Source organism: Leisingera sp. G5_S3_59_S7 (assembly GCF_054968485.1).
In genome coordinates this window covers 1-41,595 of record NZ_JBQKUH010000041.1, presented here as the reverse complement: position 1 = coordinate 41,595, position 41,595 = coordinate 1, and the positions used below count along the sequence as shown (strand labels likewise).

39 protein-coding genes are annotated in these 41,595 nt (G+C 64.9%); 17 read left to right on the top strand and 22 right to left on the bottom strand.

Annotated elements, in window-relative coordinates:
- Nucleotides 1-521, bottom strand: a 521-nt coding sequence (locus tag ACTRWG_RS16600) for a PLP-dependent aminotransferase family protein (RefSeq protein WP_462829624.1), incomplete at its 3' end; no start/stop codon positions are given.
- 169 nt (nt 522-690) lie between these two features.
- On the opposite strand from ACTRWG_RS16600, the gene ACTRWG_RS16595 reads away from it, so the two are divergent.
- Nucleotides 691-1,452, top strand: a complete 762-nt coding sequence (locus ACTRWG_RS16595) for an NAD kinase (RefSeq protein WP_027238035.1) — start codon at nt 691-693, stop codon at nt 1,450-1,452.
- A 788-nt stretch (nt 1,453-2,240) separates the two neighbouring features.
- On the opposite strand, the gene ACTRWG_RS16590 is transcribed toward ACTRWG_RS16595, so the two are convergent.
- From ACTRWG_RS16590 to ACTRWG_RS16575, 4 genes are all read right to left on the bottom strand, one after another.
- Nucleotides 2,241-3,683 (bottom strand): amidase family protein, encoded by a 1,443-nt coding sequence (locus tag ACTRWG_RS16590; protein ID WP_027238034.1) that lies wholly within the window; start codon nt 3,681-3,683, stop codon nt 2,241-2,243.
- 144 nt (nt 3,684-3,827) lie between these two features.
- The gene (gene prpE, locus ACTRWG_RS16585) at nt 3,828-5,717 is read right to left on the bottom strand and encodes a propionate-CoA ligase PrpE (RefSeq protein WP_027238033.1); all 1,890 of its coding nucleotides are present in this window, start codon (nt 5,715-5,717) and stop codon (nt 3,828-3,830) included.
- Nucleotides 5,718-5,979: 262 nt separating this feature from the next.
- A complete protein-coding gene (locus ACTRWG_RS16580; protein ID WP_027238032.1) occupies nt 5,980-6,375 on the bottom strand; it encodes a GFA family protein in 396 nt (131 codons plus the stop codon).
- A 47-nt stretch (nt 6,376-6,422) separates the two neighbouring features.
- Nucleotides 6,423-8,696: an NADP-dependent malic enzyme gene (locus ACTRWG_RS16575; RefSeq protein ID WP_462829623.1), complete on the bottom strand. Its 2,274-nt coding sequence runs from the start codon at nt 8,694-8,696 to the stop codon at nt 6,423-6,425.
- A gap of 163 nt (nt 8,697-8,859) precedes the next feature.
- Here ACTRWG_RS16575 and ACTRWG_RS16570 point away from each other — a divergent pair, with 163 nt between their 5' ends.
- From ACTRWG_RS16570 to ACTRWG_RS16545, 6 genes are all read left to right on the top strand, one after another.
- Nucleotides 8,860-9,948, top strand: a complete 1,089-nt coding sequence (locus ACTRWG_RS16570) for a cupin domain-containing protein (protein WP_462829622.1) — start codon at nt 8,860-8,862, stop codon at nt 9,946-9,948.
- A gap of 91 nt (nt 9,949-10,039) precedes the next feature.
- Nucleotides 10,040-10,432, top strand: coding sequence for a cytidine deaminase (locus tag ACTRWG_RS16565; protein WP_462829621.1), 393 nt, complete (start codon nt 10,040-10,042; stop codon nt 10,430-10,432).
- A complete protein-coding gene (locus ACTRWG_RS16560) occupies nt 10,432-11,736 on the top strand; it encodes a thymidine phosphorylase (RefSeq protein WP_462829620.1) in 1,305 nt (434 codons plus the stop codon). The genes ACTRWG_RS16565 and ACTRWG_RS16560 overlap by 1 nt, the downstream gene beginning before the upstream one ends.
- The gene (locus ACTRWG_RS16555; protein ID WP_462829619.1) at nt 11,736-12,947 is read left to right on the top strand and encodes a phosphopentomutase; all 1,212 of its coding nucleotides are present in this window, start codon (nt 11,736-11,738) and stop codon (nt 12,945-12,947) included. The genes ACTRWG_RS16560 and ACTRWG_RS16555 overlap by 1 nt, the downstream gene beginning before the upstream one ends.
- Nucleotides 12,948-13,023: 76 nt before the next feature.
- On the top strand, nt 13,024-13,656 hold the full coding sequence (gene upp / locus ACTRWG_RS16550) for a uracil phosphoribosyltransferase (protein WP_027238026.1): 633 nt from the start codon (nt 13,024-13,026) through the stop codon (nt 13,654-13,656).
- Nucleotides 13,657-13,835: 179 nt separating this feature from the next.
- On the top strand, nt 13,836-15,050 hold the full coding sequence (locus ACTRWG_RS16545; protein WP_027238025.1) for an SPOR domain-containing protein: 1,215 nt from the start codon (nt 13,836-13,838) through the stop codon (nt 15,048-15,050).
- Nucleotides 15,051-15,143: 93 nt separating this feature from the next.
- On the opposite strand, the gene ACTRWG_RS16540 is transcribed toward ACTRWG_RS16545, so the two are convergent.
- The 3 genes from ACTRWG_RS16540 to ACTRWG_RS16530 all read right to left on the bottom strand — a co-directional run bounded on the left by ACTRWG_RS16540 (nt 15,144) and on the right by ACTRWG_RS16530 (nt 18,802).
- Complete coding sequence (locus tag ACTRWG_RS16540; protein WP_027238024.1) at nt 15,144-15,956, bottom strand: class I SAM-dependent methyltransferase; 813 nt, start codon at nt 15,954-15,956, stop codon at nt 15,144-15,146.
- Between the two features lie 102 nt (nt 15,957-16,058).
- Entirely contained in the window at nt 16,059-17,069 is a 1,011-nt protein-coding gene (locus ACTRWG_RS16535; RefSeq protein ID WP_027238023.1) for a hypothetical protein, read from the bottom strand.
- A 104-nt stretch (nt 17,070-17,173) separates the two neighbouring features.
- Nucleotides 17,174-18,802 (bottom strand): AMP-binding protein, encoded by a 1,629-nt coding sequence (locus tag ACTRWG_RS16530; RefSeq protein WP_027238022.1) that lies wholly within the window; start codon nt 18,800-18,802, stop codon nt 17,174-17,176.
- 76 nt (nt 18,803-18,878) lie between these two features.
- Here ACTRWG_RS16530 and ACTRWG_RS16525 point away from each other — a divergent pair, with 76 nt between their 5' ends.
- The 3 genes from ACTRWG_RS16525 to ACTRWG_RS16515 all read left to right on the top strand — a co-directional run bounded on the left by ACTRWG_RS16525 (nt 18,879) and on the right by ACTRWG_RS16515 (nt 21,512).
- Nucleotides 18,879-19,802, top strand: a complete 924-nt coding sequence (locus ACTRWG_RS16525; protein WP_027238021.1) for a DMT family transporter — start codon at nt 18,879-18,881, stop codon at nt 19,800-19,802.
- 182 nt (nt 19,803-19,984) lie between these two features.
- Complete coding sequence (locus tag ACTRWG_RS16520; RefSeq protein WP_462829617.1) at nt 19,985-20,650, top strand: sulfotransferase family 2 domain-containing protein; 666 nt, start codon at nt 19,985-19,987, stop codon at nt 20,648-20,650.
- A 181-nt stretch (nt 20,651-20,831) separates the two neighbouring features.
- Entirely contained in the window at nt 20,832-21,512 is a 681-nt protein-coding gene (locus ACTRWG_RS16515) for a Hint domain-containing protein (RefSeq protein WP_462829616.1), read from the top strand.
- A gap of 67 nt (nt 21,513-21,579) precedes the next feature.
- Here the strand turns inward: ACTRWG_RS16515 and ACTRWG_RS16510 are convergent, their stop codons facing one another.
- The 9 genes from ACTRWG_RS16510 to ACTRWG_RS16470 all read right to left on the bottom strand — a co-directional run bounded on the left by ACTRWG_RS16510 (nt 21,580) and on the right by ACTRWG_RS16470 (nt 30,882).
- Nucleotides 21,580-23,781 carry a 3-hydroxyacyl-CoA dehydrogenase NAD-binding domain-containing protein gene (locus tag ACTRWG_RS16510; protein WP_462829615.1) on the bottom strand — a complete coding sequence of 734 codons (2,202 nt, stop codon included), beginning with the start codon at nt 23,779-23,781 and terminating at the stop codon, nt 21,580-21,582.
- The gene (locus ACTRWG_RS16505) at nt 23,778-24,263 is read right to left on the bottom strand and encodes a cupin domain-containing protein (RefSeq protein WP_435659792.1); all 486 of its coding nucleotides are present in this window, start codon (nt 24,261-24,263) and stop codon (nt 23,778-23,780) included. The genes ACTRWG_RS16510 and ACTRWG_RS16505 overlap by 4 nt, the downstream gene beginning before the upstream one ends.
- Nucleotides 24,263-25,474, bottom strand: coding sequence for an acetyl-CoA C-acetyltransferase (locus ACTRWG_RS16500; protein ID WP_259972276.1), 1,212 nt, complete (start codon nt 25,472-25,474; stop codon nt 24,263-24,265). The genes ACTRWG_RS16505 and ACTRWG_RS16500 overlap by 1 nt, the downstream gene beginning before the upstream one ends.
- 10 nt (nt 25,475-25,484) lie before the next feature.
- The gene (locus tag ACTRWG_RS16495; RefSeq protein WP_027238015.1) at nt 25,485-26,117 is read right to left on the bottom strand and encodes a glutathione S-transferase family protein; all 633 of its coding nucleotides are present in this window, start codon (nt 26,115-26,117) and stop codon (nt 25,485-25,487) included.
- A gap of 278 nt (nt 26,118-26,395) precedes the next feature.
- Entirely contained in the window at nt 26,396-27,544 is a 1,149-nt protein-coding gene (locus tag ACTRWG_RS16490; RefSeq protein WP_462829613.1) for an acyl-CoA dehydrogenase family protein, read from the bottom strand.
- Between the two features lie 26 nt (nt 27,545-27,570).
- The gene (locus ACTRWG_RS16485; RefSeq protein WP_027238013.1) at nt 27,571-27,783 is read right to left on the bottom strand and encodes a hypothetical protein; all 213 of its coding nucleotides are present in this window, start codon (nt 27,781-27,783) and stop codon (nt 27,571-27,573) included.
- Nucleotides 27,784-27,856: 73 nt separating this feature from the next.
- Nucleotides 27,857-29,638 carry an acyl-CoA dehydrogenase C-terminal domain-containing protein gene (locus tag ACTRWG_RS16480; protein WP_462829612.1) on the bottom strand — a complete coding sequence of 594 codons (1,782 nt, stop codon included), beginning with the start codon at nt 29,636-29,638 and terminating at the stop codon, nt 27,857-27,859.
- A gap of 73 nt (nt 29,639-29,711) precedes the next feature.
- Nucleotides 29,712-30,113: a MerR family transcriptional regulator gene (locus tag ACTRWG_RS16475; protein ID WP_027238011.1), complete on the bottom strand. Its 402-nt coding sequence runs from the start codon at nt 30,111-30,113 to the stop codon at nt 29,712-29,714.
- Nucleotides 30,114-30,513: 400 nt separating this feature from the next.
- Nucleotides 30,514-30,882: a MerR family transcriptional regulator gene (locus ACTRWG_RS16470; protein WP_027238010.1), complete on the bottom strand. Its 369-nt coding sequence runs from the start codon at nt 30,880-30,882 to the stop codon at nt 30,514-30,516.
- A 124-nt stretch (nt 30,883-31,006) separates the two neighbouring features.
- Between ACTRWG_RS16470 and ACTRWG_RS16465 the strand changes: the two genes are divergently transcribed.
- Genes ACTRWG_RS16465 through ACTRWG_RS16455 form a run of 3 tightly spaced genes read left to right on the top strand, consistent with a single transcriptional unit; the run spans nt 31,007 to nt 33,268 of the window.
- Complete coding sequence (locus ACTRWG_RS16465; RefSeq protein ID WP_027238009.1) at nt 31,007-31,429, top strand: PaaI family thioesterase; 423 nt, start codon at nt 31,007-31,009, stop codon at nt 31,427-31,429.
- Complete coding sequence (locus ACTRWG_RS16460; RefSeq protein ID WP_027238008.1) at nt 31,426-31,944, top strand: PaaI family thioesterase; 519 nt, start codon at nt 31,426-31,428, stop codon at nt 31,942-31,944. The genes ACTRWG_RS16465 and ACTRWG_RS16460 overlap by 4 nt, the downstream gene beginning before the upstream one ends.
- A 4-nt stretch (nt 31,945-31,948) precedes the next feature.
- Nucleotides 31,949-33,268: an MATE family efflux transporter gene (locus tag ACTRWG_RS16455; RefSeq protein WP_027238007.1), complete on the top strand. Its 1,320-nt coding sequence runs from the start codon at nt 31,949-31,951 to the stop codon at nt 33,266-33,268.
- A 111-nt stretch (nt 33,269-33,379) separates the two neighbouring features.
- Here ACTRWG_RS16455 and arsC read toward each other — a convergent pair whose 3' ends face one another.
- The 3 genes from arsC to ACTRWG_RS16440 are packed head-to-tail and all read right to left on the bottom strand — an operon-like array spanning nt 33,380 to nt 35,111.
- Nucleotides 33,380-33,721: an arsenate reductase (glutaredoxin) gene (arsC, locus tag ACTRWG_RS16450; RefSeq protein WP_027238006.1), complete on the bottom strand. Its 342-nt coding sequence runs from the start codon at nt 33,719-33,721 to the stop codon at nt 33,380-33,382.
- Nucleotides 33,718-34,776 (bottom strand): quinone-dependent dihydroorotate dehydrogenase, encoded by a 1,059-nt coding sequence (locus ACTRWG_RS16445; protein ID WP_462829611.1) that lies wholly within the window; start codon nt 34,774-34,776, stop codon nt 33,718-33,720. Before ACTRWG_RS16445 ends, arsC begins: the two co-directional genes overlap by 4 nt.
- A complete protein-coding gene (locus ACTRWG_RS16440; protein WP_462829609.1) occupies nt 34,773-35,111 on the bottom strand; it encodes a DUF952 domain-containing protein in 339 nt (112 codons plus the stop codon). The genes ACTRWG_RS16445 and ACTRWG_RS16440 overlap by 4 nt, the downstream gene beginning before the upstream one ends.
- Nucleotides 35,112-35,273: 162 nt before the next feature.
- Between ACTRWG_RS16440 and ACTRWG_RS16435 the strand changes: the two genes are divergently transcribed.
- A complete protein-coding gene (locus tag ACTRWG_RS16435) occupies nt 35,274-36,854 on the top strand; it encodes a bifunctional metallophosphatase/5'-nucleotidase (protein WP_462829608.1) in 1,581 nt (526 codons plus the stop codon).
- Between the two features lie 163 nt (nt 36,855-37,017).
- Nucleotides 37,018-37,326, top strand: coding sequence for a DnaJ family domain-containing protein (locus ACTRWG_RS16430; protein WP_462829607.1), 309 nt, complete (start codon nt 37,018-37,020; stop codon nt 37,324-37,326).
- Between the two features lie 6 nt (nt 37,327-37,332).
- Here ACTRWG_RS16430 and ACTRWG_RS16425 read toward each other — a convergent pair whose 3' ends face one another.
- Nucleotides 37,333-39,081, bottom strand: coding sequence for a tetratricopeptide repeat-containing sulfotransferase family protein (locus ACTRWG_RS16425; RefSeq protein ID WP_462829606.1), 1,749 nt, complete (start codon nt 39,079-39,081; stop codon nt 37,333-37,335).
- Between the two features lie 90 nt (nt 39,082-39,171).
- Between ACTRWG_RS16425 and ACTRWG_RS16420 the strand changes: the two genes are divergently transcribed.
- Entirely contained in the window at nt 39,172-39,861 is a 690-nt protein-coding gene (locus tag ACTRWG_RS16420) for an SOS response-associated peptidase (RefSeq protein ID WP_435659781.1), read from the top strand.
- 4 nt (nt 39,862-39,865) lie between these two features.
- Here ACTRWG_RS16420 and ACTRWG_RS16415 read toward each other — a convergent pair whose 3' ends face one another.
- On the bottom strand, nt 39,866-40,357 hold the full coding sequence (locus ACTRWG_RS16415) for a MarR family winged helix-turn-helix transcriptional regulator (protein ID WP_027237999.1): 492 nt from the start codon (nt 40,355-40,357) through the stop codon (nt 39,866-39,868).
- A 163-nt stretch (nt 40,358-40,520) separates the two neighbouring features.
- Between ACTRWG_RS16415 and mnmH the strand changes: the two genes are divergently transcribed.
- Entirely contained in the window at nt 40,521-41,573 is a 1,053-nt protein-coding gene (gene mnmH / locus ACTRWG_RS16410; RefSeq protein WP_027237998.1) for a tRNA 2-selenouridine(34) synthase MnmH, read from the top strand.
- Nucleotides 41,574-41,595: the final 22 nt, after the last annotated feature.

The window sequence follows — 41,595 nt, the reverse complement described above, 5'->3', positions numbered from 1 at the left end:
CGGTGCTCGGTGGCCAGCGCCTGGATCTGGTCGTAGTCGATCAGGTTGTCGCTTTTGCGCACGCCGTAATGCACCGCGTTGAACCACTTGCCCGACTGGTTCGGCGCCGCGCCGTGGGTCAGGTGGCCGCCGGAGGCCAGATCCATGCCCAGGATGGTGTCGCCGGGCTTCAGCAGGGCCTGGAACACGCCCTGGTTCGCCTGGCTGCCGGAGTTCGGCTGCACGTTGGCGAATTCGCAGCCAAAGAGCTGCTTGGCGCGGTCGATCGCCAGGTTTTCGGCGACGTCGACATACTGGCAGCCGCCGTAGTAGCGGCGCCCCGGGTAGCCTTCGGCGTATTTGTTGGTGAGGACAGAGCCTTGCGCTTCCATCACCGCGGCAGAGACGATGTTCTCGGAGGCAATCAGCTCGATCTCGTCGCGCTGGCGGCCCAGTTCCGCGGTGATCGAGGCATAAAGCTCAGGATCGCGCTCGGCGAGGGATTGGGTGAAAAAGCCGGGATCACGGGTCGCTTCAGTCATGGTGGCTCCGTTTGAGCAGGGGTCAGAATTGAGGGATTTCCTATCGGAAACATCTTTGCGCAGGAAGCCTGTAAAGCGACATTTCCCTGCGACAGAACGGCAACTATGGCCTTTGGCGGAAAGCTGTGATTGTTTCGGAACCAGTTGCCTAATACCGGAAACAGATTTGATGGGTTTGAGAATCGCCTTTCTGGCCAGCGAAGTGGAGGTTGCCCAGGAAGCCCTCGCCGAACTGACCCGCCGTTATGGCCATGTGCCCCCCGAAGAGGCGGATGTAATTGTGGCGCTCGGCGGGGACGGGTTCATGCTGCGCACACTGCACAGCATGGTAAACCACCCGGCGCCGGTTTACGGCATGAACCGCGGCACTGTCGGCTTTCTGATGAATGAATACCGTGAAGACGGGCTGATCGAGCGGCTTGGGGATGCGGTTCAGGAGATCATCAACCCGCTGTCGATGACCGCGATGGACCGCCGCGGCGAGGTTCACAAGGCGCTGGCGATCAACGAGGTGTCGCTGCTGCGCGCCGGCCCGCAGGCGGCACGGCTCAAGGTGTCGGTGGATGGCCGGGTCCGGATGGAGGAGCTGGTTTGCGACGGGGCGCTGGTGTCGACACCGGCGGGCTCCACCGCCTACAACTACTCGGCGCATGGGCCGATCCTGCCGATCGGGGCCGATGTGCTTGCGCTCACTGCCATTGCCGCCTTCCGCCCACGGCGCTGGCGCGGCGCGCTTTTGCCCAGCAACGCGATGGTGCGCTTTGACGTGCTGGAGGCCGACAAGCGCCCGGTGATGGCCGATGCGGACTCGATCTCGGTGGCCGATATCGACTGGGTCGAGATCCGCACGGATCCGGAAGTCCGCCACAAGATTCTGTTCGATCCTGGCCATGGGCTGGAGGAAAGGCTTATTTCCGAGCAGTTTACTTAACCGTTTAACGGAACCTTCACGAGTTTGTGAACTCCCCGGTAACGATTTCATGCGATGCTTTTCCACAGGCAGATGTGGATGGCGTCTGCCCCAGGGCTGAAGCGCCAGAGTGCCGTACCGGCGTGGTTTGAATAACCAGTGCAATTGTTTCCAGCCGGTAGCGCCCACGGAGCCTGCGCCCGAAGCCGGGTCCGCCTTTTATGGCGGGACGGGCGCTGTTTGTAGCGAGTTGTCTGAGTATGGAAGTTCCCCGGGGGCGGTTCACTCCGTTCCCCGGGACCTTATGTCCGCCCGTTGTGCTTGTCTGCCCTGAGTACATGCTGATGCCGGCCTGTGACGCTGCAGGGCCGTGGCGGTATTTCCGGTATGAAATATCGGCCTGAAACACTGGCCTGAACCCCGGGCTGAAACAGTGGCCTGAAATCCAGGTGCTTGCTTGGGAAATCCGCCAGCTTGCAGGGGTGTCTCCGTGCGCTTGGCGTGTGTGGCTGCTGTATACATGCGCCCGACCCGTAACCCGCACCCTTGGCGTCATGGCCAGCAGACCCTCCCACGAGCTTCAAAGAACGTGTGATTACAGGGGCCCCTGAGGCTTGCATTGCGTTGTGCGGGCACTCAGCAGGTCATTTTTTTGTGGCAGTCCGATTGATATGCGGCGCCCTGAAAGCCGTCAGGCCGCCAGAGCGTCCTGCATCTGTAACCCGGCGCGCCCTGCCAGTTGCGGTCAAACGGACCACGCCCCGTAACCCGCTGCTTGCGAGACGCACACCCTCTGACGGCCGCCGGTCTCAGGCGGAACCGGCCTGCATCTTCTCCCACAGGGGCAGGCACATGCGGCCGGCACGGGCCTCGATCGCGGCGCAGGCATCCACGGCCAGATCCTCGCGCCAGCGGCGGGCGGCGATCTGCACGTTGATCGGCTGCGGGCCATTGGTCAGCTGCGCCAGCCGGGCCGGGACGGAGGCCGCAGGCAGGCCGAGGTAATTCATCGCATAGGAGTAAACCGCGCAGCCCAGCACCTCATGCACACCTTCAGCGCCTTCGGTGTCGCGGTCGGGCCGGAAGAAAGGCTGCGGCAGGAAGGGCGACAGCACCAGCGGATACTCTTCCATGAACAGCGACCATTGCCGCGCGTAATGGGTGCGCTTGGCCATCATCTGCAGAAGCTCATCGCCGGCAAACGGCGGAAACTCCTGAAAGTAGACGGCAAAGATATCCCGTACAGTCTGCGAGCCGGCGGCATCCACATCCTGCTTCATCAGCGCATAGATCTCGCCCATCAGCGCGCGGTAGCCGGTGCGTCCGGCCTCAAAGACATTCGGAGGCTCCACTTCTTCGACAACGTAACCCGCATCCGCCAGGGCATCGCGCGCAAAGTCCAGCGCAGCTTCGACTTCCGGATGCAGCTCGTAGCCGTGGGTGTTCTTGGTGAAGGCCACCCGAACCGGCCCCTCCAGCGCCGCGCCGCGCCATGGGCCGGGCACATGGAACGGGTCGCGCGGATCGGCGGCAATCAGCGAAGCCATCGACAAGTGCAGGTCCTCTGCCGTGCGGGTGATCAGCCCCTGCACTGACATCAGCTGCGCCAGCAGCCCGCGTTCCGCCGTCTGGCTGGGATTCCAGGCCGGCACCCGGCCCAAGCCCGGCTTTACTGTAACCGCGCCATTGGCGGCGGCGGGAAAGCGCAAGCTGCCGCCGATGTCATTGCCATGGGCCAGTGCACCGATCCCGGCCATCACGGCCGCCCCCGCACCGCCGGAGGAGCCGCCAGGGGAAATATGCCGCCCCCAGGGGTTATAGGTGCGCCCGTGCAGCGGATTGTCGGTGTCGGCGCGAAAGGAGAACTCCGGCGTGTTGGTCCGCCCGATCACCACCGCGCCGGCCTTGTGCAGGTTTTCCACGACTGGGGCGTCCGCCGGGGCGATCAGGTCTTTCAGCGCAACGACCCCGTTTGAGGTGGCGTGGCCCGTCTGGTCGATGTTGATTTTGATGGTCACCGGCACCCCGTGCAGCGGGCCTGGCTCAGCGCCGCCCTCACGCGCCTTGTCGAGCGCGCGCGCACGCTCCAGCGCCTCCGCGCTCAGGTCCTCGACGACTGCGTTCAAGGCCGGGTTCACCGCATTCATCCGGTCAATTGAGGCCTGGATTGCGTCCTCTGCGCTCAGATCCCCGGCGCGGGTCAGTGCGGTCAGTTCGGTGGCGCTTAAGCGCCAGATGTCCGGTTTCGTCATGCAAAGGCCTCCCAGGCCGCAGCCTAGGCAGGCAGGGCGGAGTTGCAAGCAAAACCGGACGGCAGAAAGGCTCCGCCTGGTGGCGGAGCCTTCAAAAACCCTCGCAGGATTATTGGCCGTTTCCCGCGCCGGGAAACGCGCGCGTTATTTGGCGTAGCCGATGCTCTGCAGCGCCGCGGTGATCTCGTCCAGGATGGCTGGATCGTCGATGGTTGCGGGCATCTTCCAGGGCGTTCCATCGGCGATGTTCACCATCGTGCCGCGCAGGATCTTGCCGGAGCGGGTTTTGGGCAGCCGGTCCACCACAACCGCCAGCTTGAAGGCGGCCACCGGGCCGATCTTCTCCCGCACCAGTTTCACGACCTCGGACACCACTTCGCCGTGGTCGCGGTCCGCGCCCGAGTTCAGGCACAGGAAGCCCACCGGCATCTGCCCCTTAAGGCTGTCCGCCACGCCGATCACGGCGCATTCGGCAACGTCCGGATGGCCTGCCAGCACTTCTTCCATGCCGCCGGTCGACAGCCGGTGGCCCGCCACGTTGATCACGTCATCGGTGCGCGCCATGATGTAAAGGTAGCCGTCCTCGTCTTTCATGCCGGCATCGCCGGTCTCATAGTAGCCGGGGAAGGTGGTCAGGTAGCTCTTTTTAAAGCGGTCCTCGGCGTTCCACAGGGTCGGCAGCGTGCCCGGCGGCAGCGGCAGTTTCACGGCAATCGCGCCCAGCTCGCCCGCGGCAACCGGGTTGCCGCCCTCGTCAAGGATATCCACTTCATAGCCCGGCATCGGCACCGCAGGCGAGCCGAGCTTGGTCGGCAGCTCCTCGATCCCCAGCGGGTTGGCGGCAATCGACCAGCCGGTTTCTGTCTGCCACCAGTGGTCGACCACCGGCACCTTCAGCTGTTCCTGCGCCCAGGTGATGGTGTCGGGGTCCGCACGTTCGCCCGCCAGATAGACCTGCTCAAGGCAGCTCAGATCGTATTTCTTGACGAATTCGCCCTTGGGATCCTCCCGCTTCACCGCGCGGAAGGCGGTGGGGGCGGTGAAAAAGCTTTTCACCTTATGCTCGGAAATCACCCGCCAGAAGGTGCCCGCATCCGGCGTGCCGACGGGCTTGCCCTCGAAGACGATGGTGGTGTTGCCGTGGATCAGCGGCCCGTAGCAGATATAGCTGTGGCCGACGACCCAGCCCACGTCCGAGGCCGCCCAGAACACATCGCCGGGATCGACGTTATAGATGTTCTTCATGGTCCAGTTCAGCGCCACCAGCTGGCCCGCGGTGTGGCGGATCACCCCCTTGGGCTGGCCGGTGGTGCCGGAGGTGTAGAGGATGTAGGAGGGGTGGTTGCCCTCGACCGGCACGCATTCGGCCGGTTCGACACCGTACTGGAAGCCGTGCCAGTTCACATCGCGGCCCGGGATCAGCTCCGCCACTTCCTGTTCGCGCTGAAAGATCACGCAGAACTCGGGCTTATGCTCCGCCAGGTCGATGGCACCGTCCAGCAGCGGCTTGTAATGCACGATCCGGCCCGGCTCGATGCCGCAGGAAGCGGCGATGATCGCCTTGGGCTTGGCATCGTCGATGCGCACGGCGAGTTCGTTGGAAGCAAAACCGCCGAACACCACCGAATGCACCGCGCCGATGCGGGCGCAGGCCAGCATCGCTTCCAGCGCCTCGGGGATCATCGGCATATAGATGATGACGCGGTCGCCCTTCTCGACGCCCTTGGCGCGCAGCGCGCCGGCCAGGGTGGCGACACGGTTCCTGAGCTCGACATAGGAGATTTCACGCTTGGTATGGGTGACCGGGCTGTCGTAGATGATTGCGGTCTGCTCGCCGCGGCCTTCTTCGACGTGGCGGTCGACAGCGTTGTAGCAGGTGTTCACCTTGGCATCGGCAAACCATTCATAAAGGCCCTCGCCCTTGTCAAACAGCGCCTGCTTGGGGGCCTCGTCCCAGCTGATTTGCTTGGCGGCTTCCATCCAGAAACCTTCCGGGTCCTGTTTCCACGCGGCGTAAGTATCCTGATATCCCATGGTGTCTATCTCCTCCTGCCATCTGCGTAGGCGACGAACCGGGGACCGGGCAAGTTTTGCGCAAGGGGCACGCAAGGTTCGTCAAAGAATTTACAGTTTGCAGGCGGATTTCCATCGTGGCTTTACAGAATTTACACCCGGTTTGCCGTTTGCAGCCAATCCGCTTTGCAAACAGGTTTTTGGCGCGGAGTTTTCAGGAAAGCCCCTGCAGAATTGCAAAATTGCAAACTCCGCCGCTGACCCGCCGCCGGGCCGGACAGAATCACTCCTCGCCGGACAGCTTGGCATAGCGGGGCAGGCTGTCTTGAAGGTGCAGCCAGCTGACATGTTCGGAGTGGAACACGTGAAAGCGCGGTGGCGTCGTGCCGGGGCTTTCCAGCGTTGCGGTGTACAGATGCAGGTTCACGCCATCCCTGGCGGTGCGGTAGGCCATCTGGGTGCCGCAGGTGCCGCAGAACAGCCGCTCGACGCCTTGGGACGAGTTGTAGACCTTCGGCTCGGCGCCGGACCAATTCACCGCCTCGTGCGGCAAGGCAAAAAAAGCGGTGACGGGTGCCGCGCAGATGCGGCGGCAGTCGGCGCAGTGGCAATAACAGCTCCAGGCCGCCTCGGCCTGGCTCTCCCAATGCACGGCGCCGCAGTGGCAATGCCCTCTCATACTGGCCTCCCTGGGTGGGCGGCCAGCGGTTTTCCTTGGCCGCGGAATTAACCGTAGTGCGCCACCGGGGTGCCGGCAATGGCGGCCATATTCAAAAGGCCCCGCGCGGTGATCGAGGGCGACACAATATGGGCCCGGTTGCCCATGCCCATCAGGATCGGCCCCACTTCCAGCCCGCCGGCCCGCATTTTCAGGATGTTGCGCACGCCCGAGGCTGCGTCGGCATGGGCAAAGATCAACACATTGGCGGCGCCTTCCAGCCGGGAATTGGGGAAGATCCGCGCGCGCAGATCCGGGTCCAGCGCGGTGTCGATGTTCATCTCGCCTTCATAGGAGAAGTCCCGGCGCTTGTCGTCGAGGATCTCCAGCGCGTCGCGCAGCCGGCTGCCGGTGTCGCAGGCGATATTGCCGAATTGCGACTGAGAGCACAGCGCGATTTTCGGCTCGATCCCGAAGCGGCGCACATGGCGGGCCGCGCCGATCACGGTTTCGGCGATCTGCTCCGGCGTCGGCTCGATCCGCACGTGGGTGTCGGCGATGAACAGGGGGCCGTCCTCCAGGATCATCATCGACAGCGCCCCGTGCGGGGAATAGCTGTTGCCGCCCAGAACCTGCTGCACGTAATTCATATGCCAGCGGTACTCGCCGAAGGTGCCGCACAGCAGGCTGTCGGCCTCGCCGCGGTGGACCATGATGGCGCCGATGGCGGTGGTATTGGTGCGCATGATCGCCTTGGCCAGATCCGGCGTCACCCCGCGGCGCTGCATCACCTTGTGATAGCTGTTCCAGTAATCGTAATAGCGCGGGTCGTTTTCCGGGTTCACCAGCTGGAAATCGCGGCCCGGGCGCACGTCCAGACCCAGCTTCTCGCAGCGGCGTTCGATCACTTCCGGACGGCCGATCAGGATCGGGGTCTCGGTGGTTTCCTCCAGGATCGCCTGCGCGGCACGCAGCACCCGCTCGTCCTCGCCCTCGGCAAACACGATCCGCCGGGCGGCGGCGCGGGCGGCCTCGAACACCGGGCGCATCAGCAGGGCGGACTTGAACACGGTCTGGTTCAGCCTCTGCTTATAGGCCTCGATATCCTCGATCGCGCGGGTCGCCACGCCGCTTTCCATCGCCGCTTTGGCCACAGCAGAGGACACAACCGCCACCAGACGCGGGTCGAACGGTTTGGGGATCAGATAGTCGGCGCCGAAGTTCAGCTGCTCCCCCTTGTAAGCCGCCGCGGCCTCGGCGCTGGTGGTGGCGCGGGCCAGCTCTGCAATACCGTCGACACAGGCAATCTGCATCGCATCGTTGATTTCTGTCGCCCCCGCATCCAGCGCCCCGCGGAAGATGAAGGGGAAGCACAGCACGTTGTTGACCTGATTGGGGAAATCGCTGCGGCCCGTGGCGATGATCGCATCGGGCGCCACCTTGCGCGCCTGGTCCGGCATGATCTCCGGCGTCGGGTTGGCCAAGGCAAAGATGATCGGACGCTTCGCCATCTTCTCCACCATCTCCGGCTTCATCACGTTGGGGCCGGACAGGCCGAGGAACAGATCCGCGCCATCCATCACCTCATCCAGCGTGCGCAGGTCAGATGCCTGGGCAAAGGCCGCTTTCTGCGGGTTCATGTCCTCTTCGCGGCCCTCGTAAACCAGCCCGTGAATGTCGCACAGCCAGATGTTTTCCCGCTTCACGCCCAGCTTCACCAGCATGTTGAGGCAGGCAATCCCCGCGGCGCCGCCGCCGGTGGAGACGATCTTGATCTCCTCAAAGCTTTTGCCTGCCACATGCAGCGCGTTCTTGGCTGCCGCGCCCACGACAATCGCGGTGCCATGCTGGTCGTCGTGGAAGACCGGAATGCCCATGCGCTCGCGGCAGATCTTCTCAACGATGAAGCAGTCCGGCGCCTTGATGTCTTCAAGGTTGATCGCGCCAAAGGTCGGCTCCAGCGAACAGACGATATCCGCCAGTTTCTCGGGATCGCTTTCGTTGACCTCGATGTCAAAGCAGTCGATGCCCGCGAAGTTCTTGAACAAAACCGCCTTGCCTTCCATCACAGGCTTGGAGGCCAGTGCACCGATGTTGCCCAGCCCCAGAACGGCTGAGCCGTTCGACACCACCGCCACTAGGTTCCCGCGCGAGGTGTAGCGGGCGGCATTGGCCGCATCCGCCTTGATCTCGGTGCAGGCTTCAGCGACGCCGGGGGAGTAGGCGCGCGCCAGATCGCGCCCGTTGGCCATCGGCTTGGTCGCCCGGATCTCCAGCTTACCGGGGCGCGGAAACTCGTGATAGTTGAGTGCGGCTTGGCGCAGGTTCTGTGGGTCGGACATCTGGCGCTCCTCGAAAATCGTATTGTTTAGTGTTAAACCATTTTTTCTGCCGGAAACCTAGTCCAAACTGACGCAAACGGGCGCGGCGGCGGGCGGGCGGCGGCTTCTTGCATAAAGCCTGCCCTGCGGCCACAGTTCCGGGCAAATGAAAAGGGAGTGAAAAATGAGCGATACAATCGCCGAAATCCGCCTGCCCACTCAGGAGCTGCGGAACGATATACCGTTCTACACCAAGGTGTTGGGCATGAAGATGGACATGATCTATCCGGCAGATGATCCGCGCACCGCGGTTTTTTCCGGCCACGGCCTGCGTCTGCGCATCGAAAAAGGGGCACAGGAAAGCCCCGGCACAATCCGCATTCTGACTGAAGATCCTGATGGATTTGCCGAAGGCCAGCGCCGCCTGACCGCGCCCAACGGCACCATGGTGGAGATCGAGAAGCGCCACCCGCCGATGGTGATGCCGGAAACGGTGCACAGTTTTGTGGTCCGCCGCCTCAAGGACCAGGCGCCCTGGATCATCGGCCGCGCGGGGATGCACTACCGCGACCTGGTGCCGGACCGGCTGGGCGGCTCGATCATCGCCAGCCACATCCGCATTCCCGACGGCGGCCCGGTGCCGGACATGGTGCATTTCCACCGGGTCGGCTTTCAGCTGATCTTCTGCATCCACGGCTGGGTCGATGTGGTCTATGAGGATCAGGGCGACAAGATGCGGCTCACAGCGGGCGACTGCTTCATCCAGCCGCCGGAAATCCGCCACCGCGTGCTGGAGGCGAGCGACAATGTCCAGGTGATCGAAATCGGCGTGCCGGCAGAACACGTCACCGAAATCGACCACGAGATGACCTTGCCGACACCGGATTACCGCCCCGAACGGGAATGGCAGGGCCAGCGCTTTGTCTACAACAGGGCGGAGGGTGCCGAATGGGTGCCGTTCCGTCTGCCGGGCTACATATGCCGCGACACCACAATTGCCGAGAACACCAAGGGCGTCGCCGGCGTGCAGGTGTTGCGCCGGGGTGATGGCGCGCCGCAATGGGCCGCGCATGACACCGACATTCATTTCACCTTTGTGATGAACGGCACGGTCACGCTGGAGGGCGAGCGCAGGGAGCCTTACCGGCTGGAGCAGGGCGACGCCTTTGTCATTCCGCCGGGCATGAAAACCCGCCTCAGTGAACCTTCGCAGGACGTGGAACTGCTGGAGGTGACCTTGCCCGGCGTGTTCAACACCACTCTGGGGCAGTGACGGAACCGCGCCCGGGGGCTTTCGCTCCCCGGGGCATTTCCGCTATCCTGCGGCATCTTGACCAAATGATCAAAAAAACCGGGGAATCGCCATGAGCCTCAAAGCCGCTGCCGCCGCCGTCCGCGAAAACGCCCACGCGCCTTATTCAAACTTCAAGGTCGGCGCTGCCATCCGCTCTGCCTCCGGCCAGATCTATGTGGGCTGCAACGTCGAAAACGTGGCTTATCCCGAAGGCACCTGCGCCGAGGCCGGCGCCATCGCCGCGATGGTTGCCGCCGGGGAAAAGGAACTGGCGGAGGTCTATGTGATCGCCGATTGCCCGTCGCCGATCACGCCCTGCGGCGGCTGCCGCCAGAAGATCAAGGAATTCGGCACCGGCGATGTGAAGGTCATCATGGCCACCACTGACGGCGCCGAGGAGGAAACCACCATAGGCGAGCTGCTGCCCGGCGCCTTTGATACGGACCATATGGAGCGCAGCTGATGGACGCCCGCGCCATCAACGCGCAGCTGCGGCGCGGCGAAACCCCCGGCGAGAACGCGCTGCGCTGGTTTGCCGAAGGGCTTGCTAGCGGCGCTGTCTCCGACGCGCAGGCCGGGGCCTTTGCCATGGCCGTCTGCCTGCAGGGCCTCAGCGTCGAGGGCCGTCGCGCGCTGACGCTGGCGATGCGCGACACTGGTGACGTGCTGGAGTGGGATCTGGACGGGCCGGTGCTGGACAAGCACTCCACCGGCGGGGTGGGCGACTGCGTCTCGCTGCTGCTGGCGCCGGCGCTGGCCGCCTGCGGCGCCTATGTGCCGATGATCTCTGGCAGGGGCCTGGGCCACACCGGCGGCACCCTGGACAAGCTGGAGGCCATTCCAGGCGTCTCCATCCAGGTCAGCGAGGACCGCTTGCGGGGCATGATGCAGGACGTGGGCTGTGCCATTGTCGGCGCCACCGCGCAGATCGCGCCGGCGGACAAGCGGCTGTATGCCATCCGCGACGTGACCGCGACAGTCGAAAGTGTCGACCTGATCACCGCCTCGATCCTGTCCAAGAAGCTGGCCGCCAGCCCGGACGCGCTGGTGCTGGACGTCAAGATCGGCTCCGGCGCGTTTATGAAAACCGCCGATGAGGCCCGCGCCTTGGCGCAATCCCTGTGCGATACCGCCAATGCGGCCGGCTGCAAGACCTCGGCGCTGATCACCGACATGAACCAGCCGCTGGCGCCGGCCCTGGGCAACGCGCTGGAGGTGGCAGAGGTGATGCGCGTCTTGACCGGCGATGCATCCGGCCCGCTGGCCGAAATCTCGGCGGTTCTGGGCGGCGAACTGCTGGCCCACGCCGGTCTGGCCGCGGATACGGCGGAGGGCGCGGCCAAGATCACCGCCACGCTCACCGATGGCCGCGCTGCGGACCGCTTTGCCCGGATGATCGCGGCCCTGGGCGGACCTGCGGATTTTACCGCCAGCTGGCAGGACGATCTGCCCGGCGCAGAAGTCACCCGCGAGGTTAAAGCGCCCTCAGCGGGCCATGTCGCTGCCATGAACGGCGAAGCGCTCGGGCTGGCGGTTGTCAGCCTAGGCGGCGGCCGCATGGTGGAAAGCGACCGCATCCACCCGGGTGTCGGGATTTCGGACATCGTCCGCCTGGGCCAGCAGGTCGGGGCAGGGGACACCCTTGCCCGCATCCACGCGGCCAGCGATGATGCGGCAGAGATGGCGGAGGCGGCGCTTCTCGCGGCGGTCTCCATCGGCGAGGCGCCGGACGCCCTGCCGCCGCTGGTTCACGAAAGGATCTCCTGATGCCCCGTGCCTTCCTTGTGGTGATGGACTCCGTCGGCATCGGCGGCGCGCCCGACGCCGGGACCTTCTTCAACGGCGATCTGCCGGACCTTGGCGCCAACACGCTGGCCCACATCACCCAGGCCTGCGCCGCCGGCAAGGCAGAGCAGGGCCGCAGCGGCCCGCTGCACGTGCCGCACATGGAACGTCTTGGCCTCGGCGCGGCGATGCGGCTGGCGTCCTCCGTGCCGTTTCCGGGGCTGGACACCGAACCGCAAGGCCGGTGGGGCTGTGCCAGCGAACTCAGCCGCGGCAAGGACACGCCCTCGGGCCATTGGGAGCTGGCGGGCCTTCCGGTGCCCTGGGACTGGCACTACTTCCCCGATCAGGCGCCGTCATTCCCCGAGGATCTGACTGACTTTGTCGCGGAACAGGCGGGCACCGACGGCATTCTGGGAAACTGCCACGCTTCCGGCACGGTGATCCTCGATGACCTAGGGGCTGAACACATGCGGACCGGCCGGCCGATCTGCTATACCTCCGCCGACAGCGTCTTTCAGATTGCCGCTCATGAGGAGACCTTCGGCCTCGACCGCCTGCTGAAACTGTGCGAAGCCATTGCCCCGCGCCTGCATGCGATGAAGGTCGGCCGGGTCATCGCGCGCCCCTTCATCGGGTCGGCGGAACAGGGGTTCACCCGCACCACCAACCGCCGCGATTATGCCATCACCCCGCCTGCGCCGGTGCTGACCAATTGGGTGCAGGACGCCGGGCGCAAGGTCCACGCCATCGGCAAGATCGGCGACATCTTCTCCATGTCCGGCATCAACACATTGAAAAAAGGCGCTGATGCCCAGCTGATGGAGCATCTGTTCGACGCAGTGGAGACGGCAGAGGACGGCAGCCTGACATTCGCCAACTTCGTCGAATTCGACAGCCTGTACGGCCACACCCGGGACATCTCGGGCTATGCCCGGGCGCTGGAGTGGTTCGATGGTGAAATCGGCCGCCTGCTGCCTAAGCTGCGCAAGGGCGACATGCTGCTGCTGACCGCCGATCACGGCAATGATCCCAGCTGGCCCGGCTCCGACCACACCCGCGAACAGGTGCCGGTTCTGATCGCGGGGCTTGACGCAGGCCCCGTCGGGCAGGTCAAATTCGCAGATGTGGCGGCCTCGATCGCGGCCCATCTGGACGTCCCGGCCCAAGGCCCGGGCAAGAGCTTTCTTTGACCCGATGGTCAAAACCCGCTTGCCTGTTCCGGCCAAGCCCGTAAAAGCGCGCAAAACCAAACTTTAGGAGTGCCCCATGACCGACCACCTGACCGTTGTTGATCACCCGCTTGTGCAGCACAAGCTGACCCTGATGCGGGACAAGGGCACGTCCACAGCGGGCTTCCGCCGCCTGCTGCGCGAGATCACCCAGCTGCTGGCCTATGAGATCACCCGCGAGATGCCGCTGACCACCACCAACATCGAAACCCCGATGGAGGAAATGGAAGCGCCGATCCTGGCGGGCAAGAAGCTGGCGCTGGTGTCGATCCTGCGCGCGGGCAACGGTATGCTCGACGGCGTGCTGGAGCTGATCCCTTCGGCCCGCGTCGGTTTTGTCGGCCTCTACCGCGACGAGGAAACGCTGGAGCCGGTGCAGTATTATTTCAAGGCGCCCGAAGGCCTGAAGGACCGTCTGGTGATTGCGGTGGATCCGATGCTGGCCACCGGCAACAGCTCTGCTGCTGCCGTCGACCTGCTGAAGGAGGCCGGCGCCAACAACATCCGCTTCCTGTGCCTGCTGGCCTCGCCCGAAGGCGTTGCCCGGATGAAGCAAGCACATCCGGATGTGCCGATCGTCACCGCGTCGCTGGACCGCGAAATCAATGCCAAGGGCTATATCCTGCCGGGCCTGGGCGATGCGGGCGACCGGATGTTCGGCACCAAGTAACCGCAACAGCGCCAAGGCGCCTCACGGCGCCTTGGCCGCACGCGGGCAGACCCGGCCCTTGCGGACACTAGCTCCAATTGGCGCAAAAATTGCCGCGGCGCAGCCCTATTGTTGCCGCAGAATCTTTACTCACAAGCCAGAGTCAGGCATCCTGCAGCCATATTTTGTGGGGCGCAGGAATGAAAATAACTAGAATTATTGCACTGGCCATCATCGCGGCGACGTCAGGCGCGGCAGGTGTACAGGCACAAACCCTGCGCCCAACCAGCCCGCCCGCCGAATATCCGCCAGCCTCCTACGACGGCCGGCAATTTGTCGACAGCCGCGGCTGCGTCTATATCCGGGCAGGCATCGACGGCAACGTGACCTGGGTGCCGCGGGTGACGCGCTCGCGCAAGCAGATCTGCGGCATGCAGCCGACAGAGCTGGCCGGAACCACCCGCCAGCAGCCGCGCGCCGCCGCGCCGGAGCTGATCACGCTGGAGCCCAGCCAGCAGCCCGCGCAGACGGCGGCAGCCCAGCCCGCTCCGGCTGCGCAGGCCGAATCCGCGCCTGCTGCGGCCGCCCCGCCGCCCACGGCGGTGACCACAGCCAAACCGCGCCGCACTCCGCAAACCGCCAGCGCCCGCCCGGCGCCTGCCGCTGCCCCCGGGCCCGCGGTCAAGGAAGTGGTGCAGGCAGCCCCCGCTCCTGCTCTGGCGCCCGCCGCCGCTGCGCCGCAGTCCTCCGTGGCGCTGACACCGAACACCCGGGTGGTGCAGACGCACATCTACCAGGACCGCCGCCTCAGCAACAGTTTCCAGGTGCCCCAGGGCTACCGGCCGGTCTGGACCGACGGGCGCCTCAATCCGCAGCGCGCGGTGCGCACGGTCCGGCCTGCGGTGCTGAACGGTGCTGCCAAGGTTCCGCCCGGCTATCTGCTGGTTGAGCGCGGGGACGGCCGCCTGAACCCGATGCGCGGTCTGCGCTCGCCGCAGGGGGACGCGCAGATGGCGCGGATCTGGACCGATGGCGTGCCGCGCAAACTGGTGAGGCTGCCGCTGGACCGTCCCACGGTGAGCCTGCCGCGCGACGCCCGCCGCAGCCCGGCAGAGGCCGGGGCATCAGAGCTGCGCATTTCCACCCGCTCGGCGCCCGGCACGGCAGCGCCGAAGTCAGCCGTTACGGCACAGCGCTACGTCCGGGCCGCCACCTATGCCAGCGCGGAACAGGCCCGCGCCGCCGCCCGCAAGCTAGCCGGGGCCGGTCTGCAGGTGCGGCTTGGCACCGTCAGCCGCAAGGGCCGGCCCTACAAGGTGGTTCTGGCGGGACCTTACCGCAACAGCGGCCAGGCCGCAGCGGCGCTGGCCAGGGTGCAGCGTGCGGGTTTCAGCGGCGCCCGGCTCAGCAGGTAGCAGTTCTCGAAAAAATGGTGCAAAGGCCGGGTCTCTGCCCGGCCTTTTGCCGTTGCTGCACGGCATGTGCCGGTGACAGCCTGCAATCCGGCGCTAATTCCGCCGGCAGGTAAAGACAAAAGCAGCAAGGGGCATCCGCAGCGGCGGCGGTCCGAAGCGGCTGCGAAGGGCGTCCAGGATGGCGCTGGCGACCTCATCGGGATCAACGCCGCCCCGGCTGCGGATTTCGTCGATCATCGGATTGCCATAGACCAGCGCCTCAGCGAATCTTTCTGGATCATCAAGGGTTTTCTCCAGCGTGACGGGGTCATGGCTGGTCTCAGCCCAGTCATCTCCGTTCAGATCCGCCTTCACGGCTTCGGGGGCGCCGTAATGGAACGGCACCTTGTAGAAACCCGGCGGATCTTCCGGGAAAAACCGCGCGGCTTCGGTGTCGGCAATTTCCGCAAACGGGTTTTTCGCCATCGGCGCCCACACGTTGAAGATATAATGCCCGCCGGGTCTCAGCACCCGCGCGGCCTCCCGGAAGGCGGCGGCCTTATCCGGAAAGAACATCACCCCGAACTGGCAGGCAATCAGATCAAAGCTGCCATCGGCATAGGGCAGCGCCATCGCATCGGCAGGCTGGAAGGCGAGATTCGTGGTGTCGGGCAGCTTTGCCTTTGCCAGCTCCAGCATTGGTTCGTTCAAATCCGTAACCGTCAGCTTGCAGCCCGGCGGCAGCTTGCTGCGCAGCCGCTGCGAAACAATCCCTGTTCCTGCAGCCAGCTCCAGGACATCTTGCGGGGCAAGGCTGCGGCAGCGGTCCGCCAGGTCATCTGCATAGTCCTGGAAAATGACCGGTCCCAGGCCGCTGTCGTAGTGACTGGGAATATCCCCCGTGAAACTGGCTGCATTCTCCGTCATGACCCACCCCCCTGAACGTGCATTTGCGCAGATTTCACGATCCTAGCAGATCCGGCGCATTTTCGCGATTGGCGGGGAGGCGGGGGATGGACGCCGGCGGGGTCAGCCGCAGATGTTTTGCAGCTGCACCCAGTCGCGGTCGTTCAGAACCGGCTCCAGCTCGCGGCCGGCCATCGGGTCGGCCTCGATCAGGCCCAGCACCGATTCACCGGTGATATCCAGCGCATAAGCATAGGGCGAGGAGGGGAGAGCAGCGCGGGCGAACTCCGCCAGCAGCACCTGATCCGCAAGCGCGGGGCGGGGGCTGGCTAGGGTGGTCTCGGAGTAGGCGTCCAGCGTGGACCGGTCCACATCCCCGGTGGTCAGCAGTTTGAACGAGGCGAGAACCCCGCCCGCCTCCAGCAGATCAACCATCGGGTCGCGGGCCCCAGCCCGGGCACGCTCCGCCAGAATCGCGCCGGCCGCCACTGCAGGATCCTCGAAATCCTCCACAAAGGAGCGGTTCAGCAAAACGATACCACCTGGCAGATGCAGGCTGCCGGGAATGCCGGAGCGCAGGATCGCCAGCTGCCGCACCCCGGTGCGCTGCGCCAGGTCTTTCAGGATCGGCGCCGCCTCAGGCGTGGCGCAGGCCGGGCCGGAGACCCGCTCGATCCGCCCCAGCAGCGCCTGGCCGATGGCCTTGCGCTTGATCTCGGGCACCACGCTGACGGCGTGGCGGGTGACGGCGCCGGGCAGCCACAGCACCAGCAGCGCCAGAACCAGCGCCAGCGTGCCCAGGATGCTGACCGCCCGCAGCCGCCCGGGCCGCGCGCGCGACCGCCCGATCGCGTTTTGCACCCGGGCAATCGCCTCCAGCATGGCGGTCTCATCCTCGGCGATTTCCAGCGTTTCGCCGGGATCGCCATCGGGGTGGAACAGGGCCGGGAACACGCCGGGATTGGCGCGCTCCACCGCCGCCAGCGACCAATGCGCCAGCGGCCGGTCGTTCATGCTGGCAATGGTCAGCGTCGCATCGCCCAGCGAGATGATCACATCCCGCCGCTGCGCCTCCGGATCTGCGCGCCACAAGCCCGCAGCCTCCAGCCGCTCGAATTCCTTCAATGCCGTCATGCAGCCCGCCCGGCCCCCGTGTTTATCGTTGCCGCCAGAATAATCACATAAAACAGGGGCGGCAATTTGCTTTGCCGCCCCTGAAGCCGTTTCGCCCAGAATTCTTACAGAGACTTGGCGATTTTCCTCAGTTCAAACTTCTGGATCTTGCCGGTGGAGGTCTTGGGCAGCTCCTGGAACACCACTTTCTTGGGCGCCTTGAAGCCTGCCAGCGTCTCCCGCGAGAAGGCGATCAGCGCCGCCTCGTCGGTGCTGGAGCCGGGCTTCAGCTCGACAAAGGCGCAAGGCACCTCACCCCATTTCTCATCCGGCATCGCCGCAACTGCGGCCAGCAGCACATCCGGATGCGCCATCAGCACACCCTCCACCTCGACCGAGGAGATATTTTCGCCCCCCGAGATGATAATATCCTTGGCCCGGTCTGCGATCTGGATATAGCCGTCGGGGTGCTGCACGGCGAGGTCGCCGGAGTTGAAATAGCCGTTCTTGAAGGCCTCGGCCGTGGCCTCCGGGTTCTTCAGGTAGCCCTTCATCACCACATTGCCGCGCAACCCGATCTCTCCCTGGCTCTGGCCGTCCATCGGCAGCACGTTGTGTTCGCTGTCGCGCACCACCACCGGCTCCAGCATTGGCATGGCGACACCCTGGCGGGACTTCTTGGCGGCGATGCCTGCCTTGTCCAGCCCGTCCCAGTCCTCTGTCTTCCAGTAGCATTCGGTGACATGGCCGAAGGTTTCGGTCAGCCCGTAGACATGGGTGATGTTAAAGCCCAGGTCCTCGATCTTCGACAGCGTCGCCGGGGCGGGCGGGGCGCCTGCCGTGAAGACCTCGACCGTGTGGTCGAAGGTGCGCCGCTCCTCGTCCAATGCGTTTACCAGCATGTTCAGCACGATCGGCGCGCCGCCGAAATGGGTGACGCCCTCGTAGTGAATGGCATTGTAAATGTTCTGTGCGCTGATATCGCGGCAGCAGACCAGGGTGCCGCCCACCAGCGGCATCATCCAGGTGTGGTTCCAACCGTTGCAGTGAAACAACGGCACGATGGTCAGATAGACAGGGTGCAGCACCATCCGCCAGGACACCACCGTGCCCATGGTCATGAGATATGCACCGCGGTGATGGTAGACCACGCCCTTGGGCCGCCCGGTCGTGCCGGAGGTATAGTTCAGCGCCAGGCTTTCCCATTCGTCTTCGGGCATGATCCACTGGAAATCCGGGTCGCCGCCGACCAGCAGCGCCTCGTATTCCGTGTGGCGGCCGGTGGCGTGCCAGGTGGCTTGATCATCCGCCACTTCGATCAGCACAGGGGCCGGGCCTTCCATCTCCTCCACGGCGGCCTCCGCCAGTTCCAGGAACTGCGGGTCGACCAGCACCGCCTTGGCTTCGCCGTGCTCAAATATATAGGCGACCGTGCTGGTATCCAGCCGGGTGTTGATGGTGTTCAGCACGGCGCCGCAGGCTGGCACCCCGAAATGCGCCTCCGCCTGGGCGGGTATGTTGGGCAGCAGGGTCGCCACCACATCACCGGGCTTGACCCCCAGCTTGGCCAGGCCCGAAGCCAGCCGCGTGCAGCGCTCATGATACTCGGCATAGGTTTTGCGGTGCTTGCCATAGACCACGGCCGGACGATCCGGAAACACCTGTGCTGCCCGCTGCAGATGCGACAGCGGCGTCAGCGGCACATAATTTGCGGCGGTCTTCTCCAGACCGGTTTCATCCGCCATCCACCCCATCAGTTTCCTCCCCTGAATCACTTTGGTGTCGCTTAGAGGACAGATATTGCGGAAAGTTGCGGGCAATGGGAAGGGTATGAAACAAACAGCAACCCTAGCCCCCGTTGCCGGCAGCCAGGCTGCCGCCGCGCAGTCTATGCTGGCTGCGATGCTGATCATCGGCATCACAGACAACGTCGTGCCGCTGATGGCTGAGACCATCGGGCTGGGCCAGTTCTACCTGTTGCGCACATTTGTCGCACTGCCGTTCCTGTGGCTGATGGCGCGGGCCGGGCTGGGCGGGCTCAGCCCCCGCAACTTCGGCGCGGTGCTGCTCAGGGCGGTTCTGGTGGCGGTGTCGATGGTGTTCTACTTCTCCGCCGTGGCGCTGATGCCGATTGCCCAGGCGCTGGCGGGGCTGTTCACCTCGCCGATCCTGATCGTGGTGATTTCGGTGCTGTTCCTGCGGATGCGGATCGGCTGGGTCCGGGTTGCTGCGGTGCTGTGCGGCTTTGCCGGCGTGCTGATGGTGCTGCAGCCGGACCCGGCGGCCTTCAACTGGCTGATCCTGGTGCCGGTGGCGGGCGGGCTGTTCTATGCGCTCGGCTCTCTGGCGACAGGGCTTTACTGCCAGGGCGAAAGCACGGTGGCGATGCTGTTCATCTACCTGCTGGTGCAGGGCGCCTTGGGCGCGATGCTGCTGGCGGGTCTGGAGGTCTGGCCGCAAGACGTGCCTGCGGGCGCTGACGGCTTTGTCACCCGCGGCTGGGTCTGGCCGCTGTGGGAGATCTCGCACCTGATCCTGCTGCAGGGCTGCGCGGCGGTGGGCGGCGTGTTCCTGATCACCAAGGCCTACCAGCTGGGTGAGGCGTCTTATGTCGCCGTGTTCGAATACTCGGTGATGATCGTCGGCCCGGGCGTCGCCTGGGCCTATTGGGGGCAGATGCTGAACGGGTGGCAGATGCTGGGGATTGCGCTGATCATTGCCGCCGGAAGCACCATCGCGCTGCGCTCGCGGTAGGCGGGCAGGGGCGCTGCCCCTCTTGGCCCTGGCGGGCCAATTCACCCCGGAGTATCTGCGCAAAGGTGAAGAGGCGGGCCGCACGGCGCTGTCATCTTTCCGCAACGCCCCCCGCCGGCGGCCTGCGCCACAAGGTGCAGATCTGCATTTCCATCAGCGGATCAATGCCCTAGGGTCAGCGCATGATCCTGTCCCCGGGCCGCAGATACGTCTTTATCCACATCCCCAAGACCGGCGGCACCGCCCTGTCGCTGGCGCTGGAGGCGCGCGCCATGGCGGACGACATGATGCTGGGCGATACCCCGAAAGCGCTGAAGCGCCGCCGCCGCCTGCGGAACACGCAGGCGCGCGGGCGCTTGTGGAAGCACTCCACGCTGGCCGATATCGAAGGGCTGGTGCCGCAGGAAAAGCTGCGCGGGCTGTTTGCCTTCACCCTGGTGCGCAACCCCTGGGACCGGGCGGTGAGCTATTATCACTGGCTGCGGGAGCAGAGCTTTGATCATCCGGCCATCGGTCTGGCGCAGGGTCAGGAGTTCCGTGCGTTTGTGCAGCATCCGGACATCATCAGCGCCTTCCGCGCCAGCCCGGCATCCTCCTACATGCGGCATGCCGATGGAACAGAGCAGTGCCGGCTCTATATCCGGCTGGAGCATTTCCAGAGCGACGCACGGCCGCTGTTTAATCACCTCGGTTTTGAGCTGGACCTGCCGCGCATCAACGAAAGCGGCCGCCAGCGCGACTGGCGGATCTATTACGACGATGCCGCGGCGGAGGCCATAGCCGACGCCTGCGCGCAGGATATCGCGCAATTTGAATACTCTTTTAACGATTTCCTCCTATCCAAGTGACGTGATGCAGCGCTGAGGCCGCCAGTGCGGGGTTCAAACAGGCACCGGGCAGGCGGACTGGCGCGAAACGTAAACATTGACCGGTTTTTGCCTCAATTCCGGCCCATAAGTGGCAAGAAACGAAGGAAAAGACCGGCCTGGCTGGCAGGGTTTCAACCGCGGCCGCAGGAAAGGATCTCGGATGCTGGATTGGCTTCTGAAACGCTCGCAGGTCTCGATGGGACGGGCCATGAACAGCGGATTCCCCCTGATCCCCGTTGGGCAGGGCGGCTTCCTGGCGGGCACCCATGTGGCTTCCAACCTGGGCTGGCGCCCGGTGGAGGCGCTGACGGCGGGCGACAAGGTGCTGACCTTTGATCACGGGATGCAGACCATCGTGGAATTGCAGCGCGAAACCGTTCTGCCGGGCGAGGGGGAGCTGGAACCGGCCCGCTGCCCGCTGCTGGTGCCGCGCGATGCGCTGATGAACCGGGTGCCGTTGTGGCTGATGCCGGATCAGGGCGTGCTGCTGGAGAGCGACCTGGTGGAGGATGCCCGCGGCGACCCCTTCGCGGTGGTGCCTGCCTGCGCGCTGGAGGGCTACCGCGGCATCCGCCGGATGCATCCGGGGGCGCAGCTGGATCTGGTCACGCCGCGTTTTGCCCAGGATCAGGTGATCTATCTGGAGGCTGGGATGCTGGGGTTTTCCGCGGCGCCGCGCGATCTGATGTGCGGGCGGGTCTATCAGGAGGAAGGCGCCTACAGGGTGCTGCCGCCGGATGAGGCGCGCGGGCTGGTGCTGTCGATGATGGCCGGGGACGAGCAGTGGGCGGCCCCCGGTGCCGCCATGACCGGGGCAGAATATCAGCCGCCGCTGAGCTGATCCGCGCAGCAGGACGGAAAAAACGGCCGGGGAAAACCCCGGCCGTTTTTGATTTTCAGAAGTGCCGTCAGGCCGCCGCGGATTTTTCCGGGGCGAAACGGGTATAGAAGCTCTGGCCCTTCTCCGCCATTTCGCGCAGCAGCGCCGGGCAGGTGAAGCGCTCGCCGAACTTCTCGGTCAGGCTGTCGCAGCGCTCCGCTGCATAAGGTGTGCCCAGGATGTCCAGCCAGCTCAGCGGACCGCCCGACCAGGGCGCAAAGCCCCAGGCCAGGATCGCGCCCACGTCACCCTCGCGGATGTCCATCAGCACGCCTTCTTCCAGCGCCCGCACCGCTTCCAGCACCTGCGCGAACATCAGCCGTTCCTGCACTTCGATCAGATCGGGCTGTTCAGCCGCGAGCGGATATTTCTCCTGCAGGCCCTTCCAGTATTCGACGCGCTTGCCCTTGTCGTCATACTCAAAGAAGCCCGCGTTCGACTTGCGGCCCAGACGTCCCTGTTCTTCCATCCAGAAAATCAGATCGTCTGCCGGGCTTTCCGGATAGGCATCGCCCATCGCCGCCTTGGTCGCCCGCGCGATCTTGGCGCCCAGGTCAATCGAGGTCTCATCCGTCAGCTGCACCGGTCCCACCGGGAAGCCCAGCTGGCGTGCGGCGTTGTCGATCAGGACGGGCGAGACGCCCTCGGTGATCATCCGCATCCCTTCGTTGATGTAGGGGATGATGCAGCGGTTGGCGTAGAAGAAGCGCGCGTCGTTGACCACGATCGGCGTCTTGCGGATCTGGCGCACATAGTCCAGCGCCTTGGCCACCGCGCGGTCGCCGGTCTCCCTGCCCTTGATGATCTCCACCAGGAACATCTTCTCAACCGGTGAGAAGAAGTGGATGCCGATGAACTGCTCCGGACGGCCTGAGGCCTTGGCCAGTTCGGTGATCGGCAGGGTGGAGGTGTTGGAGGCAAAGATGCAGTCTTCGGGGATGATCGCCTCGACCTTCTTGGTCATCTCGGCCTTGACGCCCGGATCCTCGAACACCGCTTCGATGATCAGGTCGCAGCCTTTCAGCGCGTCCAGATCGGTGGTGGCGGTGATCTGCGCCAGCAGCGCCTCTTTCTTCTCCTCGGTCGCCTTGCCGCGCTTGATGCCCTTGTCCATGTAGGCGGCGGAATAGGCCTTGCCCTTGTCGGCGGCGTCCTGGTCGCGGTCGATCAAGACCACTTCCATGCCCGCCTGTGCCGAGACCAGCGCGATGCCTGCGCCCATCATGCCGGCACCCAGCACGCCGATTTTCTTCACCGACTGGTCCGGCACGCCGGCGGGCCGCACTGCGCCTTTTTCCAGCGCCTGCTTGTTCAAGAACAGGCTGCGGATCATGGCAGAGGAGGACGGGTTCATCAGCACATGAGTGAACCAGCGCGCTTCGATTTTGAGGGCGGTGTCGAAATCGACCAGCGCGCCTTCATAGATCGAGGACAGCAGCGCCTTGGCCGCAGGGAAGGCGCCCTGGGTCTTGCCGTGCACCATCGCGGAGGCACCGACAAATGTCATGAAGCCCGCGGGGTGATAGGGTGCGCCGCCCGGCATCTTGTAGCCTTTGGCGTCCCAGGGCTTGACCAGATCGGCGTCCTTGGCGTTCAGCACCCAGTCCTTGGCAGCCGCCAGCGGATCCTCAGACACGGCGTCGATCAGCTGCGCGCCCTTGGCCTTTTTCGGGTCCATCATCTTGCCTTCCAGCAGGACAGGGGCCGCCGCCATCGCGCCCACCATGCGGGAGTACCGCATGGTGCCGCCGCCGCCGGGGAAGATACCGATCATGATTTCCGGCAGGCCGATCTTGGCCTTCGGGTTGTCGGTCATCACCCGGTGATGGCAGGCCAGCGCAATCTCGGTGCCGATGCCCGCGCAGGTGCCGTTGATGGCGCAGGCCACCGGCTTGCCGCCCTTCTTGGTCTTGGGGTCCATGCCCGCCAGCTCCAGCTTGCGCAGGATGCGGTGGCCGCCCATGGTGAAGTCGAACAGGCCCTGGGCCGGGTTGTCGCCCGATTCCTCGCGGATGGTGGCCAGCACGTTCAGATCCATGCCGCCGGCAAAGTCCTTCTTGCCGCTGGTGATCACGATGCCCTTCACGGCCTCGTCTTCCAGTGCACGGTCCACGTACTCCTCCACCAGGCCAAAGGCCTCGCGGGTGAGGACGTTCATGCTCTTGCCCTCGGCGTCCCAGGTGATGATTGCGACGCCGTCCGCGTCCACGTCGTATTTGAAATCGCTCATGAGTTCTCTCCAGTCTGGTCAGCCGTCAGCGGGCTGCCGTCCTTACGGGTGAAGGTGAACTGCCCTTCGGCAAATTTCACCATCATGTCCAAATCGCTGTAATAGCCGGTCTCGGTTTCGGTGCGGGTTCCTACCACCAGAAACGCTGCCGGCTTGTCCGAACGGTTCACCAGGTGGTGGCCGTTCGCCTCGCCCGCCGGAAAGGCGGCGCAGTCGCCGGGCTGCATTTCATGCGCGCCCTGATCGTCGATCAGGGTGCAGCTGCCCTCGGTCACCATCACGAACTCGTCCTGCTCCATGTGGTAATGGCGCAAGGAAGAGGCCGCGCCGGGCTCCAGCCGGACGATGTTGACGCCGAACTGGCTGAGCCCGCCGGGATCCCCCAGCGGCTGCACGCTGCGGCCCTTGCAGGCCTCGGCCAGCTTGCCGGGGTAGCCCGATCCGGTCCGCCAGGGCAGTTGGGATAGGTCCAGCTTCGGCATCAGACCCGCTCGATGATCGTTGCGGCGCCCATACCCGAGGCGATGCACAGTGTGGCGAGGCCGGTTTGCTTGTCCTGACGCTCCAGCTCATCCAGCAGGGTGCCGATGATGATCGCGCCGGTGGCGCCCAGCGGGTGGCCCATGGCGATGGAGCCGCCGTTGACGTTCACCAGGTCGGGGTCGACGTCAAACGCCTGCTGGAATCGCAGCACGACAGAGGCAAAGGCTTCGTTGACTTCGAACAGGTCGATGTCGCCGATGGTCATGCCGTTGTCGGCCAGGATCTTCTCGGTCACCGGCACCGGGCCGGTCAGCATGATGGTCGGATCGGTGCCGATCTTGGCAGTCGCCTTGATCCGTGCGCGCGGCGTCAGGCCGTGCTTTTCGCCAAACTCCTTGTTGCCGATCAGCAGCGCCGCAGCGCCGTCCACGATGCCGGAGGAGTTGCCCGCATGGTGAATGTGGTTGATCCGCTCCAGATGCGGGTATTTCAGCATCGCGACCTTATCAAAGCCCGGCATCTGCTCGCCCATCATCTGGAAGGCCGGGTTCAGCGAACCCAGCGTCTGCATGTCGGTTCCGGGCCGCATGTATTCGTCATGGCTCAGGATCGGCAGGCCGTTCTGGTCCTTGACGGTGATCACCGATTTCTCGAACCGCTTCTCTTCCCACGCCTTGGCCGCGCGGCGCTGCGATTCCATCGCCAGCGCATCGGCCTGATCGCGGGTAAAGCCATACTCGGTCGCGATGATATCGGCCGAGATGCCCTGCGGCACGAAATAGGTCTCCATCGCGAGGCTCGGGTCCACGGCGATTGCCGCACCGTCGCTGCCCATGGCAACCCGGCCCATCATCTCGACGCCGCCTGCGATATAGGCATCGCCCGCGCCGCCCTTCACCTGGTTTGCGGCCAGGTTCACGGCTTCCATGCCGGAGGCGCAGAAGCGGTTGATCGCCAGACCAGGGATGCGCTCGTCCAGATCAGAGGCGAGAACAGCGGAGCGCGCCAGGCAGCCGCCCTGTTCCATCACCTGGGTCACGTTGCCCCAGATCACGTCCTCGACCGCGTGGCCTTCCAGGTTGTTGCGCTCCTTGATCGCGTTCAGCGTCAGGGCGGAGAGGCGGACCGAGGTCACCTCATGCAAGGAGCCGTCCTTGCGTCCTTTGCCGCGCGGGGTGCGCAGCGCGTCATAGATATATGCGTCTGTCATCTTGCTCTCCTCAGGCCCGGTCCGACGGGTTGCCGGGCATCAAGTCATAGGGGTGTTTCCAGCCGGGCAGGGCGCTGATGCGGTCCAGCCAGGCGTCGATATGGGGCCAGTCGGCCCGGTCGAAGCCGAAGGGCTCCGGGTAAAACAGGTAGCCGCAGCAGGTCAGGTCGGCGTTGGAAAGTCCATCGCCCACGATCCACTCGCGGCCCTGCAGATGGGTGTTCAGGGTTTTGAAGGCCGCTTTCAGGCGGCCCTGCATGAAGGTGATCACCTCCTGCGGGCGCTTGTCCTCGGGGATGAAGTGCATCAGGAACCGGGTCATGCCCGCCTGGCTGGACAGTTTGTGGTTGTCCCACAGGACCCAGCGCAGAACCTCGTATTTGTCCTCGGGGCGGCCTGCGAACTTTCCGGTTTTGTCGCTGATGTACTGCTGGATCACGCCGGACTGCGACAGGCGAACATCCCCGTCCACCAGCACCGGCGCCTCCGCCATCACGTTGAGGCCGCGGTAATCGTCAGTGCGGTGCGCGCCGCTGAAGAAATCGACAAACACCGGCTCCCAGGCCAGGCCCGATAGCTCCAGCGCCAAGGCCGCCTTGTAGGAGTGGCCGCTTTCGCCGAAGCAATGCAGTTTGATTGTCATGTGTTGCTCCCTGTGTCTGCTGGCGGAGCGGGGGTTTCACACCCCCGCGCCCCCGTGGAGTATTTTTGGAAAGATGATGGGGCGTTAACCTGCGTCTGCGCGCAGCGTGCTACCTTGGTCCTGCGGCACAGGCTGGAGAGCCGATGGCCGTGAAAGGTGAAGACGTCCCTGCCCATTTGGCGAAGGCTTGGGGGCAGGGACACTGCCTTTGCTTCATCTTTCCCCAAATACTCAAAATCCATCATCGGCCTCCCCCGTCGCCGCCGCGGCCCCTGCGCCTACAGCGACCGCGCAATCAGCTCCTTCATGATCTCATTGGTGCCGCCATAGATCCGCTGCACGCGGGCATCGGCCCACATCTCGCCCACGGCATATTCCTGCATGTAGCCGTAGCCGCCATGCAGCTGCAGGCATTCGTCCAGCACTTCGCCCTGGGTGTCGGTGATCCAGTATTTGGCCATTGCCGCCTTCTCGACGCTCAAGCGGCCCTGCAGGTGTTCGGCGATGCACTCATCCAGAAAGGCGCGCGCGACCTTGGTCTTGGTCAGGCATTCGGCCAGCTTGAAGCGGGTGTTCTGGAATTGCAGGATCGGGCCGCCAAAGGCCTCGCGCTCCTTGCAGTAGGCCACGGTGCGCTCCACCGCGCCCTCCATCGCGCCGACCGCACCGCAGGCGATGATCAGGCGCTCCTGCGGCAGCTGCTGCATCATCTGGTAGAACCCCTGGCCCTCGGCGCCGCCCAGGATGTTTTCCGGCGGGATCTCCACATCGCTGAAGAACAGCTCCGAGGTGTCCGCCGCATGGCAGCCGATCTTGTCCAGGTTGCGGCCGCGGCTGAAGCCCGCGGCGCCGTCGGTTTCCACCGCCACCAGCGACACGCCCTTGGCGCCCGCGCCAGGGTCGGTCTTGGCTGCGACCAGGATCAGGTTGGCGTGCTGGCCGTTGGTGATGAAGGTCTTCTGCCCGGACAGCCGGTAGGCGTTGCCATCCTTCACCGCCTTGGTCTTGATCGCCTGCACATCCGACCCGGTCGAAGGTTCGGTCATCGCCAGCGCGCCGACCAGTTCGCCGGTCACCATCTTCGGCAGCCAGCGCTGTTTCTGTTCTTCGGTACCATAGGCCAGGATGTAATGCGCCACGATGCCGGAGTGGATGCCGTGGCCCCAGCTGGCCAGGTTGGCCCGGCTGCCTTCCATCAGGATCACCGCCTCATGGCCGAAATCGCCGCCCGCACCGCTGAACTCTTCGGGTACCGAAGGGCACAGCAGGCCCAGTTCACCGGCCTGCTGCCAGGTTTCCCGGTCCATCATGCCCTGCTTGCGCCAGGTCTCGAACTTGGGCGCCCATTCATTGGTGATGAACTGGGCCGTCATTTCGGCAAGCATCTGGTGCTCTTCCGTCATCCAGGCGGACTGCGTGCTGGTCATTTTTCTCCCCTCGGCCGCGTTCGGGCCTATCTTTTGCGCGCCTCCAGCTCGGCGTTGAACAGCCGCAGCCGGTGGGTCAGGTTTTCTTGGTCCGTCACACTGTCGAAATGCTCGAACAGGAATGACAGCGCTTCTCCCTCGTCCAGCCCCGCCTCCTGGGCAAATTTCCTGAGCTTGCGGTAGCCGTCCTCGGTCATCGCGACGGGGAAGCGGCGGGTCAGGCGGAAGCGTTTCGGCATCTATCGGTCCTTTGCATGTCAAGGCACCGGCCAGGGCTGTGTCGGGCGCCCCGCGACGGGGCGCCCAAGGGCATCAGAAGGCGTCCGCGTCCAGGGCCATCACCGTGTCCGCACCGCTTTCGATGCGGGCCAGGTGCAGTTTGGTCGCGGGCAGCCGCCGTGCCATATAGTACCGGCCGGTTGCGAGTTTCGTCTCATAGAACGCCGCGTCACCGGCCCCCGCGTCAAGCGCTTCCTGCGCTGCCTTGCCCATCTTGGCCCACATCAAGCCCAGGCAGACCTGGCCGAACAGGTGCATGAAGTCATAAGAGCCCGCCAGCGCGTGGTTGGGATCTTTCATGCCGTTCTGCATGAAGAACATGCCGGCCGCCTGCAGATCCTTGGAAGCCGCCTGCAGGGGTTTGATGAAGTCCTTGGTGTATGCCTCGGAAATATCTTTGTTTTCCTGGCAGAAGCTCTTCACCAGATCAAAGAACGCAAGGACGTATTTGCCGCCGTGCTGGCCCAGCTTGCGGCCCACCAGGTCCAGCGCCTGCACGCCGTTGGCACCCTCGTAGATCATCGCGATGCGGGCGTCGCGGGTGTATTGCGACATGCCCCATTCCTCGATGTAGCCGTGGCCGCCATAAACCTGCTGCGCCTGCACGGTCATGTCGTAGCCCTGATCGGTCAGGAAGCCCTTGATCACAGGCGTCATCAGCGAGATCAGGCCGTCGGCGTCCTTGTCGCCCGCGCGGTGCGCCTGGTCGATCAGGGTAGCGCCCCACAGAAGGAACGCGCGCGCGCCCTCGGCAAAGCTTTTCTGATCCATCAGCGAGCGGCGGATGTCCGGGTGCACGATCAGCGGATCGGCCGGGCCGTCCGGGTTCTTGGCGCCGGTCACGTCGCGGCCCTGCAGGCGGTCCTTGGCGTATTCCAGAGCGTTCTGATAGGCGGCCTCAGCCTGCGCCAGGCCCTGCATGCCGACGCCCACACGCGCCTCGTTCATCATGGTGAACATCGCGCGCATGCCCTTGTGCTCTTCACCCAGCAGGTAGCCCACCGCGCCGTCATAGTTCATCACGCAGGTGGAGTTGCCGTGGATGCCCATCTTCTCTTCGATCTTGCCGACCGAGACGCCGTTGCGCTCGCCCAGAGAACCGTCCTCGTTCACCAGGAACTTGGGCACGATGAACAGGCTGACACCCTTGATGCCCTCGGGGCCGCCGGGGATCTTGGCCAGCACCAGGTGCACGATGTTTTCCGCCATGTCGTGATCGCCGGAGGAGATGAAGATCTTCTGCCCCGAGATGCGGAAGCTGCCGTCATCCTGCGGTTCCGCCTTGGTGCGCATCAGGCCCAGGTCGGTGCCGCAATGCGGTTCGGTCAGGTTCATGGTGCCGGTCCACTCGCAGGACACCATCTTGGGCAGATAGGTGTGTTTCTGCGTGTCGGTGCCATGCGCCAGGATCGCCGATGCCGCGCCATGGGTCAGGCCCTGGTACATGGTAAAGGCCTGGTTGGCGGCCGAGAAGAACTCGCCCACTGCGGTGCCGATCACATAGGGCATGTTCTGGCCGCCGAACTCTTCCGGCATGTCGATGCCCGGCCAGCCGCCTTCCTTCACCTGCTCAAAGGCGTCCTTGAACCCGTTGGGCGTGTAGACCACGCCGTTTTCCAGGCGGCAGCCTTCGGTGTCGCCCACCACGTTCAGCGGGTGCAGAACTGCGCTGGCGATCTTGCCCGCTTCCTCCAGCACGGCGCCGGTGAATTCAGGTTCCAGCTCGTTGTACCCGGGGATATCCTGGCCAGAGACCTTCAGGACATCATGCAGAATAAACTGGGCGTCTTTGGCGGGGGCTGTATAAGAAGGCATTAGGGTCCTCTTCAGGGGGCTTGTTGGACTTGGTTTGGCGCCGGGCAGGCCGGCAGTGGGGCAGGGCGGCTGCCTATTCGGCAGCCTTTTTCTGGGCCCGCATCGAGGCGATCATCTTTTCGCCCCAGGCGAGCTGGTCTTTCAGGTCCTCGATCGCCTCGGTCAGCTCTTCGCGCTGGCGCTCCATATCGTTGAGCCGGTCCTTGGCAATCTCATAGGTCTTGGTCAGCTGAGTCACCTGCTGGTCGCCGACGTGGTACAGATCCAGCAGCTGGCGGATTTCCTCCAGGCTGAACCCGAACCGCTTGCCGCGCAGGATCAGCTTCAGGCGGGCGCGGTCGCGTTTGGTGAACAGCCGCTTCTGGCCGTCGCGGATCGGGAACAGCAGTTCCTTGGCTTCGTAAAACCGCAGGGTGCGGGGCGTCACGTCAAAGGCCTCGCACATCTCGCGGATGGTCATGGTTTCTTCGGTCATCGTCGTCACTCTTACGGCTTGGTGCAGCCCTAAGCTGAGCACTTCCGGCTTTTCGATCAAGACTGACTTTACGTTTACGTAAGTTGTACGTTGCGTCACTTTTAGGGGCGGTAACAGTTCGCAATACGAACATTATGTGGCGCCGCGTTGCGGAGTGCGGGGGTGGCGGAATCGGCCTTGGCCCCTGCAAACGGGGGCAGGACGAGGGGCGAATCCAATGGCCAGGACACACGCCGCAGGCGCCGCCCCGAGCCGCCGGGCGGGCGTAGCTGCAATGCGGTTGCATATTCAGAAAGGAGAGGTGCCTGGCGTGAACAACGCCGCCAGTGCGAGCCGCAGCGCCATGCCGGCGGCATGCGCTGGCCCGGCGGGCGTTTGCGCCGCGCCGGACTTGGCTGCGTTACTTCAGCAGCGCCTTGGTGCTGGCCCGCAGGGCGGTCAGCTCATCAATGGCTTCATTAATCTGTTCGCGCTGCTTTTCCAGCTCCACCAGCTGGCGGTCGGCCATTTCCATAAAGGCATGGTTCTGGGCGTCGTTGCCCTCTTCCTCATAGATCAGCAGCCACTGGCGGATTTCTTCCAGCTGAAAGCCGAACTTGCGCCCGCGCAGGATCAGCTTCATCCGGGCGCGCTCCCGCGCGCCGTAATAGCGCGAGCGGCCTTCGCGGTCCGGCTGCAGCAATTCGATGTATTCATAATAGCGAAGCGTCCGCGGGGTCACGTCGAACTCTGCGCACATTTCCTTGAATGACAATCTGTTGTCGGTCATCCGTTTTCTCCCTTGCCGGGAACCTATGCACTTGCAGCGAACAGTGCAACCTCCGTGGCGGCACACTTGCGCTTTCGCCGGGCCGCAGCCAAAGATAGGGCAGAGATTTCAAAGGGACAGCCCCATGGCCGACAAGACCCAGCTCGCACGCCAGTTCATCGAAGCGATCCCGCATGCCAAGCAACTGGGCATGAAGCTGACGGAGATCGGCGACGGAACCGCCGAAATCCGCATGGCCTATGACGAAAAGCTGATCGGCGACCCGGCCACCGGGGTGATTCACGGCGGCGCGGTGTCGGCCCTGATGGACACATGCTGCGGCGCAGCGGTGATGAGCCACCCCTCCGCTCCCGGCGGCACCGCGACCATCGACCTGCGCATCGACTATATGCGGCCCGCCACGCCCGGCCAGCCGATCACCACCCGCGCAACCTGCCACCACATCACCCGCACCGTCGCCTTTGTCCGCGCCGTGGCGATGGATGAGGACCAGGACCGCCCTGTCGCCACCGCCGCAGGCGCCTTTACCGTGGAGAAGAAGTTTTGAGCCGCCCCCGTCCCGAACCGATCCAGGTGGTCAAGCAGCGCCGCGATGCCGCGCTGTCGGCGCTGGTGGATTCGGTGCCGTACATCCGATTCCTGAACGTGACCTTCGACCGCCGCGGCGATGAGCTGACGGCGCAGCTGAATTTCGACGACAAGCTGATCGGCAACCCCTTCCTGCCGGCCATCCACGGCGGCGTTACCGCGGCATTTCTTGAGATCACCTCGATGATCACCCTCAACTGGTCCTTCCTTTGGCCGCGCATTGAATCCGGCGACCTGGACCCGGCACAGATGGCCAAGGGCAACCTGCCGCGCCAGCCCAAGACCATCGACTTCACCGTCGATTACCTGCGCTCCGGCCTGCCGCGGGATGCTTATGCACGGGCACGTGTAAACCGCTCCGGCCGCCGCTATGCCTCGGTGCATGTGGAGGCCTGGCAGGACCACAAGGACAAGCTGTTTGCCCAGGCCACCGGCCACTTCCTGATGCCGCAGGACGCAAGCGGCGAAGGCTGAAGTCATGAGCAGCGCGGATACGGACATCACCCACGCCCGGGTGCTTAGAATCGCGTTGCCGATTGTGCTGTCGAACGCCACCGTCCCCATCCTGGGCGCCGTTGACACCGGCGTGGTCGGGCAGATGGGGCAGGCCGCCCCGATTGGCGCGGTCGGCATCGGCGCGGCGATCCTGGCGGCGGTTTACTGGATCTTCGGCTTCCTGCGCATGGGCACCACCGGGATGGCCGCTCAGGCGCGCGGCGCGGGGGACTGGGCCGAAACCGGGGCTCTGCTGATGCGCGGCCTGCTGCTGGCTTTTGCTGCCGGGGCGCTGTTCATCATCGCCCAGGCCGCGGTGTTCTGGGGCGCCTTCGCGCTGGCGCCTGCCAGTCCCGAGGTCGAAACCCTTGCCCGCGGTTATCTGGAGGTCCGCATCTGGGGCGCGCCTGCCACCATCGCGCTCTATGCCGTCACGGGCTGGCTGATCGCGGTCGAGCGCACCCGCGGCGTGTTCCTGCTGCAGGTCTGGATGAACGGGCTGAACATCGTGCTGGATCTGTGGTTTGTGCTTGGCCTCGGCTGGGGCGTGGAGGGTGTCGCCCTGGCCACGCTGATTGCCGAATGGACCGGGCTGGCGCTGGGGCTGTACCTGTGCCGCGATGCGTTTGCGGGCGACCAGTGGCGCAACTGGGCGCGGGTGTTCGACGCGGCGCGGCTCAGGCGGATGGTGCAGGTGAATGGCGACATCATGGTGCGCTCGGTGCTGCTGACGGGGTCGTTCACCACCTTCCTGTTCATCAGCTCTGGCGTGGGTGACGTGAACCTGGCGGCCAACCAGATCCTGCTGCAGTTCCTGTCGGTCACCGCGTTTGCCCTGGACGGCTTTGCCTTTGCCGCCGAAGCGCTGGTGGGTGGTGCGGTTGGCGCCCGCGCCCGCGCCAGGCTGCGCCGGGCGGCGGTGATTGCCGCGCAATGGAGCACCGGCGGGGCGGTGCTTATGGGGGCGGGGTTTGCCTTGGCAGGACCTGCGGTGATCGACCTGATGGCCACAGCGCCGGAGGTGCGCGACGCGGGCCGCGTCTACTTGCTGTGGGCGGTGCTGGCACCGGTGCTGAGCGTGGCGAGCTACATGTTCGACGGAATCTACATCGGTGCCACCTGGACCCGCGAGATGCGGCGGGCGATGGTGCAGGCGGTGGGTGTCTACGTGCTGGCGCTGCTGGTGCTGGTGCCAGCGTTCGGCAACCACGGCCTGTGGGCGTCTTTGATGGTGTTGAATGTGGCGCGCGGCGTGACGCTGGGATTGCGGTATCCGCGGCTGGAGGCGCAGGTGGGCACCTGAGCCGCCCGGAAGTCTGTAAGACTTCCGGCTCGTTTTCCGGCACGGAAAACCGGCGCTTCGCGCCAAAAAATCCTCCCAGGATCTTTGGCAGTTTCCCGCGCCGGGAAACGGTTACAGCAGCGCTTCGATCGCCTCGGTCGGGCGTCCGATCACCGCCTTGCCGTCCTGGATCGCAATCGGCCGCTCGATCAGGATCGGATGCGCGGCCATCGCCGCCAGCAAGTCGTCCTCCGGGCTGTCCTTGCTCAGACCCAGCTCTTTGAAGGTTTTTTCACCCGTCCGCATCATCTCCACCGCAGAAACACCAAGCGCAGCTTGCACCTGCTTGATTTCCTCAACCGAGGGCGTGTCCTGCAAATAGAGCCGCACCTGCACGTCACCGCCGCGCTCTTCCAGCAGCGCCAGACCGGCGCGGGATTTCGAACAGCGGGGGTTATGCCAATAGGTGATCACAGCCAGTCCTTCCGTTTCGTGCCAACCGCTTGCGCGACATTGTCAAAACCGTCGCGGGCCAGCAATTCATCCAGCCCGCGGGCAATATCGCCCGCCAGCGACAACCCGCCATAGACCATCGCCGTGTAGAACTGCACGGCTGAGGCCCCGGCGCAGATCTTCGCATAAGCCTGTTCCGCCGTGCTGATGCCGCCGACACCGACCAGCGGCACTTGGCCCTCCAGCAGGTCCGACAGCTGCGCCAGAACCCGGGTGGATTTTTCAAACAGCGGCGCGCCGGACAGGCCGCCGGCCTCGCCCTTGTGTTCACTGTGAAGCCCGTCGCGGGACAGGGTGGTGTTGGTGGCAATCACCGCGTCGATGCCGGTTTCCACGGCGACGGCGGCAATGTCCTCGATCCCGGCGCGGTCCAGATCCGGGGCGATCTTCAGGAACACCGGCACCCGGCGGCTGAGGCTGTCGCGGGTCTCTATCACCCCCGCCAGCAGCGCCGACAAAGCCGCCTTGCCCTGCAGGTCGCGCAGCTTCTCGGTGTTGGGGGAGGAGACATTGACCGTGGCAAAGTCCAGATGCGCGCCGCAATGGGCCAGCACCTTGGCAAAATCCGCGGCGCGGTCGGCGCTGTCCTTGTTGGCACCCAGATTGAGGCCGATCACCGCATCCCGCGGCCGCTGGGAGAGGCGCATGCCAATCGCCTCCATGCCCTCGTTGTTGAACCCGAAGCGGTTGATCGCGGCCTTGTCCTCGGTCAGACGGAACAGGCGTGGCTTGGGGTTGCCGGGCTGCGGGCGGGGGGTGGCGGCGCCAACCTCGATAAAGCCAAAGCCGGACTTCGCCAGCGGAACCAGCGCCTCGGCGTTTTTGTCATAGCCTGCGGCGAGGCCCACCGGGTTCGGCAGATCAATGCCCGCCAGCGTGGTCCTCAGCCGCGCCGAAGTGACCGGGCCGGGGGCCGGGGTCAGCCCCATGGTCAGCGCCTTGATCGACAGCCCGTGCGCGGCCTCCGGATCAATTCGGTGCATTGCGGCCAGGGCCAGCTTTTCGGTCAGCTTCATGCCATCTCCTCAGGGAACTTATGGGTGCCCTCAACAAGCGGCAGCGGCTTGGCCCAGACCACGTCCGTCGTGCGGATGTTGCGGTAAAGGTGCGGGAACTCGGCGCCGCCGCGGGACACCTCCCACTTCAGGTCATCGCCCATCGCATCGGCATCGCAGGCCAGCAGGGTCAGCCCCTCGGCACCAGCGAAATGCTTGGCCGCGGTTTCCGCCGCCTGGGTAGCGGTGGAGAAATGGACGTAGCCGTCCGCAACATCAATCGGCGCGCCGCTGGTCTCGCCCGCGGCCTGCAGTGCGGCCCATTCGTCCGCCCGGAAAATCTTGTAAATCAGCATGAGCGCCTGATGCCCTGCGTTTGCAAAGGAATCAAGGGGGATTGGCCGTATGCGGCCGTGCAAAGATGACGTCAGGAGAGGGCGGGTGGCGGCTTTTCCCCTTTGACCGAAGCGGTGTTTGGGCGCAGGCTTGGTCAAAACAGAACAACGGGAGCGCTCCTCATGATTGCACGCATTCTCACATCGGTTGCAGCCCTGGCCCTGACTGCCGGCGCGTCTGCGGCGGAGTACAGGCTGACCATCCTGCACACCAACGACTTCCATTCACGGTTTGAGCCGATCAACAAATACGACAGCACCTGCGATGCGGAGGATCAGGCCGAGGGGAAGTGCTTTGGCGGCACCGCGCGGCTGGTGACGGCGATTGCGGACGCGCGGGCGCGGGCGGAGAATGCGATCCTGGTGGATGGCGGCGACCAGTTCCAGGGCTCGCTGTTCTATACCTATTACAAGGGCAAGGCCGCGGCGGAGTTCATGAACCATCTGGGCTATGACGGGATGACCGTCGGCAACCATGAGTTCGACGACGGCCCGGAGGTGCTGCGCGGGTTCATGGATGCGGTGGGCTTTCCGATCTTGATGTCGAATGCCGATGTGTCTGCTGAACCGGCGCTGGCGGATGTGCTGAAGAAATCCACGGTGATTGAGCAGGGCGGTGAGAAGATCGGCCTCATCGGTCTGACGCCGGAGGATACGCATGAGCTGGCAAGCCCCGGCAAGAACGTGCATTTCTCCGACCCGGTGGCGGCGGTGCAGGCGGAAGTGGACCGGCTGACCGCCGAAGGGGTGAACAAGATCGTGGTGCTCAGCCACTCCGGCTATGGTGTGGACCAGCGGGTGGCGGCGGAGACCACAGGCGTCGATGTGATCGTGGGCGGGCACTCGAATACCTACCTCTCCAACACGTCTGAGAAGGCCGCGGGGCCGTACCCGACTGTTGTGAACGGGGTGCAGATCGTGCAGGCCTATGCCTATGGCAAGTTCCTGGGTGAACTGAGCGTGACATTTGACGATGCGGGCAATGTCGTCAGCGCCGAGGGCGAGCCGCTGATCATGGATGCCGCCGTCAGCGAGGATGCAGCCACGTTGGACCGGATCGCCGAACTGGCCCAGCCGCTGGATGAGATCCGCAACAAGGTGGTGGCGGAGACCTCGGAGCCGGTCGAGGGCAGCCGCGATGTCTGCCGGGTGCAGGAGTGCCAGATGGGCAATCTGGTGGCTGATGCCATGCTCGACAGGGTGAAGGATCAGGGCGTGACCATCGCCATTGCGAACTCCGGCGGCATCCGCTCCAGTCTGGATGCGGGGGAGGTCAGCATGGGCGAGGTGCTGACCATTCTGCCGTTCCAGAACACGCTGTCGACATTCCAGATCGACGGCAAGACGCTGGTCGCGGCGCTGGAGAACGGCGTCAGCCAGGTGGAGGATGTCAAGGGCCGCTTCCCGCAGGTGGCGGGGCTGAAATTCAGCTGGGACAGTTCTGCCGCGCCGAACGAAGGCCGGGTCACCGAGGTGATGGTGGCAGAGGGCGAGGGTTTTGTGCCCATTGATCCGGCCAAGACTTATGTGGTGGTGACCAATGACTACGTCCGCAACGGCGGTGATGGCTATGCGATGTTCGAGGGCGACGACAAGAACGCCTACGACTTCGGCCCGGATCTGGCGGATGTGCTGGCAGAGTATCTGGCGGCGCAAGGGCCCTATACGCCTTATACCGACGGGCGGATTTCACGGGTGAAATAAGCCTCGGTATTTAGGTCCGGACCGGACCGAATGTTTCGCGCGCGAAACATTCGGGCAGGAGGGCTGCCGCATTATTTTCAGGGAATAGCAACCTTCGCCGGCGCTTGGTTAACGGGCTGGCGGGGGCTTTTCCAAGGCCGGCACGCGTGGCAGAATGCGGGCCATGGACCACCCGCTGATCGAACTTATCAATGCCCGCATCGAAGCCGCCGAGAAGGACGGCGCCTTTGACAATCTGCAAGGCGCCGGCAGGCCGCTGCCCAAATGCGAGGACCCGGAGAATGAACTGGTCAACCGCCTGGTGCGCGAAAGCGGCGGGGTGCCGGAGTTCGTGAGCCTGTCGCGTGAGCTGCAGCGCTTGCGGGCGGAGCTGCGCGAGACCGGCGACCGCAGCCGCCGGCAGGAGATTCTGAAAGAGATGTCGATGATGGACGCGCGGATCGAGATCGCGCGCAAGACCTACACCAAGTAGACCCTGTTACCCTTTGATTTCCGGCCAGATTTCCGGGTCCAGCCCGTCGATGAAGGGCGCCAGAACATTGGCGTATTTCTCCCATTTGCCGATTGAGCGCGTGTGCGCCGTCTGGCGGACCTGGGTGTTTGACAGCGTCAGTACCTGGCCTTCGTGGCGTTCCGGGTGGGCCATGTCCTCGACCCACTCCAGACCGCAGAAGTCCGCCAGCTTGCGGCTTTCGCCCTCAATATCCGTAACGAAGCTCTCATAACGCAAATCATAGATCCGCCCCGGCATCACCTGCCGCCAGTGCTGCATCAGCCGGCCGTAGAGGTTGAACCGGTGCGCCATCGCCTTGAGGTCATAGGCATAGGTCAGCGAGCTGCCGGAGAAATAGCCGCGCCAGATCGACAGCGCCACATCGCGCGGGTCGCGGCAAAGATGAACAAACCGTGCATCCCGGTAAGCCGTCCGAAGATGGCCCAAGAGGCGGTAGTTGTCGGGCATCTTGTCGACATAGGCCGCTGTGCCCTCGGGCATTTCCGGCAGGCGGCTGATGTCTTCCGTCACGAAATTGCGGGCGGCTTCGGGGGTGAAGTCCTGATCCTTGTCGATAAAGGGGTGCAGCAGGAAGGCCGGCACGCCGCGCTCGCCCAGCGGGAATACATCGGGGTGCAGGCCGATCACGGTCTCCGTCAGTGTGGTGCCGGAGCGCGGCATCCCCACGACATAGATCGGGCGCGGGCCCTCGGGCGCGGTGTCCGCCGGGGTGATCTCCGCCGGGAAGGCGGCCATGATCCGGCTGAACTGGCGTTCGCTTTCCTCATAGTCATAGGGGTTCTGCGCCGCCATGCAGGCGTTGGCCTCGTCATTATGGGCGGCAAAGGCGTCCTTGTCGCCTGCCTGATCGGCAATCCGGGCCAGGGCAAAGCTGACGTTGGCACGGTCGAGCGAGCGGGGGGCGGCGGCCTTCAGCGCCTTTTGCGCGACGGGCAGCAGCTCGGCGTTCTGCTCGCGGCTGCTGATCCGGGCCAGCATTTCCAGCACCTGGGTGTCCTTGGGGTCCAGCTCCAGGATCGCGAGGCAGTGGCCGCGGGCGGCGGCAGCGTCTCCGTTGGAAATCAGCTGGCTGGCCAGGCGCCTGCGGGCCTCGATGTTCTGCGGGGCAAACGCAACGGCCTTCTGCGCGGCTTCGGTGGCCTCGTCCTGCCGCATCAGGCGGGCCAGCAGCAGGCTGGCGCTCTGCAGGGCGTCGGCGTCATGCGGGTTCACCTTGAGCGCCGCCTGATAGTCCGCCAGCGTGGCCTTTTCATCGCCGAGCGTGTTCCAGGCGGTGGCGCGCAGCCGCAGCATCCGCGGCTGGCGCGGATCGCGGGCCAGTGCTGCGGTGGCGGTCTCGATCGCGGCCTCGGGCGCATTCATCACCAGATGCGCCTGCGCCTGCAGATACAGCGCCGCCTGATCGCCGGGCTGATCCTTCAGCACCCGCTCCAGCAGCTTCATCGCCTGTTCGCCTTGCTGCAGGAACAGCAGGGTCTGCGCCAGGTTCTTGCGCGCGTCGTGAAAGCCGGGCGCCAGCGCCAGGGCCTTCTTGAAATACGGGACGGCATCGCGGTGCTTGCCCAGGCCCGACAGGGAGATGCCGGCGATATTGGGAAAATCCGGGTGGCTCTTGTGCCGCTTCATGCCGCCCTTGGACTGCTTCAGCGCCTGCTTGAACTTGCCCTGGTTGAGAAAGCCCAGGGCGGACTGGAGATCGTTCTGAAGAGTCATGAGGCCTATCTATCATCCTGTCGGGGCGGCTGAAAACCGGTGGGCCAGGGAGGCTTTGCATCCGCGCCGCGGCCTGGGTTAGAAATCAGCATGTGCGGACGATTTGCCATAACCCTGCCCACGGATGCAATGGCGCAGCTGTTTGCGGCGCAGCCCGCCAACGATCTGCCCCGGGTGCCGAACTTCAATGTTTGCCCGACCAACGCTGTGCATGCGGTGCAGGCGGGCGAGGCGGGGCGGCAGCTGGTTGCGATGCGCTGGGGGTTTCTGCCGCATTGGTACAAGGCGGAAACCGCCGGGCCGCTGCTGATCAATGCGCGGGCCGAGACGATTGCGGAAAAGCCCGCCTTTGCCGCTGCAGCCCGGGAGCGGCGCTGCCTGATCCCGGCCACCGGTTTTTATGAATGGACCAAGGCGGAGAACGGCGCACGGCTGCCTTGGTACATCCACCGCAGCGATGGTGCGCCGATAGCGTTCGCAGCGGTCTGGCAAAGCTGGGGATCGGACGATCCGGTCAAGACCTGTGCCATCGTCACCACCGCGGCAAACGAGGGGCTGTCGGCGATCCATCACCGGATGCCGCTGATCCTGGAGCCGCAGAACTGGGGCAAGTGGCTGGGTGAGGAGGGTCGCGGCGCCGCAGCGCTGATGCAGCCGGGGGCAGAGGGTATTCTGGACTATCACCGGGTTGATCCGGCGGTGAACTCAAACCGGGCCGGGGGGCCTGAGCTGATCGAGCCGTTTGAGGACGGCGATACCCCGCGCGGCCGCCTGATCTGAGCGCTTATTCGGCCGCCTGGCTGCCGGGCAGGTCGCGCTGCGGCGCCCGGCTCAGCTCATTGGCGGCGAGGGTTGCTTTGCGCAGCAGGGCCACAAAGATTTCCCGCTCCGCCTCGGTGAGGCCGGTGAAGATCGCGGGCTGGGCGGCTTGAACAACCGGCAGGATCCGGTCCAGCAGCTCCTCACCGTCGCGGGTCAGGCTGACTTCGCGGGCGCGGCGATCCGCAGCGGAAACACGGCGCGCCACCAGGCCCTTGTCCGCCAGCCGGTCCACCACCTTGCCCAGGGTGGCGCGGTCATAGGCGATCAGCCCCGCGACTGAGGCCTGGTCGATGCCGGGATGGCGCCGGATGGCGGCCAGGGCGGAAAACTGCACCGGGGTCAGATCCACCCCCTCATCAGCCATCCGCTCCATGAACTGGGCGACGGAGATCTGGTGCAGCCGCCGGATCAGGTGGCCGGGCAGAGCGTGTATGTCCAAAGGGTCGGTGTCCATCGGTCCTGGTCCTTGCCGCTGTGGCGCCGCCGGGCCTTCTGCCCGGGCTGGTCTGTTCGCTTCGTTTGCCTTACTGCCCCGCGCGCAGTGCGCGCAAGTATTATTGCCGCAGGAGGGCCGTTTGCGGCTTTTCCTTGCGCAGGGGGCGGGGTACAGCAAAGGCATGGCGCTGACATTCACATCCCTGCAAGAGTTTTACGGCCACGGGTTCGACACCGTGATCGACGTGCGCAGCCCGGCGGAATTTGCCGAAGACCACGTGCCGGGCGCCATCAGCCTGCCGGTGCTGAACAACGAGGAACGCGCCGAGGTCGGCACCATCTATGTGCAGGACAGCCCCTTTAGGGCGCGCAAGCTGGGGGCGGCGCTGGTGTTCCGCAATGCCGCCAACCATATCGAACAAAGCCTGAGCCACCATGAGGGCGGCTGGAAGCCGCTGGTCTATTGCTGGCGCGGCGGCCAGCGGTCCGGGTCCTTCACCTGGATGCTGCAGCAGATCGGCTGGCGTGCCGAGGTGGTGGAGGGCGGTTACCAGACTTACCGCCGCCTGGTGCACAAGGCGATGTACGAGACCGTTCTGCCGCACCGGCTGGTGGCGCTGGACGGTTATACCGGATCGGCAAAGACCGAGGTGCTGAACCGCGCGGCGCAGCTGGGGGTGCAGGTGCTGGATCTGGAGGGGCTGGCCAATCACCGCGGCTCCCTTCTCGGCGAGATGCCGACGCCGCAGCCGTCGCAGAAGGGGTTTGAATCCGCTGTGTCTGGGGCGCTGATGCGGCTGGACCCCGCCCGCCCGGTGCTGGTGGAGGCCGAGTCGAACAAGATCGGCCAGCGGATCATCCCGCCGGCGGTCTGGGACGCCATGAAGCAGGCCCCCCGCATCGAGCTGCAGGTGCCGGTGGCGGCGCGCTGCCGCTATCTGGCGGCGGCCTATGACGACATCCTGTCGGACGCAGCGCGGCTGCGCGAGAAGCTGGGCCCGTTGCGCGCCCATCGCTCCGGCGCTGTGGTGGACGGCTGGTTTGCCAGCATCGAGGCGGGGGACAAGGCTGCTTTGACTGAAGCGCTGATGCTGGAGCATTACGATCCCGCCTACCGCAAGTCCCGGACCGCGATCGGGGCGGAGGTGGCTGCCACGGTGGAGGCTGATGCGCTGGACGAGTCCGGACTGCAGGCGGCCGCGGCGCAGGTTGCGGAGATCATGGCACGCGTCTGACCGGCGGTTCTCCCGCCCGTCG

Bases quoted from the DNA above. Each gene is read 5' to 3' on its own strand.
- ACTRWG_RS16595 (WP_027238035.1), top strand. From the start codon at position 691: ATGGGTTTGAGAATCGCCTTTCTGGCCAGCGAAGTGGAGGTTGCCCAG.
- ACTRWG_RS16590 (WP_027238034.1), bottom strand. From the start codon at position 3,683: ATGACGAAACCGGACATCTGGCGCTTAAGCGCCACCGAACTGACCGCA.
- prpE (WP_027238033.1), bottom strand. From the start codon at position 5,717: ATGGGATATCAGGATACTTACGCCGCGTGGAAACAGGACCCGGAAGGT.
- ACTRWG_RS16580 (WP_027238032.1), bottom strand. From the start codon at position 6,375: ATGAGAGGGCATTGCCACTGCGGCGCCGTGCATTGGGAGAGCCAGGCC.
- ACTRWG_RS16575 (WP_462829623.1), bottom strand. From the start codon at position 8,696: ATGTCCGACCCACAGAACCTGCGCCAAGCCGCACTCAACTATCACGAG.
- ACTRWG_RS16570 (WP_462829622.1), top strand. From the start codon at position 8,860: ATGAGCGATACAATCGCCGAAATCCGCCTGCCCACTCAGGAGCTGCGG.
- ACTRWG_RS16565 (WP_462829621.1), top strand. From the start codon at position 10,040: ATGAGCCTCAAAGCCGCTGCCGCCGCCGTCCGCGAAAACGCCCACGCG.
- ACTRWG_RS16560 (WP_462829620.1), top strand. From the start codon at position 10,432: ATGGACGCCCGCGCCATCAACGCGCAGCTGCGGCGCGGCGAAACCCCC.
- ACTRWG_RS16555 (WP_462829619.1), top strand. From the start codon at position 11,736: ATGCCCCGTGCCTTCCTTGTGGTGATGGACTCCGTCGGCATCGGCGGC.
- upp (WP_027238026.1), top strand. From the start codon at position 13,024: ATGACCGACCACCTGACCGTTGTTGATCACCCGCTTGTGCAGCACAAG.
- ACTRWG_RS16545 (WP_027238025.1), top strand. From the start codon at position 13,836: ATGAAAATAACTAGAATTATTGCACTGGCCATCATCGCGGCGACGTCA.
- ACTRWG_RS16540 (WP_027238024.1), bottom strand. From the start codon at position 15,956: ATGACGGAGAATGCAGCCAGTTTCACGGGGGATATTCCCAGTCACTAC.
- ACTRWG_RS16535 (WP_027238023.1), bottom strand. From the start codon at position 17,069: ATGACGGCATTGAAGGAATTCGAGCGGCTGGAGGCTGCGGGCTTGTGG.
- ACTRWG_RS16530 (WP_027238022.1), bottom strand. From the start codon at position 18,802: ATGGGGTGGATGGCGGATGAAACCGGTCTGGAGAAGACCGCCGCAAAT.
- ACTRWG_RS16525 (WP_027238021.1), top strand. From the start codon at position 18,879: ATGAAACAAACAGCAACCCTAGCCCCCGTTGCCGGCAGCCAGGCTGCC.
- ACTRWG_RS16520 (WP_462829617.1), top strand. From the start codon at position 19,985: ATGATCCTGTCCCCGGGCCGCAGATACGTCTTTATCCACATCCCCAAG.
- ACTRWG_RS16515 (WP_462829616.1), top strand. From the start codon at position 20,832: ATGCTGGATTGGCTTCTGAAACGCTCGCAGGTCTCGATGGGACGGGCC.
- ACTRWG_RS16510 (WP_462829615.1), bottom strand. From the start codon at position 23,781: ATGAGCGATTTCAAATACGACGTGGACGCGGACGGCGTCGCAATCATC.
- ACTRWG_RS16505 (WP_435659792.1), bottom strand. From the start codon at position 24,263: ATGCCGAAGCTGGACCTATCCCAACTGCCCTGGCGGACCGGATCGGGC.
- ACTRWG_RS16500 (WP_259972276.1), bottom strand. From the start codon at position 25,474: ATGACAGACGCATATATCTATGACGCGCTGCGCACCCCGCGCGGCAAA.
- ACTRWG_RS16495 (WP_027238015.1), bottom strand. From the start codon at position 26,117: ATGACAATCAAACTGCATTGCTTCGGCGAAAGCGGCCACTCCTACAAG.
- ACTRWG_RS16490 (WP_462829613.1), bottom strand. From the start codon at position 27,544: ATGACCAGCACGCAGTCCGCCTGGATGACGGAAGAGCACCAGATGCTT.
- ACTRWG_RS16485 (WP_027238013.1), bottom strand. From the start codon at position 27,783: ATGCCGAAACGCTTCCGCCTGACCCGCCGCTTCCCCGTCGCGATGACC.
- ACTRWG_RS16480 (WP_462829612.1), bottom strand. From the start codon at position 29,638: ATGCCTTCTTATACAGCCCCCGCCAAAGACGCCCAGTTTATTCTGCAT.
- ACTRWG_RS16475 (WP_027238011.1), bottom strand. From the start codon at position 30,113: ATGACCGAAGAAACCATGACCATCCGCGAGATGTGCGAGGCCTTTGAC.
- ACTRWG_RS16470 (WP_027238010.1), bottom strand. From the start codon at position 30,882: ATGACCGACAACAGATTGTCATTCAAGGAAATGTGCGCAGAGTTCGAC.
- ACTRWG_RS16465 (WP_027238009.1), top strand. From the start codon at position 31,007: ATGGCCGACAAGACCCAGCTCGCACGCCAGTTCATCGAAGCGATCCCG.
- ACTRWG_RS16455 (WP_027238007.1), top strand. From the start codon at position 31,949: ATGAGCAGCGCGGATACGGACATCACCCACGCCCGGGTGCTTAGAATC.
- ACTRWG_RS16445 (WP_462829611.1), bottom strand. From the start codon at position 34,776: ATGAAGCTGACCGAAAAGCTGGCCCTGGCCGCAATGCACCGAATTGAT.
- ACTRWG_RS16440 (WP_462829609.1), bottom strand. From the start codon at position 35,111: ATGCTGATTTACAAGATTTTCCGGGCGGACGAATGGGCCGCACTGCAG.
- ACTRWG_RS16435 (WP_462829608.1), top strand. From the start codon at position 35,274: ATGATTGCACGCATTCTCACATCGGTTGCAGCCCTGGCCCTGACTGCC.
- ACTRWG_RS16430 (WP_462829607.1), top strand. From the start codon at position 37,018: ATGGACCACCCGCTGATCGAACTTATCAATGCCCGCATCGAAGCCGCC.
- ACTRWG_RS16425 (WP_462829606.1), bottom strand. From the start codon at position 39,081: ATGACTCTTCAGAACGATCTCCAGTCCGCCCTGGGCTTTCTCAACCAG.
- ACTRWG_RS16420 (WP_435659781.1), top strand. From the start codon at position 39,172: ATGTGCGGACGATTTGCCATAACCCTGCCCACGGATGCAATGGCGCAG.
- ACTRWG_RS16415 (WP_027237999.1), bottom strand. From the start codon at position 40,357: ATGGACACCGACCCTTTGGACATACACGCTCTGCCCGGCCACCTGATC.
- mnmH (WP_027237998.1), top strand. From the start codon at position 40,521: ATGGCGCTGACATTCACATCCCTGCAAGAGTTTTACGGCCACGGGTTC.